This is a genomic window from Micromonospora mirobrigensis (assembly GCF_900091555.1).
GTDB lineage: Bacteria > Actinomycetota > Actinomycetes > Mycobacteriales > Micromonosporaceae > Micromonospora > Micromonospora mirobrigensis.
Window position 1 is genome coordinate 797,380 of sequence record NZ_FMCX01000002.1, and the last position, 56,550, is coordinate 853,929.

The 56,550-nt window shown below is 73.4% G+C and carries 52 protein-coding genes (2 of these 52 cut by a window edge); 20 read left to right on the forward strand and 32 right to left on the reverse strand.

Annotation, left to right across the window (positions count from 1 at the left end; translation table 11 throughout):
* Nucleotides 1-465, reverse strand: the 5' end (the start) of a protein-coding gene (locus tag GA0070564_RS10810; RefSeq protein ID WP_425412442.1) for a bifunctional 3'-5' exonuclease/DNA polymerase. 1,212 nt of this gene lie to the left of the window's left edge; 465 of the gene's 1,677 nt are visible here — the first part of the coding sequence; the start codon lies at nt 463-465; its stop codon lies off the left edge, out of view.
* Nucleotides 466-636: 171 nt separating this feature from the next.
* Here GA0070564_RS10810 and GA0070564_RS10815 point away from each other — a divergent pair, with 171 nt between their 5' ends.
* On the forward strand, nt 637-1,077 hold the full coding sequence (locus GA0070564_RS10815) for an HIT family protein (RefSeq protein ID WP_091606683.1): 441 nt from the start codon (nt 637-639) through the stop codon (nt 1,075-1,077).
* 4 nt (nt 1,078-1,081) lie between these two features.
* Here the strand turns inward: GA0070564_RS10815 and GA0070564_RS10820 are convergent, their stop codons facing one another.
* From GA0070564_RS10820 to GA0070564_RS10855, 9 genes are all read right to left on the reverse strand, one after another.
* Nucleotides 1,082-1,519 (reverse strand): hypothetical protein, encoded by a 438-nt coding sequence (locus GA0070564_RS10820; RefSeq protein ID WP_218104908.1) that lies wholly within the window; start codon nt 1,517-1,519, stop codon nt 1,082-1,084.
* A gap of 82 nt (nt 1,520-1,601) precedes the next feature.
* Nucleotides 1,602-2,447 carry a patatin-like phospholipase family protein gene (locus GA0070564_RS10825; protein ID WP_218104909.1) on the reverse strand — a complete coding sequence of 282 codons (846 nt, stop codon included), beginning with the start codon at nt 2,445-2,447 and terminating at the stop codon, nt 1,602-1,604.
* 81 nt (nt 2,448-2,528) lie between these two features.
* Nucleotides 2,529-3,251 (reverse strand): MOSC domain-containing protein, encoded by a 723-nt coding sequence (locus GA0070564_RS10830; RefSeq protein ID WP_245669902.1) that lies wholly within the window; start codon nt 3,249-3,251, stop codon nt 2,529-2,531.
* Nucleotides 3,248-3,472, reverse strand: a complete 225-nt coding sequence (locus tag GA0070564_RS29835) for a hypothetical protein (protein WP_245669903.1) — start codon at nt 3,470-3,472, stop codon at nt 3,248-3,250. Before GA0070564_RS29835 ends, GA0070564_RS10830 begins: the two co-directional genes overlap by 4 nt.
* Before the next feature lie 80 nt (nt 3,473-3,552).
* Nucleotides 3,553-4,506, reverse strand: a complete 954-nt coding sequence (locus GA0070564_RS10835; RefSeq protein ID WP_218104910.1) for a substrate-binding domain-containing protein — start codon at nt 4,504-4,506, stop codon at nt 3,553-3,555.
* Nucleotides 4,507-4,633: 127 nt separating this feature from the next.
* Nucleotides 4,634-5,581 (reverse strand): carbohydrate ABC transporter permease, encoded by a 948-nt coding sequence (locus GA0070564_RS10840; protein WP_091606701.1) that lies wholly within the window; start codon nt 5,579-5,581, stop codon nt 4,634-4,636.
* Nucleotides 5,582-5,594: 13 nt separating this feature from the next.
* Nucleotides 5,595-6,536 (reverse strand): carbohydrate ABC transporter permease, encoded by a 942-nt coding sequence (locus GA0070564_RS10845; RefSeq protein ID WP_091606704.1) that lies wholly within the window; start codon nt 6,534-6,536, stop codon nt 5,595-5,597.
* 23 nt (nt 6,537-6,559) lie between these two features.
* Nucleotides 6,560-7,978 (reverse strand): N-acetylglucosamine/diacetylchitobiose ABC transporter substrate-binding protein, encoded by a 1,419-nt coding sequence (gene ngcE, locus GA0070564_RS10850; RefSeq protein WP_091606707.1) that lies wholly within the window; start codon nt 7,976-7,978, stop codon nt 6,560-6,562.
* Between the two features lie 47 nt (nt 7,979-8,025).
* Entirely contained in the window at nt 8,026-8,991 is a 966-nt protein-coding gene (locus GA0070564_RS10855; protein ID WP_091606711.1) for a MurR/RpiR family transcriptional regulator, read from the reverse strand.
* A gap of 197 nt (nt 8,992-9,188) precedes the next feature.
* Between GA0070564_RS10855 and GA0070564_RS10860 the strand changes: the two genes are divergently transcribed.
* Both GA0070564_RS10860 and GA0070564_RS10865 read left to right on the forward strand, forming a co-directional pair.
* Nucleotides 9,189-10,178: an N-acetylglucosamine kinase gene (locus GA0070564_RS10860; protein WP_091606716.1), complete on the forward strand. Its 990-nt coding sequence runs from the start codon at nt 9,189-9,191 to the stop codon at nt 10,176-10,178.
* A 151-nt stretch (nt 10,179-10,329) separates the two neighbouring features.
* Nucleotides 10,330-11,703, forward strand: coding sequence for an acyltransferase family protein (locus tag GA0070564_RS10865; RefSeq protein ID WP_091606720.1), 1,374 nt, complete (start codon nt 10,330-10,332; stop codon nt 11,701-11,703).
* Here GA0070564_RS10865 and GA0070564_RS10870 read toward each other — a convergent pair.
* Complete coding sequence (locus tag GA0070564_RS10870) at nt 11,675-13,165, reverse strand: CoA-acylating methylmalonate-semialdehyde dehydrogenase (protein ID WP_091606725.1); 1,491 nt, start codon at nt 13,163-13,165, stop codon at nt 11,675-11,677. The two genes, GA0070564_RS10865 and GA0070564_RS10870, sit on opposite strands and share 29 nt — an antisense overlap.
* Nucleotides 13,162-14,460, reverse strand: a complete 1,299-nt coding sequence (locus GA0070564_RS10875; protein ID WP_091606728.1) for an aspartate aminotransferase family protein — start codon at nt 14,458-14,460, stop codon at nt 13,162-13,164. The genes GA0070564_RS10870 and GA0070564_RS10875 overlap by 4 nt, the downstream gene beginning before the upstream one ends.
* A gap of 283 nt (nt 14,461-14,743) precedes the next feature.
* Here GA0070564_RS10875 and GA0070564_RS10880 point away from each other — a divergent pair, with 283 nt between their 5' ends.
* A complete protein-coding gene (locus GA0070564_RS10880; protein ID WP_245669904.1) occupies nt 14,744-15,775 on the forward strand; it encodes a hypothetical protein in 1,032 nt (343 codons plus the stop codon).
* On the opposite strand, the gene GA0070564_RS10885 is transcribed toward GA0070564_RS10880, so the two are convergent.
* Nucleotides 15,748-16,110, reverse strand: coding sequence for an ArsR/SmtB family transcription factor (locus tag GA0070564_RS10885; protein WP_176730632.1), 363 nt, complete (start codon nt 16,108-16,110; stop codon nt 15,748-15,750). The two genes, GA0070564_RS10880 and GA0070564_RS10885, sit on opposite strands and share 28 nt — an antisense overlap.
* Nucleotides 16,111-16,143: 33 nt before the next feature.
* On the opposite strand from GA0070564_RS10885, the gene GA0070564_RS29275 reads away from it, so the two are divergent.
* Nucleotides 16,144-16,491: a nuclear transport factor 2 family protein gene (locus tag GA0070564_RS29275; protein WP_176730633.1), complete on the forward strand. Its 348-nt coding sequence runs from the start codon at nt 16,144-16,146 to the stop codon at nt 16,489-16,491.
* Between the two features lie 45 nt (nt 16,492-16,536).
* On the opposite strand, the gene murD is transcribed toward GA0070564_RS29275, so the two are convergent.
* Nucleotides 16,537-17,883: a UDP-N-acetylmuramoyl-L-alanine--D-glutamate ligase gene (gene murD / locus GA0070564_RS10895; RefSeq protein ID WP_091606736.1), complete on the reverse strand. Its 1,347-nt coding sequence runs from the start codon at nt 17,881-17,883 to the stop codon at nt 16,537-16,539.
* Nucleotides 17,884-17,969: 86 nt separating this feature from the next.
* Here murD and GA0070564_RS10900 point away from each other — a divergent pair, with 86 nt between their 5' ends.
* Entirely contained in the window at nt 17,970-19,319 is a 1,350-nt protein-coding gene (locus GA0070564_RS10900) for a MurL-like N-terminal domain-containing (RefSeq protein ID WP_091606739.1), read from the forward strand.
* Between the two features lie 93 nt (nt 19,320-19,412).
* Here the strand turns inward: GA0070564_RS10900 and GA0070564_RS10905 are convergent, their stop codons facing one another.
* Complete coding sequence (locus GA0070564_RS10905; protein WP_483819060.1) at nt 19,413-21,146, reverse strand: PucR family transcriptional regulator; 1,734 nt, start codon at nt 21,144-21,146, stop codon at nt 19,413-19,415.
* A gap of 54 nt (nt 21,147-21,200) precedes the next feature.
* On the reverse strand, nt 21,201-22,010 hold the full coding sequence (locus GA0070564_RS10910) for a TrmH family RNA methyltransferase (RefSeq protein WP_091606745.1): 810 nt from the start codon (nt 22,008-22,010) through the stop codon (nt 21,201-21,203).
* Between the two features lie 181 nt (nt 22,011-22,191).
* Here GA0070564_RS10910 and GA0070564_RS10915 point away from each other — a divergent pair, with 181 nt between their 5' ends.
* On the forward strand, nt 22,192-22,728 hold the full coding sequence (locus GA0070564_RS10915; RefSeq protein WP_091606748.1) for a dihydrofolate reductase family protein: 537 nt from the start codon (nt 22,192-22,194) through the stop codon (nt 22,726-22,728).
* A 45-nt stretch (nt 22,729-22,773) separates the two neighbouring features.
* On the opposite strand, the gene GA0070564_RS10920 is transcribed toward GA0070564_RS10915, so the two are convergent.
* From GA0070564_RS10920 to GA0070564_RS10935, 4 genes are all read right to left on the reverse strand, one after another.
* Nucleotides 22,774-24,954 (reverse strand): transglycosylase domain-containing protein, encoded by a 2,181-nt coding sequence (locus GA0070564_RS10920; RefSeq protein WP_091606753.1) that lies wholly within the window; start codon nt 24,952-24,954, stop codon nt 22,774-22,776.
* A gap of 160 nt (nt 24,955-25,114) precedes the next feature.
* The gene (locus GA0070564_RS10925; RefSeq protein WP_091606756.1) at nt 25,115-25,918 is read right to left on the reverse strand and encodes a hypothetical protein; all 804 of its coding nucleotides are present in this window, start codon (nt 25,916-25,918) and stop codon (nt 25,115-25,117) included.
* 156 nt (nt 25,919-26,074) lie between these two features.
* Nucleotides 26,075-27,181 carry an SPFH domain-containing protein gene (locus tag GA0070564_RS10930; RefSeq protein ID WP_091606759.1) on the reverse strand — a complete coding sequence of 369 codons (1,107 nt, stop codon included), beginning with the start codon at nt 27,179-27,181 and terminating at the stop codon, nt 26,075-26,077.
* A gap of 5 nt (nt 27,182-27,186) precedes the next feature.
* Nucleotides 27,187-27,660 carry an NfeD family protein gene (locus GA0070564_RS10935; protein WP_091607156.1) on the reverse strand — a complete coding sequence of 158 codons (474 nt, stop codon included), beginning with the start codon at nt 27,658-27,660 and terminating at the stop codon, nt 27,187-27,189.
* An 85-nt stretch (nt 27,661-27,745) separates the two neighbouring features.
* Between GA0070564_RS10935 and GA0070564_RS10940 the strand changes: the two genes are divergently transcribed.
* Entirely contained in the window at nt 27,746-29,059 is a 1,314-nt protein-coding gene (locus GA0070564_RS10940; protein WP_091606762.1) for a serine hydrolase domain-containing protein, read from the forward strand.
* Nucleotides 29,060-29,375: 316 nt separating this feature from the next.
* Here GA0070564_RS10940 and GA0070564_RS10945 read toward each other — a convergent pair whose 3' ends face one another.
* Nucleotides 29,376-30,188: a DUF3097 domain-containing protein gene (locus GA0070564_RS10945; RefSeq protein WP_091607159.1), complete on the reverse strand. Its 813-nt coding sequence runs from the start codon at nt 30,186-30,188 to the stop codon at nt 29,376-29,378.
* A gap of 258 nt (nt 30,189-30,446) precedes the next feature.
* Between GA0070564_RS10945 and GA0070564_RS10950 the strand changes: the two genes are divergently transcribed.
* Nucleotides 30,447-31,241 (forward strand): hypothetical protein, encoded by a 795-nt coding sequence (locus GA0070564_RS10950; RefSeq protein ID WP_091606767.1) that lies wholly within the window; start codon nt 30,447-30,449, stop codon nt 31,239-31,241.
* Nucleotides 31,242-31,259: 18 nt separating this feature from the next.
* Here GA0070564_RS10950 and GA0070564_RS10955 read toward each other — a convergent pair whose 3' ends face one another.
* The 4 genes from GA0070564_RS10955 to fabG all read right to left on the reverse strand — a co-directional run bounded on the left by GA0070564_RS10955 (nt 31,260) and on the right by fabG (nt 34,737).
* A complete protein-coding gene (locus GA0070564_RS10955) occupies nt 31,260-32,039 on the reverse strand; it encodes an HAD-IIA family hydrolase (RefSeq protein ID WP_091606771.1) in 780 nt (259 codons plus the stop codon).
* Nucleotides 32,040-32,075: 36 nt separating this feature from the next.
* Nucleotides 32,076-33,107: a ferrochelatase gene (locus tag GA0070564_RS10960; RefSeq protein WP_091607163.1), complete on the reverse strand. Its 1,032-nt coding sequence runs from the start codon at nt 33,105-33,107 to the stop codon at nt 32,076-32,078.
* A gap of 134 nt (nt 33,108-33,241) precedes the next feature.
* Complete coding sequence (gene fabI / locus GA0070564_RS10965) at nt 33,242-34,009, reverse strand: enoyl-ACP reductase FabI (RefSeq protein WP_091606775.1); 768 nt, start codon at nt 34,007-34,009, stop codon at nt 33,242-33,244.
* A gap of 23 nt (nt 34,010-34,032) precedes the next feature.
* A complete protein-coding gene (fabG, locus tag GA0070564_RS10970) occupies nt 34,033-34,737 on the reverse strand; it encodes a 3-oxoacyl-ACP reductase FabG (protein ID WP_088972173.1) in 705 nt (234 codons plus the stop codon).
* Between the two features lie 465 nt (nt 34,738-35,202).
* Between fabG and GA0070564_RS29280 the strand changes: the two genes are divergently transcribed.
* The gene (locus GA0070564_RS29280; RefSeq protein WP_176730592.1) at nt 35,203-35,361 is read left to right on the forward strand and encodes a hypothetical protein; all 159 of its coding nucleotides are present in this window, start codon (nt 35,203-35,205) and stop codon (nt 35,359-35,361) included.
* A gap of 112 nt (nt 35,362-35,473) precedes the next feature.
* Here GA0070564_RS29280 and GA0070564_RS10975 read toward each other — a convergent pair whose 3' ends face one another.
* The 3 genes from GA0070564_RS10975 to GA0070564_RS10985 are packed head-to-tail and all read right to left on the reverse strand — an operon-like array spanning nt 35,474 to nt 38,474.
* Nucleotides 35,474-36,424, reverse strand: coding sequence for a VWA domain-containing protein (locus tag GA0070564_RS10975; RefSeq protein ID WP_091606780.1), 951 nt, complete (start codon nt 36,422-36,424; stop codon nt 35,474-35,476).
* A complete protein-coding gene (locus tag GA0070564_RS10980) occupies nt 36,421-37,392 on the reverse strand; it encodes a DUF58 domain-containing protein (protein WP_425412450.1) in 972 nt (323 codons plus the stop codon). The genes GA0070564_RS10975 and GA0070564_RS10980 overlap by 4 nt, the downstream gene beginning before the upstream one ends.
* Complete coding sequence (locus GA0070564_RS10985; protein WP_091606785.1) at nt 37,371-38,474, reverse strand: AAA family ATPase; 1,104 nt, start codon at nt 38,472-38,474, stop codon at nt 37,371-37,373. Before GA0070564_RS10985 ends, GA0070564_RS10980 begins: the two co-directional genes overlap by 22 nt.
* Before the next feature lie 237 nt (nt 38,475-38,711).
* Here GA0070564_RS10985 and GA0070564_RS10990 point away from each other — a divergent pair, with 237 nt between their 5' ends.
* The 3 genes from GA0070564_RS10990 to GA0070564_RS11000 are packed head-to-tail and all read left to right on the forward strand — an operon-like array spanning nt 38,712 to nt 40,984.
* On the forward strand, nt 38,712-38,942 hold the full coding sequence (locus GA0070564_RS10990; RefSeq protein WP_091606788.1) for a hypothetical protein: 231 nt from the start codon (nt 38,712-38,714) through the stop codon (nt 38,940-38,942).
* Between the two features lie 22 nt (nt 38,943-38,964).
* Entirely contained in the window at nt 38,965-39,492 is a 528-nt protein-coding gene (locus GA0070564_RS10995) for a PH domain-containing protein (protein ID WP_091606793.1), read from the forward strand.
* A 55-nt stretch (nt 39,493-39,547) separates the two neighbouring features.
* The gene (locus GA0070564_RS11000) at nt 39,548-40,984 is read left to right on the forward strand and encodes a PH domain-containing protein (RefSeq protein WP_425412444.1); all 1,437 of its coding nucleotides are present in this window, start codon (nt 39,548-39,550) and stop codon (nt 40,982-40,984) included.
* A gap of 31 nt (nt 40,985-41,015) precedes the next feature.
* Here GA0070564_RS11000 and GA0070564_RS11005 read toward each other — a convergent pair whose 3' ends face one another.
* Entirely contained in the window at nt 41,016-42,041 is a 1,026-nt protein-coding gene (locus GA0070564_RS11005; RefSeq protein WP_091606796.1) for a phosphatase PAP2 family protein, read from the reverse strand.
* A gap of 104 nt (nt 42,042-42,145) precedes the next feature.
* Here GA0070564_RS11005 and GA0070564_RS11010 point away from each other — a divergent pair, with 104 nt between their 5' ends.
* Together GA0070564_RS11010 and GA0070564_RS11015 are read left to right on the forward strand one after the other, a co-directional pair.
* Nucleotides 42,146-42,550 carry a thioesterase family protein gene (locus tag GA0070564_RS11010; protein ID WP_091606799.1) on the forward strand — a complete coding sequence of 135 codons (405 nt, stop codon included), beginning with the start codon at nt 42,146-42,148 and terminating at the stop codon, nt 42,548-42,550.
* Nucleotides 42,547-43,377 (forward strand): MBL fold metallo-hydrolase, encoded by an 831-nt coding sequence (locus GA0070564_RS11015; RefSeq protein ID WP_091606802.1) that lies wholly within the window; start codon nt 42,547-42,549, stop codon nt 43,375-43,377. Before GA0070564_RS11010 ends, GA0070564_RS11015 begins: the two co-directional genes overlap by 4 nt.
* A gap of 54 nt (nt 43,378-43,431) precedes the next feature.
* Here the strand turns inward: GA0070564_RS11015 and GA0070564_RS11020 are convergent, their stop codons facing one another.
* A complete protein-coding gene (locus GA0070564_RS11020) occupies nt 43,432-44,361 on the reverse strand; it encodes a carbohydrate kinase family protein (RefSeq protein ID WP_091606805.1) in 930 nt (309 codons plus the stop codon).
* A 51-nt stretch (nt 44,362-44,412) separates the two neighbouring features.
* Here GA0070564_RS11020 and GA0070564_RS11025 point away from each other — a divergent pair, with 51 nt between their 5' ends.
* A complete protein-coding gene (locus GA0070564_RS11025) occupies nt 44,413-44,787 on the forward strand; it encodes a nuclear transport factor 2 family protein (protein ID WP_091606810.1) in 375 nt (124 codons plus the stop codon).
* A gap of 259 nt (nt 44,788-45,046) precedes the next feature.
* A complete protein-coding gene (locus GA0070564_RS11030) occupies nt 45,047-46,174 on the forward strand; it encodes a lytic polysaccharide monooxygenase auxiliary activity family 9 protein (protein ID WP_091606815.1) in 1,128 nt (375 codons plus the stop codon).
* 63 nt (nt 46,175-46,237) lie between these two features.
* Here GA0070564_RS11030 and asnB read toward each other — a convergent pair whose 3' ends face one another.
* Nucleotides 46,238-48,199 (reverse strand): asparagine synthase (glutamine-hydrolyzing), encoded by a 1,962-nt coding sequence (gene asnB / locus GA0070564_RS11035; protein ID WP_091606819.1) that lies wholly within the window; start codon nt 48,197-48,199, stop codon nt 46,238-46,240.
* A gap of 110 nt (nt 48,200-48,309) precedes the next feature.
* On the opposite strand from asnB, the gene GA0070564_RS11040 reads away from it, so the two are divergent.
* From GA0070564_RS11040 to GA0070564_RS30205, 3 genes are all read left to right on the forward strand, one after another.
* Nucleotides 48,310-49,791, forward strand: coding sequence for an aminopeptidase P family protein (locus GA0070564_RS11040; protein WP_091606823.1), 1,482 nt, complete (start codon nt 48,310-48,312; stop codon nt 49,789-49,791).
* 238 nt (nt 49,792-50,029) lie between these two features.
* Complete coding sequence (locus GA0070564_RS11045) at nt 50,030-51,754, forward strand: hypothetical protein (RefSeq protein ID WP_091606827.1); 1,725 nt, start codon at nt 50,030-50,032, stop codon at nt 51,752-51,754.
* A 378-nt stretch (nt 51,755-52,132) separates the two neighbouring features.
* A complete protein-coding gene (locus tag GA0070564_RS30205) occupies nt 52,133-54,043 on the forward strand; it encodes a hypothetical protein (RefSeq protein ID WP_281182131.1) in 1,911 nt (636 codons plus the stop codon).
* Nucleotides 54,044-54,121: 78 nt separating this feature from the next.
* On the opposite strand, the gene pulA is transcribed toward GA0070564_RS30205, so the two are convergent.
* Nucleotides 54,122-56,550 carry the end of a pullulanase-type alpha-1,6-glucosidase gene (pulA, locus tag GA0070564_RS11055; RefSeq protein WP_091606837.1) on the reverse strand. It continues 3,070 nt past the right edge of the window, so the window shows 2,429 of its 5,499 coding nt (coding positions 3,071-5,499); its start codon lies beyond the right edge, outside the window; its stop codon occupies nt 54,122-54,124.

The following is a 56,550-nucleotide window of genomic DNA, read 5'->3' on the forward strand; positions in this document are numbered from 1 at the left end:
CTCGGTCGCCGCGATCCGGGTGAGCTGGTCGGCGTACACCCGGGTCAACGCCGTGATGCCCGGGCCCGGCGGCCCGGACGGGGTGTCGAAGAGGGCGCCCTGGGCGTGCCCGGGCGGCTCGGGCTGGCGGGGCGCCGGGTCCGCCGGCACCGACGCGCCGGTGAGCCGGGCCCAGGCCGCGGCGAGCGAGCGCGGCTCGCCCCAACGGCCGGCGTGGCCCAGCAGCAGCGCCTCGGTCAGCTCGACGTCGTGACAGCGGTCCAACCGGACCCCGGCACGCAGCAGCGCCGGATAGATCGTGGCGCCGGTGCCCCAGACCCAACGGGGACCCTCGGCCGCCTCCCGGGCGGCGACCGCGGCGGCCAGGTCGGTGACCGGCTCGGCGGGTGCCACGGGGTGACCGGCGGGGTCGAGGGGTTGCAGCACTCCCCCGCCCCGCTCGTCGGACACCACCGCCACCGGCACGGACGCGATTCTGCCTCGCCCCTGTGACACCGCCGCCGTGATCGGCCACGATCCGGTCGCCGGTCACCCCGCCGGGGCCGGGGATGCCGCGGCCGGACGCCCGCCGGTACGCGATGCTGGACCCGACCCGCCCTCACCCGGGTCCCGCGGCGCGCCACCCGAAGGAGACAGATGAGACTCCACTGCCCGTTCTGCCGGATCGTGGCCGGACGGGAACCGGCCCGGGTCGTGCACCGCACGGCGCGGACCACCGCCTTCCTCCCGCTGCGGCCCGCCACCCCGGGGCACACGCTGGTGGTGCCGAACACGCACGTGCCGGACTTCTTCGCGGTGGAGCCCGCGCTGGCCGCCACGCTGACCCGCGCCGTGCTGGAGGTGGCCACGGCCGTCCGGGCGGCCCTCGACCCGGCGGGCATGAACATCGTCAGCTCGGCCGGGAAGGCCGCCTCGCAGAGCGTGTACCACCTGCACACGCACGTGGTGCCCCGATGGGCCGCCGACCGGATGGGCGCGATCTGGCCGCCTCCCGAGGAGACCGACGACCGGACTCAGGACGAGATCGCCGAGCGCATCCGGGCCGCGACCCTCACCGCACCGCCGACGTCCCGCTGAGCGCCTACGCCGCCGACCCGGTGTGCAAGAGGCTGACCAGGAAGAACACCACCGCCAGCACGAAGAGCACGCCGTAGAAGATCACCATGGTGCGGGACCGGACGACGGCTGACAGCCGCACCGCACGCTGGTAGGGGCGCACGTCCATGGAGAACGGCTCGGTGCTCGAGTCCTTGCGCCGGACATCGTCGTAGAGGCGCCTGAACAGCCGCTCCTGCCGCAGGAAGTAGGAGTCGAGCAGCCAGAAGGCGACCACCGGCAGGAACGTCGTGAGCGCCATCCGCCAGTTCGGATCCTTGGCCTCGAAGGCGAAGATCGCGGCCGTGACGGTGATCGCCCATCCCTTGATCAGGAAGGAGTTGGTGCCGAGCCGGTTGACGATCGCCTGGATGAACTCCAGATGCTTGATCCGCTGCTCACTGAGAGATTCGTCCTTCTCCACGGCCGGCAGGCTAGCGCACCCCGTCCAGCACCCACCCGCTCCCGGCTCCGGGCCTGGGCACGGCTCACGACCAGAGCGCCGCTCAGGGCCAGAGGGCGGCGACGTGGTCCGCGTGCGCGGCGCCCACCCGGCGTCCCTCCCGGGCGGCCGGGCCCCGGGTCGCCGGGGAGAGCGCGTTGGCGCCGAACGCCTCGATCGAGGCCGGGTCGGCGTCGATCACGTGCACCGCCGCGGGCGCCAGGGTCTCGATCTCCTCGGTGAGGTTGCCCCACGGCTCCGGCGTGGCCGCCAGGACGGGACGGATGATCAGCACGTGCGCCGCGCCGGCAGCCAGGTCGGCGTTCGCCGCCGACCACGCGCCGCCGTCCATCAGCCGGCGGTCGCCGACCGTGACGACCGGCCAGACGCCCGGGACCGCGGCGCTGGCGGCGACCGCGTCGAGCAGGGTGGCCCCCGAGTCGCGGGTCAGCACGACCCGCTCGCCGGTGTCGGCGTCGACCGCGGTGACCAGCAGCCGCCGGTCCGGCCAGCGCTTGACCGGCAGCCGGGCGTCCACCGCCGCCAACCGCACCGACGGATGGACCGTGTCCGCGGCCAGCGCCAGCCGGCCGACCCGCCGGCGGGCCTCCTCGGGCGTCGCCGCACCCGCCATCGCCGCGGCCAGGTCGGCGAGGAGCACATCGGTGTCGATCTCCACCTCGATCTCGGCACTGCCCGGGCGCAACTGCGCCTGGTAGAGGTCGTCCAGCGGGACGCCGCTGGTGATCTGGGCCGCGACGGAGGCGCCCGCCGAGGTACCCACCACGACGTCGGCGGCCAGGATGCGGTCGGTGAGAGCGGGTTCGGCGTCGGCGAGGCCGCGCAGGACGCCGAGTTCCCAGGCGATGCCGGCGACGCCGCCACCGGCCAGGACGAGTGCGGTGCTCACCCGGCCGAGTCTGGCACGGGGGCGGGGACGGCGGCGGCGCATCCGGCGGACCCAGCACGACCGGACGCCCCGCGACGGTGGTCAGCTCTCCCGGCGGCCGGCGGGCAGCACCACGAGCGGATCGCCGACGGCGACCTGGCCGGGACGCACGACTGTCGCCCACAGGCCGAAGGTCATTCCGTGGTGCTCGGCGACGGTCCGGAGCAGCGCACCGTGCTCCGGCAGGTCACCCTGGGGCTGGTCGATCATCACGCACCGGGTCTGCCTCGCCTGCGGGCGCAGCACCAGATCGGCCCCGACGCGCAGGTCGCGGCCGAGCCAGTCGTCCTCCGGAAAGCCGGTCCCGGGTACGTCCACGAGCAGGTTCGCCCGGAACCGCGCCGGCTCGACCGGCTCCCCCGTCAACTCGGCGAGCCGGCCCAGGGCCGCCGTGGTGATCAGACTGACCGGCCCCTCGTCGTGGTGCGGGACGTCGACCTCGGGCGCGATGGTGACCTGTCGGCCGAGCGCCGCCCCGACCGCCGCGTGGCCGGTGGGGTCGTCGACGGGGAACACCCGACCGTCCGGCAGTTCCACGATCGGCACCGGTACGGCGGAACGGCCGCGCAGGTCGAGCAGGCCGGGCATCCGGCGGAAGCGGCGGGTGTTCTTGCCGCTGCCCAGTTTGCCGTCCGGGTCACGCACCGCCCAGCGCCGGTCGTCGGACAGCCCGCGGTACTCCACGTCCACGGCGGTCAGCCGTTCACCCAGCAGTGACTTGACCGGGAACCGGCGGATCTCGACGACGGTCGCCGCCTCCGTCACCGCGCACGCTCCAACAGGTCGCGCAGGGCGGCGACGACCTCCTGCGGGGCGGGGTCGAGGACGTTCCCGCCGACCGTCACCTCGAACGGGCACCGGTCCGGGTCCCGCGTGGACCCCGGCCCACCGAACAGCTCGATCCCCTGGTCGAGCATCGCGCGCAGCACGTCGTGCGGCCGGCGGCGCGGCCCGGAGTGGAGGAATAGCGAGCGGTGGACGGGCATGACACCGGATCCAATCACAGGGGCGGCCGTGCGCGGCGTGGGCAGTCGGTCGAACTGCCCTGGCGGCAGCGACCCGGCGGCTAGTCCGCCGACGCCCGGCGGCTGCTCGTCCGCTGCACGACCTGCCACTCATGGCGGGGGTCGGTCCGGCCCGGTCGGCCGAGCGCCGCGCGGGCGCAGTGCGCGCCCTGCTCCCGTAGGGACTGGGCAACCGTCGTCAGTCCGGCGGGGGTGGCGGCGTCACTGTCGTCCCAACCCGTCACCACCAGATTGTCGGGCACCCGAAGGCCCATACCGGCAGCGGCGCGCAGCACGCCGAGGGCGAGTTCGTCGCTCATCGCGGCGACGGCGTCCGGCGGGTCAGCGCCGTCGAGCAGTTCGAGGGCGAACCTCTCCCCCTCGCGGGAGTCGTTGACCGGGCAGACCGCGAGCCGCAGCCGCTCCGCGGGGTGGCCGGCGAGCGTCCAGGCGTCGCGCAGGCCAGTCCACCGGTGTCGGGTCACCGGGAATCGCACCTCCCCCACCTGGTCCCCGCTCAGCAGCAGGCGGGCGCGACGCCGGTCGAGCGGAAAGCCGAGCACGACGGGACGGCGGGCGCCGGCGAACGCCACCTGCCCGATGGCGACGGCCGCGGCCCGGTCGTCGATGCCGATCACCGGCATGCCCCGCCCGTGCGGGCCGGCGTGGACCACGGCGGGCAGGCCGGTGTCGGCGACCGCGTCCAGGACCGGGTCGTCGTCGCTGGTGGTCCAGACGACGAAGCCGTCCACCGCGGCCTGGGCGACCCGCTGGGCGTCCGAAGGTTCGCCGGTGATCGGCACCAGGGTGAGTCCGACGCCCTCGGCGGCGCACACGTCGGCGACGCCGGCGAGGAAGCGCGCCGCCTGCGGATCCTCGAACGCGTAGCTCAACCGCTCGCCGAGCACGACGCCGAGGTTGCCCAGCCGACCCCGCCGCAATGAGCGGGCCGCCGGGCGCGGCCCGGGGTAGCCCAACTGCCGCGCCGCCGCGCGGACCTTCGCCGCGGCCTCCACCGAGACCCGTTCCGGTCGGGAGTAGACGTAGGAGACCGGCGGCTGCCTCCTGCTGCTCTGGGGCGGGCTGCGCGCCGGCCGGAGACCGGCCGGCGCGGCGTAGCGGGCCCGCCCCGGCCGGCGCGACCTACTTGCTGACGCCCGCGGTCAGGCCGGACTGCACCTGGCGCTGGAAGACGATGTAGACGATCAGCACCGGCAGCATCGCCATGGTGACCCCGGCGAACAGCCCCGACCAGTCGGACTTGTAGCCCTGGTTCACCGACAGCTCGATCAGGCCCGCGGAGATCACCTGGTTCTTCGGCTCGCCCGCCACCGACTGCATCAGCAGGGTCGGCAGGTACCACTGGTTCCACTGGCCGAGCACGTTGAAGATGCCGATGCTGATCAGGCCGGGCCTGGCCATCGGCAGCATCACGCTGAAGAAGAGCCGGCTGTGCGAGGCACCGTCGACCAGGCCGGCCTCGGCGATCGAGTCGGGCAGGGTACGGAAGAACGAGTGCATGAAGAAGACGGTGAACGCCAGCGACCAGGCGACGTAGACCAGGATCAGCATGAGGTGCTTGTTCGGCCCGAGCAGCGGGAAGACGATCCCGGTGTTGTAGACGCCCTTGAACAGCGGCACCGCGGCCAGGTAGATCGGCAGGGTCAGGCCGGACAGGAACATGTAGTAGATGGCCCGGTTGCCGCGGAACTCGTACCGGGCCAGCACGTAGGCGGCCATCGAGCCGAGCAGCATGGTCAGGGTGACGCTGCCGGCCAGCACCAGCACGGTGTTGAGGAAGAACGCGCCCAGGTGCCCCTCCCCCCAGGCCCGGGCGAAGTTCTCGAAGTGCAGCTTGTCGGGGATCAGCGACAGCGGCTCGCGGATGACCTCGGAGTCGTCCTTGAGCGCCGACATCACCACCCACACCAGCGGGTAGACGACCATCACCGTCCACACCACCAGGAACAGGTGCGAGAAGCCGTTGAAGAAGCGGGCGCCGATCCCGGGCCCCACCGGCCGGGACCGCCCGGCTTCGGGGGTGCCGACGGGCGGGGCCTGGTCCGTGCGGGCGTGCGTCGTGGTGCTCATCGTCCAGGCCTCCTCAGTACTCGATCCGCTCACGGCGGGTGATCCGGAGCTGCGCGGCGGCGAGCAGGATCGTGAAGATCGCCAGCGACACGCCCATCGCGCAGGCGTAGCCGAACTGGCCCTTCTGGAACGCGGTGAAGTTGAGCACCGACGCGAAGATCTCGCTGGCGTGGTCGGGCCCGCCCTGGCTGGGCGTCATCACGAAGACCAGCGCGTACATGTCCAGGGCGATGAAGCCCAGGTAGACCCAGGCCACCGAGATGGTGTCGCGCAGCAGCGGCAGGGTGATCCGGAAGAAGGTGTGGAACCGGCTGGCCCCGTCGAGGAGGGCCGCCTCGTAGATGTCCTTCGGGATGGACTGCATGGCCGCGGAGAAGAGCACCATGTAGAAGCCGGCGCCGCTCCAGACGGCGATCAGCAGCAGCCACCACAGCACCGCCGGTACGCCGAGGAACGGCTCCGGGTCCGCGGTGAAGGCGATCGGGTTGTCGGCGTCGACCAACCCAATCTTGATCAGCAGTCCGTTGATCAGGCCCTGCTCGTCGGTGCGGTAGATCTGCTGCCACATCACGGCGATGACCACCAGCGACAGCACCTGCGGGAAGAAGAAGACGACCTTGTAGAGGCCGGAGCCGAACACCCCCCGGATGCCGGCCCTGTCCTCGCGTCCGCCCACGTTGAGCAGGAACGCGAGGAACAGGGCCAGCCCGATGGTGAACAGCGGCACGGTGATCAGGAAGAACACGTTGTGCCAGAACGCCTTGCGGATCAGCTCGTCGGAGAACAGCCGGACGTAGTTGTCCAGCCCGACGAACTCCTGCCGGTCGGAGTACCCTCCCCAGTCGGTCAGCGAGTAGCCGGCCGCCTGGGCGAAGGGCCACACCACGTAGAAGAGGTAGAGCGCGACGGGCAGGGCCAGGAAGCCCGTGACGAAACGCGCGACACCGTGCCGCATGGGACTCACTTCCTCGTTAAGCGTCAGGCGGTGCGGGTCTGCTTCTTGACCGACGAGTCCTTGGCGACCTTGTCGGCCGCCTGCTGCATCCGGTCGACGAACTGCTGTGCGGTGAGCCGGCCGGCCATCAGCTCCTCGGAGAGGTTCTGGCTCTCCTTGTCCAGGTCGGCGTAGAAGTCCCAGAACTTGGTCTTGATCAGGTCCTTGGGGGCGTTCTTCATCAGCTCGTTCGCGGTGGCCAGCGCCGAGTCCTGCACATTGTCGCCGGAGCCCTTGGTGGAGGCCAGCGACTTGGTCAGCTCGGCGTACTTGGCGGAGCCGGCCTTGGAGAGCACCGCCCGCAGGAACTCCTTGGCGGCGGCCTTGTTCGGCGCCTTGCTCGGCACCACCAGGCCCTCGCCGGCACCGGCGAAGACGTCCTTGGGCGCCTTGTCGCTGGCCCCGAGGCCCCAGTAGTCCGACAGCTTCATCTCGAAGCCCGGCGGGATGGTGGAGGCCATCTCGTTCTTCAGCCAGGTGCCGACCTGGATGAAGGCGGCCTTGCCGTCCAGCCAGGCCTGCTGCGACTGGGTGTGGTTGAGCTTGCCCGGCAGCAGCAGCTTGTCCTTGACCAGCTTCTCCCAGACCTGGAGCGCCGGCAGGATCCCGTCGGCCTTCCAGGCGTTCTCCTTCAGGTTGTCGATGTCCACCACGGCCTGCTTGCCGGCGGACTTCCAGATGGTCGCCATCAGCGCCCAGCGCGGGTAGTAGCCGTGCACGGCGTCGTGGACGTACGGTGCGATGCCCTTGGCCTTGATCTTCGGCGCCAGGGCGAAGAACTCGTCGAAGGTGGTCGGCGGGGTCCAGCCCTCCTTGTCGAAGAGCGCGCCGTTGTACCAGTTGCCCCAGACCGTGAAGGCCACGTTGACGACGTAGAACTTGCCCTCGAAGGTGCCGTCCTCGCGGGTGCCGGGCAGCAGGGTGTCGGCCACCGTGCCGCCGCCCTCCCAGGCCGGCGCGGCGAGCACGTCGTCCAGCGGCTCGATCGCGCCCTCGTTGACCAGCGTGCTGATGTCCATCATGTCGGCGCCGGAGTTCATCACCAGGTCGCTCGGCTGGGTGGCCATCTTCGGCTGCTCTTCGGTCTTGATCTTCTGAGTCGAGCTCATGTTGACCGTGACGTTCGGGTGCTTGCCGTTGAAGACGACCTTGTCTTCCTTGGCCCACTGGTCGCCGAGGCCACCGTTGAAAATGACCACCTTGACCGCGCTGCCGTCCTTGACGCCGAACGGGTTGTCCGCGCTGGTCGTCCCGCCACCGGTGTCGGTGGACTTGGCCGGCTCGCTGCCGGCGCAGGCGCTGAGCAGGCCGGCGGCCGGGGTGACGAGCAGGCCCGCCGCGGCGGCGCGGCGCAGCAGGGAACGGCGGCTCAGGTCGGCCGGGTTCTCGGGGGTGTCCGCCATCTCGATCTCTCCTTGTGGTGTTGGGACGAGGTGCAGTGCGTCCGCGATCACGGGGTGACCCCCTTCGCGGCCTTGTGCCCGTCGACGGCCTGGGCGGTACGCCGGAAGGCCGCGTGGGCGCGGTCGTGGGTGCGCTGGGCGACCGCGATGTAGAGCAGGTCCAGCACCACCAGCTGCGGGTGCCGCGCGGAGAGCGCGTCGGGCCGGAAGCTGGTGGCCTGGCTGGCGGTGAGGAGCACGACGTCGGCCAGCTCGGCCAGCGGCGAGCGGGGGAAGCCGGTCAGCGCGACGGTGGTGGCGCCGCGGCTGCCCGCCTCGGCGAGCATCTCGATGGTCTCCCGGGTCTGCCCGGTGTGCGAGACACCGAGGCCGACGTCGCCGGGGCCGAGCAGCGCGGCACCGGCCAGTCCCTCGTGCACGTCGCTCCAGGCCCACACGGCCACTCCGATGCGGTGCAGGCTGGCCTGCATCTCGGTGCCGACCAGGGCGCTGCCGCCGGCGCCGAAGATGGTGACCCGGGTGGCCCCGGCGATCGCCGTCGCGGCCCGTTCGACCTCGGCGAGGTCGAGGCGGGCGGCGGTGTCGTGCATGGCCCGGGTGTCGGCGGCCATGATCTGGTCGAGCACCCGGGACAGCGGGTCGCCGGGCTGGATCTCGCGCCCGATGTCCACGGTCCAGCCGGCCGAGCGGGCCCGTCCGGTCTCCGCGGCGATGCCGAGTCGCAGGTCGGCGTAGCCGTCGAAGCCCATCGCCCGGCAGAACCGGGTGATGGTGGCCGGTGACGTGCCGCTGCGCTCGGCCAGCTCCACGATGGTCGCCCGGGCCGCTGCCTCCGGGTCGCTGAGCACGTGCTCGGCGACCCGGCGCAGCGCCCCCGTCAGCTCCTCCGTGCCGGTCCGGACCCTGACCAGCACGCCCTCGGCGACGGTGGCGCCCGTCGCGCCCCGCCGCTCCGCCACGTCGGCGTCGACCAGGGCGGTCCCCGCGCCGGTGTCCACCTCGTGTTCGGCCATCGAGAGCCTTTCGGAAAGAGTGTTAACTGTTAGTGGTAAAAGTTCTTACTGAAGGCCCCTTCCTGTCAAGAGCGTGGGCGAAGTTTTCAAACCGTTACCTGGGACACACCGCCCGCCGCCCCGCCGGCCTTGCCCCTCGACGCCGCGCCGACCAGCATGAATGCTTCCCCACACCCGAGTCAGGGAGGCCGCACCGGATGTCCGGCACCATCGTGGTCGGCCTCGACGTCGGGGGTACGTCCACCCGCGCCGTCGCCCTCACCCCCGCCGGCGTCCGGGTCGGCAGCGGCCGGGCCGGCGGCGGCAACCCGACCACCCACGGCGCCGACGTGGCCGCCGCGCGACTGCTCGCCGCGCTGAATGCCGCACTGGCCGACGTGGACCCGGCCGACGTGCGCGCCGGCACCATCGGGCTCGCCGGGGCGGGCCGGCTGCTCGCCGACCCCGCCGGCCGGGCCGCCTTCGACCGGGCCTGGCGCGAGGCGGGGCTGCGCTGCCCGTACGCGGTGCACGGCGACGCCCTGGTCGCGTACGCATCGGGCAGCCCGGAACCGGACGGCACGGTGCTCGTCGCCGGCACCGGCGCGATCGCCGCGCAGGTGGCCGGCCTGCGGTTGGATCGGGTCGCCGACGGGCACGGGTGGCTGCTCGGAGACGCCGGCTCCGGCTTCTGGCTCGGCCGGGAGGCGGTCCGCCAGGTGCTGGCCACCCTGGACCGGGGCGAGCATCCCGGGCCGCTCGGCCGTCGGGTCCTCGCGGAACTCCTCGGCACCGGCGAGGTGGCCGCCCGTCCCCGGGCCACCGTGGACGCCGTGGTGCAGGCGGTGACCCGGCGCCCACCGGTGGAGCTGGCCCGGCTGGCCCCGCTGGTGGTCACCGCCGCCGCCGAGGGCGAGCCGGTCGCCTGTTCGCTGGTCGCCGAGGGGGCCGCGCACCTCGCCGAGACCGCCGACCGGATCCGGCCCCCCGGGTCGACGCGCCCGCTGGTCCTCGGCGGCGGCCTGCTGACCGCGGACACCCCGCTGGCCTCCGCCGTCCGCGCCGAGGTCGGCGGCCGCTGGCCGGACGCCCCGGTGTGCACCGCCGGGGACGGCGCCACCGCCGCGGCCTGGCTCGCCGCCCGCGACCTGCCCGAGGTCACCGATCCGACCGCCCTGCACGCCCTGCTGATGCGACCGCCCGCCTGACCCGCGCGGCAAGATCCGACCAACTTCCGGGAAGTTGACGTCTCCGGGCCGCCCGAGCCAGCATTTCCCCCGAATCTGCCGCCGCCGGGGCCGGCGCGGGAGGTTGCAGCTTCTCGTCACCGGCCCCGGTGGGCTGGCCTAGCCTGGGAGGATGCGCCGCCTCCGGCAGCTCGCCGAGCGCACGCCGGCCGGGCGGGAGCGCTACGCCGACCTGCTCCGTGCGCTCGCCATCACCATGGTCGTAATCGGTCACTGGGGCATCACCGTCATCACGTACGACGCCGTCGGGCGACCCACCGGACACTCGGCGCTGGGCGACCTGCCCTGGGTCTGGCCGCTGACCTGGGTGGCCCAGGTGATGCCGGTCTTCTTCCTGGTCGGCGGCTTCGCCAACGCCGCCTCGCTGGCCGCCCACCGGCGCCGGCAGCCCGGGCCCGGCACCGCCACCGGCTGGCTGGTCGACCGCAGCGCCCGGCTGGTCCGCCCCACCACCGCCCTGCTGGTGGTGCTCACCCTCGGAGCCGGCGTCGCCTCGCTACGCGGGGCGGACCCGGCGCAGGTACGCGAGGTGGTCTGGTTCGCCACCATCCCGCTCTGGTTCCTCGTCGCCTACCTGGTGGTGGTGCCGCTGACCCCGCCGATGTACGCGCTGCACCGCCGCTTCGGGCTCGCCGTGCCGGCGGCGCTGGTCGGGTTGGTGGCGCTGGGCGACCTGGGCCGGCTGCTCGGACCGGCCGGGCTGGCCGGCGGCAACTACCTGTTCGGCTGGCTGGCCGTACACCAGATCGGCTTCGCCTGGCACGACGCCCGCACCCCGCAGCTGCCCGGTCGCCGACGGTTGCCGCTGACCCGGCGGGCCGGCGCGGTCCTGCTCACCGCCGGGCTGGTGGCGCTGGTGCTGCTGACCGTCGTCGGGCCGTACCCGGTGGTGATGCTGAACGTGCCCGGCGAGCGGCTGGACAACGCCGCCCCGCCCAGCCTGGCCCTGCTGGCCGCCTTCACCGCCCAGCTGGGGTTGATCCTGCTGCTGCGCGTCCCGGCGCAGCGGTGGCTGCGTCGCCGCGGACCGTGGCAGGCGGTGATCGCGGTCAACGCGGTGGTGCTGACCGTCTTCCTCTGGCACCTCACCGCGGCGATCCTGCTGATCGGGCTGCTGGACGCGCTCGGCGTGCTGCCCACCCCGACCGTCGGCACGGCGGCCTGGTGGGCCTGGCGGGTGCCCTGGCTGCTCGCCCTGGCCGTGGTGCTCGGCGCGCTGGTCGCCGTCCTCGGCCCGATCGAGGCCCGCACCCGCCGCACCACCCGGTCGGTCGTCGGCGGGGACGCGACGACCCGGGTACGAGCCGCCCGGAGCGGGCTCACCGTCGCCGGGTACGCCGGCGTGGTCGCCGGGCTGCTGCTGAACAGCCTCACCCGCAAGTCGCACCCCGAGCCGCTGGGGCTGCCCGCCCCGGCGCTGGTGGCGTACCTGGCCGGGGCGGGACTGCTGCGGCTGCTCAGGTCTGGGTGGGGAAGCCGAGGTTGACCCCGCCGTGGCTCGGGTCCAGCCAGCGGCTGGTGACCACCTTGCCCCTCGTGTAGAAGCGCACCCCGTCGTCGCCGTGCGCGTGCAGGTCACCGAAGAGCGACGCCTTCCACCCGCCGAACGAGTAGTACGCCATCGGCACCGGGATCGGCACGTTGATGCCGACCATGCCCACCTCCACCTCGTGCTGGTAGCGCCGGGCGGCGCCGCCGTCGTTGGTGAAGATCGCCGTGCCGTTGCCGTACGGGTTGGCGTTGACCAGCTCCACCGCCTCGTCGTACGAGCCGACCCGGACGACGCCGAGCACCGGGCCGAAGATCTCGTCGGTGTAGATCGACATGTCCGGGGTGACGTGGTCGAAGAGGGTCGGGCCGAGCCAGAACCCGTCCGCGTCGCCGTCCGGGGTGACGTCCCGCCCGTCGACCACCGGCACGGCGCCCGCCTCGACCCCGGCCGCCACGTAGGAGCGGACCTTCGCCGCGTGCGCGGACGTGACCAGGGGGCCCATGTCACAGCCGCGCCGGCCGTCCCCGGTACGCAACCCGGCCATCCGGTCGGCGATCCGCGCGACCAGCGCGTCGGCGACCGGCTCCACCGCCACCAGCGCGGAGATCGCCATGCACCGCTCCCCCGCCGAGCCGAAGCCGGCGTTGACCGCCGCGTCGGCGGCCAGGTCCAGGTCGGCGTCGGGGAGCACCACCATGTGGTTCTTCGCCCCGCCGAGCGCCTGCACCCGCTTGCCGGCCAGCGAGCCGCGCTGGTGCACGTACCGGGCGACCGGGGTGGAGCCGACGAAGGACACCGCCCGCACCGCGGGGTGGTCCAGCAGCGCGTCGACGGCCTCCTTGTCGCCGTTGACCACGTTGAGCACCCCGTCGGGCAGCCCCGCCTCGGCGAACCACTCGGCCAGCAGCAGCGCCGCGCTCGGGTCCTTCTCGCTGGGCTTGAGCACCACCGCGTTGCCGCAGGCCACCGCAACCGGGACGAACCACAGCGGCACCATCACCGGGAAGTTGAACGGCGAGATCACCGCGACCACGCCGAGCGGCTGGCGCAGGGTGTACGAGTCGACCTCGGTGGAGACGTTCTCGCTGAACCCGCCGCGCAGCGCCGAGGGGATGCCGCAGGCGTACTCGATCACCTCCAGGCCGCGCTGCACCTCCCCGGCGGCGTCGGCGAGCACCTTGCCGTGCTCGGCGGTGATCACCTCGGCGAGCCGCTCCCGGCGGGCCGAGACCAGCTCCCGGAAGGCGAAGAGCACCGCGGTCCGCCGGGACAGCGAGGCGTCGCGCCAGCCGCGCGCCGCCCGCTCGGCGGCCTCGACCGCCCGGTTGACGTCCGCGGCGGAGGCCAGCTCCACCGCGCCGGTACGCCGCCCGGTCGCCGGGTCGAAGACGTCCCCGTGCCGCTCCGACCAGCCGGAGACCCGCTTGCCGTCGACGAAGTGCCCGATCCGGTTCACGCGGCGACCACGCTGGTGCGGATCGCGTCGACCAGGATGGCCAGGCCCTCCCGGGCCTCCTCCTCGGTGAGCGTCAACGGTGGGCCCATCCGCACCACGTTGCCGTACAGGCCGCCCTTGCCGACCAGCAGGCCACCGGCCCGGCACGCCTCGAAGACCCGTCCGGTCAGCGCCGGGTCCGGCTCGGAGCCGCCCGGGCGGACGAACTCGACGGCCAGCATCAGGCCCTTGCCGCGTACCTCGGCGACCTGATCCAGATCGGACACGGCGGCCCGCAGGCCGTCGGCGAGGATGGCCCCGACCCGGGCGGCGTTGGCCTGGAGGTCGTGGTCGCGCAGGTAGTCCAGGACGGCGTTGCCGGCGGCGGCGGAGACCGGGTTGCCGCCGAAGGTGGAGAAGCTGATCGCCGGCACCGACTCCAGCACCTCGGCCCGGCCGACCACGCCGGCCAGGGCGAACCCGTTGCCGACGCCCTTGGCGAAGGTGAGCAGGTCCGGCGTGACGCCGTGCGCCTGGTAGCCCCAGAAGTGCTCCCCGGTACGCCCCCAGCCGGTCTGCACCTCGTCGGAGACCAGCAGGATGCCGTGCTCGTCGAGGACCTTCTTCCAGGCCGCGAAGAGCCCGTCCGGCGGGGCGACGAAGCCGCCGACGCCCTGGATCGGCTCGGCGATCAGGCAGGCCACGTCGCCGGCGGTCTGGGTGGCCAGCACCTCCCGCAGGTCCTCCACCGCGGCGTCGATCCGGTCGGCGGAGTCGAGCCGCGACAGCAGGCCACGGACCCGCTCCCCGGAGTGCAGCCAGGCCACCTGCAACGGGTTCAGCGCGCTGGCCGTCCAGTTCCGGTTGCCGGTCACGCCCATCGCCGCGTACGACCGGCCGTGGTAGCTGTTGCGCACGGCGAGGATCTGGTGCGAGCGACGGAAGTTGGTGGCCACCAGCAGGGCCGCCTCGTTCGCCTCGGTGCCGGAGTTGGTGAAGAAGACCCGGGCGTCCGGGATGCCGGAGAGCCGGGCCACCTTCTCGGCCAGCTCCACCTGCTGCCGGATCAGGTAGAGCGTCGAGCTGTGCACGACGCCGGTACGCAGCTGGCGCTCGACCGCCTCGCGGATCTCCGGGATGTCGTAGCCGATCATGTTGGTCAGCACGCCGCCGAAGAAGTCCAGGTAGCTGCGGCCCTGCGCGTCGGTCACCCGCCGGCCGGAGCCGGCGACCAGCTCGATCGGATCGTCGTAGTAGAGCGGCATCCAGGACGGGAGCACGGCCCGGTGTCGGGCCAGCAGGTCGTCGGAGGTCATTCGGCGCACCCTTCAGCGGCGGCGGTTTCGCGTTCCCCGCACGCTCTCACCGCCTCGCGGCCCGGACAACTGTCACCCTGTCGCCCAGCGACCCGCCGCACCTGACACCACGTCAACCCGAACCGTTGCGGTTTTCGGGCCCGGGACGGTCGGCCACCGACGGTTCCGTCGTCCTCCCCGCCGGACGACGACGCGATCCGCAGGCGCCACCGCCGATCGGTCGACGGTCGGTGCCGCCTGCGACCTCCCGCCCCCGGCGGCGCGCCCCGGTAGTATCCGCCTGATGTGGACGACGCAGGTGGCGCTGCCGGGCGGGGCGGCCGTCACCACGACGGCGGAACTCGCGGCGGGGGTGCGCGCCTGGATCGCCTCGCCGCCGCTGCGCACACTGGTCGGCCACTTCGGCGGCGACTGGCCGGCCGGGGACGTGTCGGCGGTGCTCGCCGCGCTGGACGACTTCTCCGCCCGGCACTGGGACTTCCGCCAGGGGCGGGAACGCCCGGACGCCCGGGAGCCGGCCCTCGACCCGGCCACGGCCCGGCTGGTCCTCGCCGCCGCCGACGCGCTCGGCCTGGTCCGGCCGACCCCACCGGCCCGGCCCGGCTACGCGCACCTGCTGGTGCTGGGCGGCCTGGCGCACGCCTGCCTGCGCCGCACCGCATACGCCGCGCAGCTCGCCCGCAGGGTGGAGGTCACCGGCGAGGTGGCGGTGCTGGGCAGTTTCCGGACGCTGTCGCCGGACGAGTCGCGGCTCCTTGCCGACGTCGGGATACCCGGCTGCGCCACCGAGGTGGACGTCCTCGACGCCGGCGTACGGGCCGCGTTCGGGGTGGACACGCCCACGCGGGAGGAGGGCGAGGACGCGGACCACCCGCACCGGGCCTGGTCGTCGCGCACCTACCACCGCCCCGGGCTGCCTCCGGTGCGGGTGCTCGCCGCACCGTCCAGCGAACCGGACCGGCGCCGGGCGCACACCGCCGACACCCAGCGGTTCTGGGCCGAGCACGTGCGGCTGCGCGCCGGCGACCCGGTGCTGATGGTGACCGCGCCGATCTACGTGCCGTTCCAGCACTGCGACGCGCTGCGTACCCTCGCGCTGCCGTACGGCTGCGGCATCGACACGGTGGGAGTCGACCCGGAGTCGGCCGCCCCGGTCCCGGTGCCCGAGCCGACGCTCACCCCCGGCCGCTACCTCCAGGAGATCCGGTCGGCGATCCGCTCGCTGCGCGCCCTGCACGGCGCGGTGCCCGGCACCGACGGACCGGGCAGCGCGGCCGGCGGGTCGGGTCAGGCGCCGGTGTCCAGCAGCCGCTGACCTGCCGGCGTGCGCCGGTAGAGCACCGAACGACCCCGGCGGGCGCGGCTCACCAGGCCGGCGTCGAGCAGCACGCCGAGGTGGTGGGAGACCGTCGAGGGGGCCACCCGCAGCGTACGGCTCAGCTCCGTGGTGGAGACCGGCACGCCGGTGTGCCGCAGCACCCGGTACCGGCTGCGCCCGAGCAGCGCCTCGACCGACGGGGTCACCCGCGACGATCCGCCGGTGACGGGGTAGGCCAGCATCGCGTCGGCCGGGTCGCAGATCTGCACCACCAGGCGGGGCCAGGCCGACACGCAGGGCACCAGCACCAGCTCGGCGTCGGCCCCGGCCACGCCCGGCAGTGCGCACGCCAGTTCGACCAGGCCGTGCGCGCGTACGTCGACACCACCGAGCGCCGGGACGCCGCCGGCTTCAACGCCCTGCTGGGGCCGGACGCGACCGCGATCTTCGCCAACGGCGGGGTCCTCGACGGCCGGGACCAGTTCGCCGACTTCATCACCGACTTCTTCGCCGACCCGGGCTGGAGCCAGAGCTTCACCGAACTCACCCGGCACGTGGAGGGCTGCCGGACCGGGTTCGTGCTGTTCGACTCCGTCTACCGGGTCCCGGCCCAGGACCGGGTGTCGCCACTGGTCATCGGCGTCACGTTCAGCTATGAACACGGCCGTTGGCTCGTGCTGCAGAACCAGGACAGCAACGGCCCGGCGAGCTGACGGGGGCCGTCCCGCACCCGTGCCGGGGCGGGACGGCGGCCGGGCTCAGGGCGCGGTGTCGGCGACGGCCTTGGCGAAGACCTCGGAGCGGTGCTCGAAGTTGCGGAACCGCCCGTAGCTGGGGGCCGCCGGGGAGAGCAGCACCACCCCGCCGGTCGGGGTCAGCTCCCGGGAGCGCCGCACCGCGTCCACCAGGTCCTCGACCACCTCGGTACGCACCCCGGGCAGCCCGGCGAGGGCCTCGACGATCCGCGGGCCGCTGTCCGGGATGCCGAGCACGGTGATCTCCCGGTCGGCGAGGTGCGCCCGCAGCGGGCCGTAGTCCAGCCCCCGGTCGGTGCCGCCGACGATCACCGTCAACGGCCGCCCCTCGTACGCGTCGATGGCGTGCATGGCCGCGTACGGGCTGGTGGCGAGGGTGTCGTCGACGAAGGTCAGGCCGGACGGCTCGACGATCTCGGTGAGCCGGTGGGCCAGCCCCTGGAACTCGGCGACGGCGACGGCGAGGTTGTCCCGGCGGGCGACCACGTCCACGCCGAGCGCGGCCAGCACGGCGAGGGCCACGCAGAGGTTGCCCTCGTTGTGCCGGCCGACCAGCGGCAGCACGGCGCGCGGGAAGAGCGGCCGATCACCCAGGTGGAACCAGGGGGTGCCGTCGGCGCCGGTCGCCACGTTCGCGGTGTCCGGGGTGCCGGCCCGCACCGCCCGCCGGTCGCCCAGCTCCAGCGCCAGCCGGGGGTCGGCGCCGTTGACCACGACGGTCTCCGGCCCGTACGCCAGCAGGTTGAGCTTGTCCCGGTAGTACTCCCGCTCGCCGCCGTGCGCGTCGAGGTGCTCGGGGAAGAGCGCGGTGACCACCGCGACCCGCGGCGAGTCGGTCAGGTCGGCGCACTGGTAGCTGGAGAGCTCCAGCACGTACAGGTCGGCCTCGGGCAGGTCGAGCAGGGGCACGCCGATGTTGCCGCCGAAGACGTTGGGCCGGTCCATCGCGGTGAGTAGGTGGCTGATCAGGCTGGATGTGGTGCTCTTGCCCTTGCTGCCGGTGACCCCGACGGTCCGGTCGGCGTGCTCGGCCATCCAGAGCGCGCTGCCCTGGGTGACGGTCGCGCCGCGCCGGCGCAGCTCCACCATCCACGGGTGGGTGCTGGGCACGCCCGGGGAGCGGACCACCACGTCGGCGGCGGCCAGCCGGTCGAACGCCTCCTCGCCGGTGACCAGCGGCGCGGCCTCGGCGAGCGGCCCCTCCCAGGGCAGGGTGAGGAAGTTGGCGCTGTCGTCCACGGCGACCAGGTCGGCGGGGTCGTGCGCGGCGATCGCGAGCACGGCCGCCCGGCCCTCCCGGCCGGCTCCCCAGACGGCGACGTTCCGTCCGCGCAGGTCAGACAGGCGCACAAGCTCTCCTCGGGGTCGCGGTGGCGGCGGGCGGTGTGGTCCGACACAGCCGGACACGGCGGACGAACCAGGGCCTAGTATTGCGTGTGCCCAACGAGCAGCTCCGGCGGATGGACGCCTTCACCTTCCCGTCCTACTCGATCGATCTTGCCACCGGCGAGGCGTTGTTCGACTACGCCCTCACCGGTCCCGACGGCGAGCAGCGGTTCACCGAGGTGATCACCCTGCCGTTGCCGGCCGAGCCGCCCTCGGACGCGACGGTCGCCACCCTCGGCCGGGTGCTCGAACTGCTGCACGTGGTGGCCGGGGTCAGCTACTACAAGGCCGCCGCGCCGGCCCGGCTGGTGCTGCCGGCGCCGCTGGGCGCGGCCGCCGTCGAGCTGGTCACCGCCGTCTACACCAAGGGCCTCGCCGAGTACGCGTACCGCAACCGGCTGCCGCACGTGCTCGAACTGCGTCCCGAGGTCCCGGCCGGGTCGGTCGAGCCCGCCGCGCCGTTGGACAACTCCGACCGGCGTCCGCTGTCGGCGGTGGGCGGCGGCAAGGACTCGATCGTCAGCCTGGAGGCGCTGCGCCGGGCCGGCTTCGACCCGGTGCCCTTCTCGGTCAACCCGAACCACGTGATCGTCGCGGTGAACGAGGCGTCCGGGCTGCCCGCGCTGGCCGCCCGGCGGCGGATCGACCCGGTGCTGTTCGACCTGAACGCGGCCGGCGCGTTGAACGGCCACATCCCGGTGACCGCGATCAACTCGCTGATCGCGGTGGCCACCGCCGTGCTGAACGGGCTGGGCCCGGTGGTGATGTCCAACGAGCGCTCGGCGTCGGACCCGAACCTGGTCTGGGACGGTCACGAGATCAACCACCAGTGGTCCAAGGGCGTCGAGGCCGAGGGGCTGCTGCGGGCGGCGCTGGCCGAGCACGCCGGGCTCACCGAGCCGTACTTCTCGCTGCTGCGGTCCCTGTCGGAGCTGCACATCGCCCGGCTCTTCGCCACCATCGACCGGTACGACGACGTGGTGACCAGCTGCAACGCCGCGTTCAAGCTGCGCGACGCCAGCGAGCGCTGGTGCCGCAACTGCCCGAAGTGCCGGTTCGTCTTCCTGGCCATGGCGCCGTTCATGCCGCGCGAGCGGGTGGTGCACATCTTCGGCGGCGACATGCTGGCCGACGAGACGCAGATCCCCGGCTACCGGGAGTTGCTCGGCGTGGACGGGCACAAGCCCTTCGAGTGCGTCGGCGAGGTCGAGGAGTCGGTCGTGGCGTTGAGCCTGCTCGCCGAGCAGGACCAGTGGCGCGACGCCCCCGTGGTCCGCTCCCTCGTCGATGCCGTACCCGAGACCGCCTGGGCGACCGCGGCCCGCTCCGACGTCTTCACCCCCGGCGGCCCCAACCACATCCCCGCCCCCTACACCAAGACCCTCACCACCCTCACCTGACCGACCCCTCCCCCGTTGATCATGAAGTTGGCGGCAGCGAAACGGGACATTTCACACCGCTAACTTCATGATCAACGCGCCCGGTGCCGGGGGTCAGGGGGTGCGGATGGCGTCCAGGGCCAGGAGGGCCACGTGGAGGGAGAGGCAGGTCTCGACGGAGTCGAGGTCGGCCCCGAGGATGCGGGCGATACGGGCCAGGCGTTCGTAGAAGGCCGGACGGGACAGGTGCGCCGCCACGGCCGCCGCGGACTTGTTGCGGCCCTGGTCCAGGTACGCCCGCAGGGTGCCCAGCAACTGCTCCCGGGGGTGCTGGGCGTCGTACGCGAGCAGCGCGCCCAGTTCCCGCTCGACGAAGGTCTGCACCCGCGGCTCGTCGCGGAGCAGGTGCAGCAACCCGGCCAGGCCGACGTGCGGCAGCCGGAAGATCGGCAGGTCCCGGCGGTCCCGGCGGGCGGCGTCGGCGACCTGCCGCGCCTCGATCAGCGAACGGCGGGCCTCCCGCAGGGTGCCCACACCGGTGCCGGCGGCCACGATCACCGACCCGGGCCGCCCGGCGGGTGACCGGGACGCGGGGACGTCCACCCGGGTACGGCGCAGCGCCGCGGCGAACGCGGCGAGGGCCCTCTCCTCGCCCGTGGCGTCGGGCAGGGCGAGCAGCGCACCGACCGCCTGGTCGTCGACCGCACTGGTCAACGCGGTCAGCTTGGCCTCGCGCAGGGCCTGCCCGACCGCCTCGGCGAGGTCCCGCAGCCGGGCCGGGCCGGCCTCCGGCGTCGCGTCGGGGAGCAGACCGCTCTCCGCGGCGCCGTTCTCGGCAGCCGGTTCGTCGAGTCGGTGCCGGACCACCACCCCGACCAGGTGCCGGCGTTCCAGCGTCACCCCGAGCGCCCGGGCCCGCAGCGCCACCTCGTCCACCGGCCGGGAGTGGTCCAGCAGGGCGGTGAGCAGGGTGCGGTGGATCTGCCGCTCCAACCCCTCGGCGTCCCGGCGGATCAGCCGCCCCAGGGCCAGGGTGGACGCGGCCCGCTCCAGCAGGATGGTCAGCCGGGTCGGCGGGGTACCGGGCGGCCGGGACCCGGTGGCGCCGCCGGAGGTCAGGTCACCGCCGCCCGGCCAGCGCAGCAGCAGCCGCCCCCAGTCGTGCCCCCGGGCGCCGACGGTGGTCACCAGCCATCCGGCGTCGGCGTCGTACGCGGTCCGGCCGACGGGACGGATCCGGCGGGAGTGCTGCTCCCAGCCGTCGAGCAGCAGCTCCGGGCTCTCCCCCGCCGGGTCGTACGCGAGCACCTGCCGGGACAGGTTCTCCAGCACCACCGGGCAGCCGGCCAGCTCGGCGGCCTGCCGGACCACCTCGGCCGGCCCGGCGCCCTCCACCGACAGCTCGGTGAACCGCTGGTGGATCTCCTCGGTGGCGCGCAGCTCGGTGAGCTGGGCGTCCACGATCAGCGCGTGCACCGCCTCGGTGATCCGGACGAACGGGGTGGCCCGGCGCAGCTCCACCAGCGGCAGGCCACGGCGTTCCGCCGCCGCCGCCATCACCCGGGGCACCGCGCTGGCGTACCGGCGGCCGAGCTCCACCACCAGACCGGAGACGCCCACGTCGGCCAGGTCGCCGATGAACGCGCGCAGCCCGGCGTCGTCGGCGGGCAGGCCGATGCCGGTCGTGAGCACCAGCTCGCCCCCGCCGAGCAGGGTGGCGATGTCGGGCACCTCCGCCACGTGCACCCAGCGCACCCGACGGTCCAGCCCGGCCTCGCCGGCCACCAGCCGGGGGGCGCCGTGCCGGACCGGATCGAGGGCGAGCACCTCACGTACGGTAGGGAACACGGGCGACACGCTACCGTCCGTGACACCCGGCGGAAACGGGGCCGACCGGGCCGGTCAGAGCGGGTCGTCGCGGCCCAGCTCCCAGCAGGCCACGGCGGTGGCGGCGGCCACGTTCAGCGAGTCGACGCCGCGCCGCATCGGGATCACCACCCGCACGTCGCTGGCGTCCATCGCCGCCCGGGTCAGGCCGGCCCCCTCGGCGCCCATCAACAGCGCCGCCCGGGCCCGCTGGTCGGCGGTGAGCCGCTGGATCGGCACCGCGTCCGGGGCGGGGGTCATCGCCAGCACGGTGAAACCGGCCGCCCGGACCTGGGCGAACGCGTCCGGCCAGGGCTCGAGCTTCGCGTACGGGATGGCGAAGACCTCCCCCATGCTGACCCGGACGCTGCGCCGGTAGAGCGGGTCGGCGCAGGTCGGCGAGAGCAGCACCGCGTCCACCCCGAGCGCGGCCACCGCCCGGAAGATCGCGCCGAGGTTGGTGTGGTTGTTGACGTCCTCGAGGATCACCACCCGGCGGGCGTCGGCCAGCACCTCGGCGGCGGTGGGCAGCGGCTTGCGGTGGAACGAGGCGAGCACGCCCCGGTGCACGTGGAAGCCGGTGGCCTTCTCCAGCACCTGCTGGGTGGCCGCGTAGACCGGGGTGTCCCCGGTGTCCAGGTCGGCGAGCTGGTCGGCCCGTTTCGCGTCGACCAGGTACGACCGGGCCGGGTAGCCGGCTCGCAGCGCCCGCCGCAGCACCAGCTCCCCCTCGGCGATGAACAGGCCGTGCGGGGGCTCCCAGCGGGTCCGCAGCTCGACGTCGGTCAGCGCGCGGTAGTCGCCGATCCGCTCGTCGTCGGGGTCGGTGATCTCGTGGACGGGCACCCGACGATTCTGCCCGGCGCCCGTACCGCGCCGCTCGGGGCGGTGGCCGCGAGCGGCGTGCGCCACGGGCACGAGCGCGGCGGACGACGGATCGGGAGGTTCCCGGTCTGCGCGGCGATGAGTTCCGGCGGCCCGGTCGGTCGACCCGACAGGCATCCAGACCAATCGGGAGCGTGGGCCCATGCGCAAGGTCGTCGTGTACGAATTGTTGTCCCTCGACGGGGTGGCCGAGAAGCCGGACGAGTTCTTCACCGCCTGGGACGAGGCGATGGACGCCAACCTCGCCGCCGTGATCGCTGCGCAGGACGCGGTCGTGCTGGGCCGCCACAGCTACACCGAGTGGGCACAGTTCTGGCCGAGCAGCCCGATCGAGCCGTTCGCCACGTTCATCAACGACGTGCCGAAGTACGTCGCCACGTCGACCCCGCTCGACCAGCAGTGGGCCAACGCGACGGCGATCGAGGGCGGGCTGGTCGAGTTCGTGCGCGAGCTCAAGACGCGGCGCGGTGGCGACGTCGGCGTCCACGCGAGCATCTCGGTGGCGCGGGCGCTGCTGGCCGCGGACCTCGTCGACGAGCTCAGGCTCGTGGTCGCGCCGGCGATCGTCGGCCGCGGCCGACGACTCCTCGACGGCCTGCCCGCCATGCGGCTCGAGCCGACCCGCGGTGTGACCTCACCGACCGGCCATCTGCTCGTCGACTACCGCGTCGTTCGCTGACGGCACCAGCCGGCACGCCGGCCACGACGGCCGCCGCGAGCCGGCTCAGCCGCGGCGGCCCTGGAGCCAGCGCATGATGTCCGCCGGCAGGCCCTGGTCGTCCCGCGGCTGCGGCGGCTGGGTCGGCCGCGGCGACGGGCGCGGCGGCTCCGGCCGCTGCGGGTCGCCGGCCAGCTCGGCGCTGGGCGCGGTGAAGTCGCGCACCGGCAGCGGGTCCACGGCGGTACGGATGGTCCGGGCGACCGCGTCGATCACCTCGGACTGCACCGCCGAGCCGACCAGGTCGGTGGAGTCGTCCGGGTTGGCGGCGATCCCGGCCACCGCCACCTGCGGGGTGAACCCGACGAAGGTCTCGGTGGCGTTCTTCTCCGAGCTGCCGGTCTTGCCGGCGACCGGCCGGCCGACGATCCCGTCGACCCCGCTGGCCGTACCGCCGTTGCACTGCCCGTACGCGGACTGCTGACCCACCGGGCAGCGCGCCGCGTCGGTGGCGGCCCGGGCCACGTCCTCGCTGAGCACCCGCTTGCAGGACGGCTGGCCCACCGGCACCTTCGCGCCGTCCGGGGCGGTCACCGACACCACCGGCGTCGGCGCGCAGTACATCCCCTCGGAGGCGACGGTCGCGTACGCGTTGGCCAGGTCCAGCGGGGTGGTGGCGGCCACGCCGAGGGTGAACGCGCCCCAGTTCTTCGCGTCGTGGGCGGCGAAGTCGGCGTCGGCCTTCGACCGGAAGGTGATGCCCAGGCGCTGGGCCATCTCCACCACCTTGTCCTCGCCGACCTGCTCGGCCAGCCAGACGAAGTACGTGTTCACCGAGCGGCCGAAGCCGTCCCACATCATCCGGTAGCCGTCCATCCGCTCCGGGTTGGCGTTGGCCGGGCACCACTTGCCGTCGCAGCTGCTCTCGCTGTCGTCGGCGTACCGGGTGGGCAGCCGGCTGGGCGCGTCGAAACCGGTCGAGAGGGTACGCCCCGACTCCAGCGCGGCGAGCATGGTGAACATCTTGAACGTCGATCCGGCCTGGTAGCCCTCGACGCTGCCCCCGCCGGAGATCAGCGGGTTCATCGTCTCGCCCCTGCCCAGGCCGTACTGCCGGTTGACCGCCATGGCGAGGACCCGGCCGGTGCCCGGTTCGACGGCGGCGATGGGCAGCGCCCGCTTGTCGCCGTCGGCGTACACCTTGCGGGCCTGCGCGACGGCGGTGGCCTGCACGGCCGGGTCGAGCGAGGTGACCACCCGGTAGCCGCCGCGGCGCAGCGCCTGCTCGCGCTCCTCCGGGTTGGCGCCGAAGGCCGGCTGGGTCAGCCACCAGCGGCGCAGGTAGTCGCAGAAGAAGCCGGTGTCGGCGGTGGAGGTGGCGGTGCAGCCGTTGGGCTGGGCGGTCGGGCGCAGGGTCAGCTTCTCGGCCTTGGCCGCCGCCGCCTGCGCCGCGGTGATCCTGCCGGTGTCGGCCATCGAGTCGAGCACGTACCCGCGCCGGTCCAGCGCGGCCCGCTTGTCGCCGTCGATCGGGCTGTACTGGTCCGGGGACTGGACCAGGCCGGCGAGCAGGGCCGCCTCGCCGAGGGTCAGGTCCGCCGGCGCCTTGGCGAAGTAGCGCTGGCTGGCCGCCGCGATCCCGTACGCGCCGGAGCCGAAGTAGGCGATGTTCAGGTAGCGGTTGAGGATCTCGTCCTTGCTGAGCCGGTCCTCCAGCGCGGTGGCGTACCTGATCTCCTGGAGCTTGCGGCCCATGGTCTGCTCGGTGGCCGCGGCCCGCTCCTCGGCGGTGCGGCTCGGGTCGGTCTTGAGCACGTTGCGGACGTACTGCATGGTCAGGGTCGAACCGCCCTGGGAGGTACCGCCGCCGGTGACGTTGGCGACCAGGGCCCGGGCCATGCCGCGCAGGTCCGCGCCGCCGTGCGAGTAGAACCGCCGGTCCTCGGCCGCCACGATCGCCTCCCGCATCACCGGCGCGATCTCGGCCAGCGGCACGTCGCTGCGGTTGACGTCGTAGAAGGTGGTGAGCAGCGTCCTGCCGTCGCGGGCGTAGAGGTAGGAACGCTGCGGCTGGGCGGGGGTGCGCAGCGCGGCCGGCAGGTCGTCGAACGCGGTGAACCCGGCCTTGGTGGCGGCGCCGGCGAGCAGGCTGCCCGGCAGTGCGGCGACCGCGACGACGAGGCCGGCCAGCAGGCCGGCGAGCAGCACGGTGAGGAGCCGCGTCAGCGGCGACCGGGGTCGGGGCATGGCTGCAAGGATTGCCGTGGGGGTGCGAAGCGGGCCACCCCACCACGCGATTGTCAGCTAACTCACCGTCACCTGACAGCGATCTCCCCACCTCACCGCCCGCCCGTCCCCCGCGTCCCCTTCCGCCCCCGTCCGGGTCCGGGCCGACCCCGGCGAGGGGTCAGGCGGCCGGGAGGGGGCCCTGGGGGGTGTCGGGCGGTGGCGGGGCGGCGCCGACGCTGGCGGTGGCGGCGTCGCGGGCGATGGCCTGCGGCATGAGGCGGCCGGAGCGGTAGCCGATGCCGATGCCGGCGATCAGCACGAAGATCGCCCCGAAGGTCTGCAGCGAGCCGATCAGGGCGCCGGCCAGGCCGAGCAGCGGTGCGGCGATCATCAGCATGATCCCGTCGCCGTAGGCGAACATCCCGGAGCGGGCCACCGACCAGCCGGTCGCCAGCCAGCCCGCGGTGTAGAGCGTCGCGCCGGCCAGCACCAGCGCGCGGGCGGTGGTGCCGAAGACGGGAGTCTGCTCGGCCAGCCCGGCGAAGGGGAGCATCAGCACGGTGCCGGCGATGCCGAGCAGCAGTCCGGCCGCGGCGACCCGGCGGCTGCGGGTGGCTGCCAGCAGCCCGGTGAGCGCCAGCTGGGCGAGCAGCCCGAGCCAGACCGCCGCCACCCAGCCCACCAGGTAGAGCGCACTGCCGTCCGCCGGATAGGGCGCCCGGCCGACGCCACCGTCACCGACCATGGCCACCACGCCGTACAGGACGGCGTACGCCGGCAGCAGCCAGACCGCCGCGCGGGCGAAGCGTCGCACCGACCAGGCCCAGCTGGCGTTCGTGGCCGGTGCCGCCGGTCCCGGGTCACCGACGAACGGCAGCACCCCGAACCCGCCCCCGGTACGTCGGGTGCCCAGCGGTCCGGCCGGGTCGTGGGCGCCCGGAACCGGGGTCCTGGAGAAGAGGTCGTTCGCCGGATCCTTCATCTGCGCCACCTCGCTCGACGGGGGACGAGCGGCGTGGGACGCACCGGCGCCCCGGTCCTGTCCACCACCCGTCGTCTTCGACCGATGGTGGCAGGCACCGGGGCGTCGCATGAGTCTTTCTCGCATTTGCCCGCCCGGCTTCGGGCGGCGTGGGCGTCAGCCCCGTTCGCGCTGGTCCGCCGGGTCGCTGAGCAGGCTGTCCGGGGAGACCGGCTCCGGCGCCGGCAGCCCCTGCGGCTTGTTGCCGCCGGTGGCCTGCGCCTCGGCGACGCGTACCTCGTCGTGGATCTCCTGGGCGGCGCTGGCCGCGGCCCGGGCCGCCTCCGCGGCCTCGCGCTCCACCTGGACCGCGTGGTTGGCCGCCTCCGGTGCGGGCACGTCCCCGACCATCCCGGCCAGGCCGCCGAGCGCCCCGCCGATGCCCTCCAGGGCCTTGGAAAGCTCGGTCGGGATGATCCAGACCTTGTTGGCGGTGCCGTTGGCGATCTGCGGCAACGCCTGGAGGTACTGGTAGGCCAGCACCTTCTGGCTCGGGTTCGAGGTGTGGATCGCGTCGAAGACGGTCCGGATCGCCTTGGCCTGACCCTCGGCCTGGAGGATCCGGGCCTGCCGGTCACCGTCGGCGCGCAGCACGGCGGACTGCTTCTCGCCCTCGGCGGTGAGGATCTGCGACTGCTTGTGCCCCTCCGCGGTCAGGATCGCCGCGCGACGGTCCCGCTCGGCGCGCATCTGCTTCTCCATCGAGTCGCGGATGCTGGCCGGCGGCTCGATCGCCTTGATCTCGACCCGGGTGACCTTGATGCCCCACCGGCCGGTGGTCTCGTCCAGCACCCCGGAGAGGTGCCGGTTGATCTCCTCGCGGCTGGTCAGCGCCCGCTCCAGGTCGAGCGAGCCGATCACGTTGCGCAGCGTGGTGACGGTGAGCTGCTCGATGGCCTGGATGAAGTTGGCGATCTCGTAGGTGGCCCGGACCGCGTCGACGACCTTGTAGTAGAGGACGGTGTCGATCGAGACGACCAGGTTGTCCGAGGTGATCACCGGCTGCGGCGGGAAGCTGACCACCTGCTCACGCATGTCGACCTTGGTGCGGACCGCGTCGACGAAGGGGACCAGGAGGTTCAGGCCCGGGTTCAGGGTGCGCTTGTACTTGCCGAGCCGTTCCACCACGTCCTGCCGCTGCTGCGGCACGATCCGTACCGCCTTTGCCAGGGTCACCACGACGATCAACGCCACGGCGGCCAACAGCACCGCTGCAAATCCCATAGGGCTCACCTTTTCGCTTCCGGCAGTTGGCCGGGGGAGGAAACATCGTCCTGCCACACCAGGGCGGTGGCGCCCCGGACCTTGATCACCTGAACCCGCTCACCGGGGGCGAAACTCTGCGTCGCGTCGAACGACCGGGCGCTCCACAACTCACCGTCGATCTTGACCATGCCGTGCTCGGCGTCGACGGCCTCCAGCACCAGCGCGGTCGACCCCTCGATCGCCTCCACCCCGAACGGCTGCTCACCGGTCTCCAGCGACGACCGGGAGTGCCGGCGGATCACCGGGCGGGCCACGGCCACGGAGAGCGCGGAGACCAGCGCGAACACCACCGCCTGCACGGCGACCGGCGCGCCCAGGGCGGCGGCGCCGGCGGCGGCGAACGCACCCGCCGCGAACATGATCAGGAACAGCGTCGTCGTGAAGATCTCGGCGACAGCCAGCACCACTCCCAGAACGATCCACACCACCGCGTCCACCACCCAACTGTGGCACGCCGATGCACGTGTCATCGAACTGTCATGATCGGTAGGCTCGTCGCACCGCCACCCGAGGAGGACATCCGTGCCGTTGCTGCCCGAGACCGTCCGCGAGGTCGACGCCCGGGTCGCCCGGGCCCAGGCGGAGGGGCGAGCCCCGTCACTGCTGGTCGGCGTGGTCCGCGACGGCGACCTGGCCCATCTGGCCACGGCGGGAGGACACCCCCGCCCGGACGCCGACCTCCAGTACCGACTCGGGTCGATCAGCAAGACCATGACGGCGGTGCTGATCTTGCAACAGCGCGACGCCGGCCGGCTGACCCTGGACGACCCGCTGGAGCGGCACCTGCCCGGCACCGGAGTCGGCGGGCTCACCCTGCGGCAACTCCTCGGCCACGCCAGCGGGCTGCAACGGGAGCCGGACGGCCGGTGGTGGGAACGCACCTCCGGCGGGGACCTGGCCACCCTGCTCGCCGGCCTCACCCCCGACAAGCTCGCCTTCCCACCGCACCGCGCCTACCACTACTCCAACCTGGCGTACGGGCTGCTCGGCGGGGTGCTGGAGGCGGTCACCGGCACCCCGTGGTTCGCGCTGCTGCGCGAACGGGTGCTCGAACCGCTGGGCCTGCGCCGCACCACCTACCAGGCCACCGAGCCGTTCGCCCGCGGCTACGTGGTGCACCCGTGGCACGAGACCCTGCGCGAGGAGCCGCGCACCGACACCGGGGCGATGGCCCCGGCCGGCCAGCTCTGGTCCACCGCCACCGACCTGGCCCGCTGGGCGGCCTTCCTGGCCGACCCGGACCCGGCGGTGCTGGCGCCGCAGACGCTCACCGAGATGTGCGTACCGGTGGCCATCAACGACCTGGAGAGCTGGCGCGGCGGGCACGGCCTGGGCGTCGAGCTCTACCGCGAGGGCGACCGGGTGTACCTCGGCCACGGCGGCTCGATGCCCGGCTACGTCGCCGGCCTGGTCGTGCACCGGCCCACCCGGACCGCGGCGGTCAGCTTCGCCAACTCGTACGGGATGCGCAACGGCCACCACATCACCGCCCTGGCCCGCGGCGTGCTCACCCACGTGCTGGACGCCGAGCCCACGCCGCCCGCGCCCTGGCGCCCGGCGGCCACCGCGCCGGTCGGGGAGCTCGCCGACCTCACCGGCCGCTGGTGGTGGATGGGCATCGAGTACGAGTTCCGCACCGACGCCGGCGACCTGCTCGGCGGACCGGTGGGGCTGGCCACCCTCCGGTTCACCCCCGAGGGGCCCGATCGGTGGCGGGGCCGCTCCGGCGGGCAGGACGGCGAGATCCTGAGCGTGCTGCGCGACGACGCCGGGCGGGCGGTGGGGCTGGACATCGGCACCTTCGTCTTCACCCGCTCCCCCGACCAGGAGCCCTGACCCGCCCGTCCACGCCACCCGGCGGCGTCGGGCCCTCCGTGCGGCGGGCGCGCGCAGAGCAGGCTGGGGCGGCGCAGGGCCGGCGGACGTGAGAGGCGGAGCGCCTACAGACTTGAGAGCACCGACGACTCAGAGGCGTGGGTCGACCACGCTCTCAAGTCTGTAGCGACGGAGTCGGAACACCCGGCCCGGGCCACCGGCGACCCGGCGAGCGGCGATCCGGCGGGCGGCGATCCGGCGGGGCGCTCCCGTCGCCGGCACGCCGGCCCTTCCCGGACGCCCGCCAGTTCGGGACGCCCGTCAGGCCGGGACGCCGTCAGGCCGGCTCGGTGACGAAGTCGATCAGGCGTTCCATGGCGTTGATCAGCGGCGTCTCGACGTCGGCGAAGCTGTCCACCCGGGACAGGATGTGCCGCCACATGTCGGCCGGCTCGGCCACCCCGAGCGCGGCACAGACGCCCTCCTTCCACGGCCGGCCCGGCGGCACCACCGGCCACGCCGCGATGCCCAGCGCCTTCGGCTTCACCGCCTGCCACACGTCGACGTACGGGTGGCCGGTGACCAGCACGTGCGGCGAGGTCACCTGCGCCACGATCCGGCTCTCCTTGGAGCCCGGGACCAGATGGTCGACCAGCACCCCGAGCCGCCGGCCCGGGCCGGGGCCGAAGGCCCGCACCTCGGCGTCGAGGGCGTCGATGCCGTCCAGCGGCTCCACGACCACCCCCTCGATCCGCAGGTCGTCGCCCCAGATCCGCTCGACCAGGGCGGCGTCGTGCACCCCCTCGACCCAGATCCGGCTGGCCTTGGCGACCTGGGCCCGCACGTTCGCCACGGCGACCGAGCCGGAGGCGGTCCGCCGGCGGGCCGCCGGGACCGGCGCGCGGGCCGGGCGGCGCAACGTGACCGGCTCACCGTCGAGCAGGAACGCGGCCGGCAGCAGCGGGAAGTTGCGCCGGCGGCCGTGCCGGTCCTCCAGCACCACCGCACCGGACTCGAAGCCGACGACGGCGCCGCAGAACCCCGAGTCGGCGTCCTCGACCACCAGGTCCGGCTCGGCGTCCACCTCGGGGATCGCCTTGCGCCGTCGCCAGTTCCCCGCCAGCACGTCCTCGCCATATCGCCCGGCCATGTCGATCACGCTAACCCGCCGGCCCGTCCGGCACCTCCCGACGCGCCGCCGGCCGAGGCCCGCCCACCGACCCTCGGACCCCGAGCTGCCGCAACCCGGCCGAACCCGGGGGCCGGACACTCCGACATGCCGCTACCGGGGCCGCCATGGGAGGGCTGGAGCGGCGGGAAAGTGGGCGAAAGGGGCAGTTCGGGGCAGGCCTCGCTGGGGGTGCGGCAGTCGAGACAGGGACGGTGGTCAGCACGTACCCTTTTCGGCATGTCCCTCCCCACAGCGGGCGCGGCCACCCTGACGCCGCGCCGGTCAAGCCGGTTCGTCGCCTGGGCGCGCGCGTGGCGCGCCGGGCTGGTGCCCTTCGACGAGGTGCCCGAATCCATCGCCGGCGACGAGGAGCACATGGTCGCCGACGCCCCCGGCACCTGGACCGACGTGTCGTTGCGGGAGGCGCTGCCGCTGCTCGCCAAGCTCTCCCCGGACGAGATCCGCCTGGTGCTGCCCGCGCCGGGCGACCCGCGCGGCCTGCCCGGCCCGGGTGACTTCGCCGGAGCCGCGCTGCTGGCCGGGGAGGCCGTGGTGGCCGGCGGGATCGGCGTCATCCCCGAGGTGCGCAGCCACACCTCCGGCTCAGGCATGACCTGGGAGACGGTCCTCTGGCGGTGCTACCCGCTCCCGGCCGACGCGCCGAAGGCGTCGTCGAGCGCCCCGGGCGCCGCCGAGGCAGAGGCCGAACTGGCCGCCGCGCTGGCCGAGAGCACCGCAGCGCTGACCCGGCTCGACGTGGCGCAGTGGCGACCCGAGCTGGCCGGCGCGCTGGCCGCGCTGCGCCGCCCCGACGGCACCACCGACCTGCCGCCCGGCTTCGACCCGCGCGCCCGCCGGCTCTTCGCCCGCGCCGCCGTGCTGGACCGGGTCCTCGCCCTCGCCGGGCACAGCGCACCCGGCGGCGCGATCAACAACTACGAGGCGCAGCAGCGCGACGCCGCGCTGCGCCCGCTGACCACCGCCTGCCGGCAGGCGCTGGTCGCCGCCTGCAACGCCCCGCTGCGCCCCTGACCGGCGACCCGCCGGGCCTCAGACCTCGTCGATCAGGTCGGCCACCGAGTTGACGATCCGGGACGGCCGGTACGGGTAGCGCTCCGCCTCCGCCCGGGAGCTGATGCCGGTGAGCACCAGGATCGTCTCCAGCCCGGCCTCCAGCCCGCACAGGATGTCGGTGTCCATCCGGTCACCGATCATCGCCGTGCTCTCCGAGTGCGCCTCGATGGTGTTCAACGCCGAGCGCATCATCATCGGGTTCGGCTTGCCGACGAAGTACGGCTCCACCCCGGTCGCCTTGGAGATCATCGCCGCCACCGAACCGGCCGCCGGCAGGGCACCCTCCACCGACGGGCCGGTCACGTCCGGGTTCGTGCAGATGAACCGGGCCCCGTCGTTGATCAGCCGGACTGCCTTGGTGATCGCCTCGAAGCTGTAGGTGCGGGTCTCCCCCAGCACCACGTAGTCCGGAGCGAAGTCGGTCAGCACGTAGCCCACCGCGTGCAGCGCCGTGGTCAGCCCGGCCTCACCGATCACGTACGCGGTGCCACCCGGCCGCTGGTCGGCCAGGAACTGCCCGGTGGCCAGGGCCGACGACCAGATCGCCTCCTCCGGCACGTCCAGGCCCATCCGCACCAGCCGGGCCTGAAGGTCCCGAGGGGTGTAGATGGAGTTGTTGGTCAGCACCAGGAACGGCTTGCCGGAGGCGCGGAGCTTCTTGACGAACTCCGGGGCGCCCGGCACCGGCTGCCCCTCGTGCACCAGCACACCGTCCATGTCGGTGAGCCAGCTCTGCACCGGCTTGCGGTCATGCATCTGTCGTCCCCAGGGGTGTCGGAGGTCGGGTCCGGCTCACGGCCGGCGGGTGGCCGGCACGCAGCACGGCGTGGGGCAGGTGTCCCACATCGGCAGCTCGCCGAGGCGGCGGCGCAGCCGCTCCCCGTCCGGGGTGGTGCGCTCGGTCACCAACTCGCGGACCATCGCCACGAACCGCGGGTCGGTGCCCGGGGTGCCGGCCCGGACGAAGTCCAGCCCGAGCTGCTTGGCGGTCTCCAGCGCCTCGGTGTCCAGGTCCCACACCACCTCCAGGTGGTCGGAGACGAACCCGATCGGGCTGACCACCACGCTGGTCACGCCCTGCTCGGCGAGCGCGGTCAGGTGGTCGTTGATGTCCGGCTCCAGCCACGGCACCTGCGGCGGGCCGGAGCGGCTCTGCCAGACCAGGTCGTACGGCAGGTCGGGCGCCGCGGCGGCGTGCACCAGCCGGGCCGTCTCCTCCATCTGGGCGGTGTAGCGGCCGCCGGTGGGGCCGGCGGTGGCGGCCGCCGAGCTGGGGATGGAGTGGGCGGTGAAGACCAGCCGGGTGCTGCCCCGCCTCGCCGGGTCGAGCTGGGCCAGCGCGGCGCGTACCGCGTCGGCGTGCGGCTCGACGAAACCCGGGTGGTCCCAGAACTGGCGCAGCTTCTCGATCACCGGGGCGTCCGCGCCGACCGCCGCCCGGGCCGCGGCGATGTCCTCCTGGTACTGCCGGCAGGAGGAGTAGCCGCCGTACGCGCTGGTCACGAAGGCCAACGCCCGCTGCACCCCGTCGTCGCGCATCTGCGCCACGGTGTCGGCGAGCATCGGATCCCAGTTCCGGTTGCCCCAGTAGACCGGCAGGTCGATCCCGTTCGCCGCGAAGTCGGCACGGATCGCCGCGAGCAGGTCCCGGCACTGCTGGTTGATCGGGGAGACCCCGCCGAAGTGCAGGTAGTGCTCGGCGACCTCGGACAGCCGCTCCGGGGGCACCCCCCGGCCCCGGGTCACGTTCTGGAGGAAGGGAAGCACGTCCTCGGGCCGCTCCGGGCCACCGAAGGAGACCAGCACCAACGCGTCGTACGCCATGGTCCCCATTCTTCCGTGCCCGTCGTGACGCCGCCGCGACGCCCCCTGGTCAGCGCGGTAACGCCCAGGCCGCGGGTGTTAACAAGGGGCCCCTCCTCTACCGAATGCGTTAAAAAGGGGCCCCTCCTTACACCTCAGGCGCCGATGGCGTGGTAGCCGCCGTCGACGTGGACGATCTCGCCGGTGGTGGCCGGGAACCAGTCCGACAGCAGCGCCAGGCAGGCCCGGGCGGCCGGCTCCTGGTCGGTGAGGCTCCAGCCCAGCGGGGCCCGAGCCGTCCAGGCGTCCTCGAACTGGTCGAAGCCGGGGATGGACTTGGCGGCGATGGTGCGCAGCGGGCCGGCGGCCACCAGGTTGCTGCGGATGCCCTGCTTGCCCAGGTGCAGGGCGAGGTAGCGGGAGGCGGACTCCAGCCCGGCCTTGGCCACGCCCATCCAGTCGTACACCGGCCAGGCCTTCGTGGCGTCGAAGGTAAGGCCGACGACGGCGCCGCCGGCGGACATCAGCGGCAGCGCCGCCATCGCCAGGGACTTGTACGAGTACGTGGAGACCTGGAGCGCGGTGGCCACGTCCTCCCACGGCGCGTCGAGGAAACCGCCGCCGAGGCAGCTCTGCGGGGCGAAGCCGATCGAGTGGACCACGCCGTCGAGGCCGTCGACGTGCTCGCGGACCTTGTCGGCGAGGCCGGCGAGATGCTCGGGGCTGGTCACGTCCAGCTCGATCACCGGGGCCGGCTCGGGCAGCCGCCTGGCGATCCGCTCGACCAGGGAGAGCCGGCCGTAGCCGGTGAGCACGACCTGGGCGCCGTTCTCCTGGGCGAGCTTCGCCACCGAGAAGGCGATCGAGGCGTCGGTGATGACGCCGGTGACCAGCAGCCGCTTACCGGCGAGCAGTCCGGACATATGTCTTCTTCCTCCGTACGTTCTCAGTGACCCATGCCCAGGCCGCCGTCGACCGGGACGACCGCGCCGGAGATGTAGCCGGCCGCGTCACCGGCCAGCCAGGTGACCACGCCGGCGACCTCCTCCGGGGCGGCGAACCGGCCGGCCGGGATGGCCTTGCGGTATTCGGTGCGCCGCTCCTCGGGCAGGGCGGCGGTCATGTCGGTGTCGATGAAGCCGGGGGCCACCACGTTGGCGGTGATGTTCCGGCCGCCCAGCTCCCGGGTGATGGAGCGGGCCACGCCCACCAGGCCGGCCTTGCTGGCTGCGTAGTTGACCTGACCGGCGCCGCCGTAGAGGCCGACCACCGAGGAGATGAAGATCATGCGGCCCCACTTGGCGCGCAGCATCTTCGTCGACGCCCGCTTGGCGCAGCGGAACGCGCCGGTGAGGTTGGTGTCCAGCACCCGGGTGAACTGCTCCTCGGACATCCGCATGATCAGGGTGTCGTCGGTGATGCCGGCGTTGGCGACCAGCACCTCCACCGGGCCGAGTTCCGCCTCGACGGCGGTGAACGCCGCGTCGACCGAATCGCCGTCGGTGACGTCGCACTTCACCCCGAACAGACCCTCGGGGGCCTCGCCGGAGCGGGTCGTGACCGCCACCCGGTCGCCCTGCTTGGCGAACGCCTGCGCGATGGCCAGTCCGATCCCGCGGTTGCCGCCGGTCACCAGCACGGTACGGGCCACTGGGTTCCCCCTCTGCTCAGCCGATCTCGGTCGGAGGCGAGCCTAGGCGTTACCGACAGGTAAGCGCTAACGACTGCGACGTCGTCCCTGGTCAGGACCGTGGCCGGCGGCCCGCTGGGGTGTCCGGGGCGGGCGCCGCCGGCCGGGCCGGAATCCGTTACGGGGACGGCGATCCCGGGCCCCACGGCCAGCCGCGCCCGCACCGCGCCCCCGGTGTACGATGATCCCCGTTCGCGGGCCGTCGCCGGCCCGCCGCCGGGCCCCGCCGACTTCAGGAGGTGATCGCTGTGCGAGATAGCGATCCTCCCAGTCGTGGCCGGGCCGCCCGTCAGCCCCGCTGAGCCACGACTCAGTCAGGTGAGCTGACCCAGATCCCGCTCCCCGCACCGCCCGCTCCTCGGCCACCGGCCGGGGCCGGCGGCACGTGCCGTCCCGCGGCGGAGCACCCCGGTCACGACTTCGTGTGTGTGCGTCCTGATCCACCCCTGCGGTCCGGTGGTCCACGCCCGGCCGCCCAGTCGCCACCCGGAGCCATCCATGAGCCGTTACGTCGCCCCGCTGGGCTTCACCCTCGCCGCCGTCTGGGTGGCCGTCCTGTTCGTCCTCACCGGCGCCGGCCACTGACCACCCTCCGGGCACCCCGACGTCGCGCCGCCCAGGAAGGCGGCCAGGTAGGCCGGAGACTGCGCCGCCCGGCGGCCCGGACGCGCTGCCGCGCCCGGGCCGGGACATCCCGTCACAGCAGGCGGGAGGTCCAGAGCAGGCTCATCGCGCCGGCGCAGAGCGCCAGCAGCAGGGCGATGCCGGCGTACCACTGGGTGACCTCGCGGGGTTCGGTGCGGAACCCGATCGAGCTGCCCATGTCCTGGTAGACCTGCTTCAGCTCGCTCACCGAGGCCGCCTCGTAGAAGTACCCCTCGGTGGTCTCGGCCAGTTCTGCCAGAGCCATCCGGTCCACCGGCACCCGCTGCAACTGCCCGCCGATGTCGACCTGACCCGAGTCGGTGCCGAAGGCGATCGTGGAGACCGGCACGTTGGCCGCCTGCGCCGCCGCGGCCGCCTCCTCCACCGAGCGGCCGGACGTGCGGTAGCCGTCGGAGAGCAGCACGATCCGGGCCGGCGGGATGCCGGCGGCGCCGTCGGCGGGCACCGACCGGATCGCCTCCAGGCAGGTGAAGACCGCCTCACCGGTGGCCGTCGACTCGGCCAGCACCAGCCCGTCGATGGCGCTGGTCACCGCGCCCCGGTCCTTGGTCGGCGAGACCAGCACGTTGGCCGACTTGGCGAACGAGACCAGCCCCAGGTTGTAGCTGGCCGGCAGCTCCCCGACGAACTGCTTCGCCGCCTCCTGCGCCGCCTCCAGCCGGTTCGGCGCCACGTCGTCGGCCTGCATGGACAGCGACACGTCGATGGCGAGCATGACCGTGGCCCGCTCCAGCGGCTCCCGGGTGTCCATCGCCGGCCGGGCCAGCGCCGTGGCGAGGATCAGCAGGCAGAGCAGGAACGCGGTGGCCGGCGCGTGCCGCCGCCAGCCCAACCCCTTCGGAGCCAGGGTACGCAGCAGGTCCACGTTGGTGAACCGCATCGCGTACGCCTTGCGCCGCCGCTGCCGCCAGACGTACGCGGCGGCCAGAGCGAGCACCGGCAGCACGGCCAGCAGCCACCACGGTTGCAGAAAACGGATCATCGTGTCGTCCCCCGGGTGCGGGCGTGCCGCTGCGCGGCGACGAACCGCACCATGTCCAGCAGCCAGTCTCGGTCGGTACGCAGGCGCAGGTGGGCGGCACCGGCGCCACGCAGGGTGGTGGAGATCGCGGCACGCTGGGCGGCGGCCGACTCGGCGTAGCGGCGGCGCAGCCGCGGGTCGGCGGTCTGCACCTCGTGCAGTTCCCCGGTCTCCGGGTCGACCACCGGCAGCACCCCCACGTCGGGCAGCTCCAACTCGCGCGGGTCGACCACCTCGATCGCCAGCACGTCGTGCCGGAACCGGAGCTTACGGACCGGCCGGCTCCACTGCTCCGGCGGCGCCAGGAAGTCCGAGATGACCACGGCCAGGCCACGCCGCCGGGGCGGGCGGTTGAGCAAGTCGATCAGGGCGCCCAGGTCGCTGCGCCCGGGACGGACCGGGGCGCCGGCGATGGCCCGCAGCAGTCCCTGCGCCTCCTTGCGCCCGTTGCGGGCGGGCAACCGCAGCACGGTCCCCGCTCCCCCGTCCCCGGCCGGCCCGCCGGTGCCGACCACCGCGCCGATCCGGTTGCCGCCCCGCACGGTCAGGTGGGCCAGGGCGGCCGCCGCGGCGACCACCACGTCCCGCTTGAGCCACTGGCCGGTGCCGAAGTCGAGGCTGGCCGACAGGTCCACCGCCAGCCAGGTCTCCAGTTCCCGGTCGGCCACGGTCCGCCGTACGTGCGGCATGGTGGTGCGCGCGGTGACCGGCCAGTCCATCCGGCGTACGTCGTCGCCGGGGCGGTACTCCCGGGACTCCCCGGCCTCGCTGCCCGGGCCGGGGAGCAGACCGGCGTAGTCGCCCTGGAGCAGCCCGTCGAGCTTGCGGGTGACCATCAGCTGCAGCCGGGACAGCACCGCCTCGGTACGGCCGCCGCCGCCCACGGCCGGGGAGAGCTCCGGTCGGGTCACGGCCGCTGCCCGGGCCAGCCGGCGCCGGGCGGCTCGACCGGTGGCGGGGTGGCCTGCTGCCGGGGCGCGACCGACGGCAGCGGGATGGTGGACATCACCCGGTGCACCACGTGGTCGGCGGGCACGTCGTCGGCGAGCGCGTCGTAGCTGAGCACCAGCCGGTGCCGCAGGATGTCCGGCGCGATGTCCTGCACGTCCTGCGGCAGCGCGTAGTCCCGGCCGCGCAGCAGCGCCAGCGCCCGGGTGGCCCGGACCAGACCGAGCGAGGCGCGCGGGCTGGCGCCGTACTGGATGAACCGGGCGACGTCCGGCATGCCGTGCTCCGCCGGGGTACGGGTGGCCAGCACCAGCCGGACCGCGTAGTCGACCAGGGCGTTGTGCACGAAGACCTGGTCGGCCCGGTGCTGGAGGGCGATCAGGTCAGAGGTGGTGAAGACGGGCGCCGGCTCGGGCGGCGCCACCCCCATCCGGTAGACGATCTCCCGCTCCTCGGCGTCGGTCGGGTAGCCGACGACGATCTTCATCAGGAACCGGTCGCGCTGCGCCTCCGGCAGCGGGTAGACGCCCTCCTGCTCGATCGGGTTCTGGGTGGCCATCACCAGGAACGGGTTCGGCACCCGGTGCGACTCACCGCCGATGGAGACCTGCCGCTCGCTCATCACCTCCAGCAGCGCGGACTGCACCTTGGCCGGCGCCCGGTTGATCTCGTCGGCGAGCAGGAAGTTGACGAAGACCGGCCCCAGCTCGACGTCGAACTTCTCGCTGGACTGCCGGTAGATCCGGGTGCCCATGATGTCGGCGGGCACCAGGTCCGGGGTGAACTGGACTCGCGCGAAGGAGCCACCGACCACCCGGGCCATCGTCTCCACGGCCAGGGTCTTGGCCACCCCGGGCACCCCCTCCAGCAGGCAGTGCCCCCTGGCCAGCAGCGCCACGAACATCCGCTCGACCATCCGATCCTGGCCGACGATGACCCGTTTGATCTCGAACAGCGCCCGCTCGAGCAGCGTGGCGTCCTCGGCCGGGGTGGTCACCGGCGCGGGCGTGCCCGGCGGGGTGCCGGTCGGCGTCGGGGCATCGGGCGTGGTCGGCTGGGCCACCGGTCCTCCACAGCATGATCGGTCGTCGCGGCGTGGTGCGTACCAAGACTGTCATGCCCGGCTGGGAGCCGAGGAGCGGAGAACCCCATTTTCGCCGCCGCGTCCGGTCCGTCGAATCGCCGAACACGGGTGGACACGGAGGGGGACGGCGTGTGTACCATTCACCCGTCGCCGGGCGGCTCCCCCCGTGGCCGCCCGGCGCTCAAACTTCCCGTCCCGGCCCCTAGACTCGCCCGGATGACGTCTCCCCCACCTGCCGACGAGGCGCCGGTCTGCTCGGCGCGCGGCTGCCGCGCCCCGGCCCTGTGGGCGTTGCGCTGGAACAATCCCCGCCTGCACGACGCCGACCGGCGCAAGACCTGGCTGGCCTGTGCCGAGCATCGGGAGTCGCTCGGCGACTTCCTGGCGGCGCGCGGCTTCCTGCGGGAGGTGGTGGCCGCCCCCGGATCGCCTACCCTCGAAGGGTGAGCCAGCGCAGCGGATCAGACCGGTGACAGGTGACGAGAACGGCGGTCCGGCCCCGGCCCCGGCCGGCCCCCTGGAGCCCTGGCCGGACACGGTCCGGTGGCAGCCCATCTCCCGCGACCTGATCTGGGTGGAGCTGATCCGGCTGGCGGTGCTGCTCGGCGTGGTGCTGGTCGGCCTGGCGGTGGCCTGGGCGTTCACCGGTGCCCGCGCGTTCGGTGTCGCCCTGGCGCTCGCGGTGCTCGCCGGCGCCTGGCGGGCGGTCACCATCGTCCGGGCAGTCGGGGCCTGGGGGTACGCCGAGCGCCCCGACGACCTGCTGGTGCGGCACGGGCTGCTGGTCCGGCGGCTCTCCATCGTCCCGTACTCCCGCATGCAGTTCGTCGACGTGAGCGCCGGGCCCCTGGAACGCGCCTTCGACCTGGCCACCGTGCAGCTGCACACCGCCGCGGCGGCGAGCGACGCCCGGGTGCCCGGGCTGCGCCCCGCCGAGGCGTCCCGGCTGCGCGACCGGCTGACCGCGCTGGGCGAGGACCGCGCGGAGGGCCTGTGAGCGCGAGGAGTGAGCCGGGGTTGCGAGCCCCGCAGTCGCGAACCGAGGCGACCCGGTGAGCGCGGACCGGCCGGTGCCACCGCCCGAGGGTCACCACTGGCCCGCGCCGCCGCCCGACGGTCACCCGTGGCCCGCGCCACCACCCCACGGCCAGCCGTGGCCCTGGGACGGCGGGCCGGGGGGCGAGGAGCCGCGTCGCCGGCTGCACCCGCTCAGCCCCGCCCTGCACGGCGCGAAATCGCTGGTCGTGGTGATCGCCGGCCTGTCCTGGTCGACGCTGTCCCGGGTCGGTCTCGGCTGGTTCGCGGCGATGGTGGCGCTGCTCGCCCTCGGCGCCACCGTGCTGGCCGTGATCAGCTGGTACAACACCGGCTACCAGGTGGTCGGGCGGGAACTGCGGGTGCACGAGGGGCTGCTCTGGCGGCGTACCCGGGCGATCCCGTTGGAGCGGTTGCAGGCCGTGGAGGTGGTCCGGCCGCTGCTGGCCCAGCTCACCGGCCTGGCCGAGCTGCGCCTGGAGGTGGTCGGCGGGGGCAAGACCGAGGCGCCGCTGGCGTACCTCGGGGTCGGTGAGGCGGCCGCCCTGCGCGGCCGGCTGCTGGACCTGGCCGGCCGGGTGCCGGCCACGGGCCCGGCGCCGGCCGGTCCCGCGGTCCCCGGAGGCGGGTCGGCCGAGCCGCCCGGGCGGCCGCTGCACGGGGTACGCAACAACGACCTGCTGGTCAGCCAGCTGCTCACCCCGCAGGCGTTCCTGCTCCCGTTCGGCCTGCTCTTCGTGGTGGTCCAGTTCCTCTCCGCGGGTTCCTGGTCGTTCATCGCGGTGGCCAGCACGCTGACCGCGATGGCCGGCGTGCTGCTCCAACCGGTCCGCCGGGTGCTCGACGACTGGAACTTCCGGCTGGCCCGCGACGACGACACGCTGCGGATCCGCAACGGGCTGCTGGAGACCCGGGCGCAGACCGTGCCGCTGCGGCGGGTGCAGACCGTCGGGGTGACCTGGCCGCTGCTGTGGCGGCCGAAGGGTTGGCTGCGGCTGCGGCTGGAGGTGGCCGGCTACTCGGGCGCCGAGCCGGACGACCGGAACCGGCCGGACCGGCTGCTGCCGGTCGGCGACCGGGCCACCGGCGAGCTCGTCGTGGCGGAGGTGCTGCCGGGCGTACGACTGGCGGAGCTGCCCACGACGGCGCCGCCGCGGCGGGCCCGCTGGCTGCGCCCGCTGAGCCGGCAGGCGCTCGGCGCCGGGCTGGACGAGCGGGTCTTCGTGGCCCGCTCCGGCCTGCTGACCCGCCGGCTGGCGCTGGTGCCGTACGCCCGGATCCAGAGCGTGCGGGTGGTGCAGGGGCCGGTGCAGCGGCGGTTGCGGCTGGCCACCGTGCACGCGGACACCGCCGGCGGGGCCGGGGCGGCGGCGCCGCACCGCGACCTGGCCGAGGCGTGGGTCCTGGCGGCCGAGCTGGCCGAGCGGGCGCACGCCGCGCGCCGCGCCCGCTGAGCCGGCGGGGTCGGCACGCCCGCAGGCGCGGTCAGCGGGCGGCCGGCTCCGGGGCCGGGTCGTCGGCCGGGGCCGCCGGGGCCGGGACGGCCTCGACCGTCCGGCGCCGGTCCCGCCAGGCCGTCCAGCCGCGCTCGGCGAGGCCGACCACCAGGAACGCCATGCCCACGTACGCCCAGCCGACCAGGACGTCGATGATGTAGTGCTCGCCGCTGTAGACCAGGGTGAACGTCATCGCCAGCGGGTACGCCAGCAGCAGCGGCCACCAGCGCCGGCGCACCGTCGGCATGAAGAAGACCACCACGAACAGCGCCCACGCGGTGTGCAGCGACGGCATCGCGGCGACCGGGTTCGAGGCGATCTGGCCGGCGTTGAGCACGTTGCCGGCCCCGTGCATCCCGAACTCCTTCCACCCGCGGGTGGAGATCCGGGCCACCTCGGGGAGCAGCCCGTTCTGGGCCGCCCACCACGGCGGGGCGGCCGGGTAGAGGAAGTAGGTGACCAGGCCGCTGGCGCAGAGGAACCCCCAGCGGCGCATGTACGCCCCCCAGCGGCGCCGGTTGCGCACCCAGAGCACCGCCGCGGCGGTCAGCGCCACCACGAAGTGCGAGAAGTAGACCCAGCTGGCCAGCACGTCGTACCAGTGCACCGCAGGGCGGTAGAGGTGCTCCTGGAGCCAGACGGTCGGCACCTGCCCGCCGGTCGCCCAGCCCACCAGGAAGCGGTCGGCGACGATCAGCTCCAGCGCGTGCGGGGTCACCCCGTTGTCGGCGAAACCTCGGGAGAGGTTGTACGCGACGAACAGCAGCACCACCGGCAGCCAGTCCCGGCCGAACTGGAGGTGGCTGCGCCACGGGCGGGACGAGTTCCAGGCGATGGTCCCCGCCCAGATCCAGACGAAGGCGTACGCCGGGTCGGTCGGCAGGCCGATGGCCAGCCAGCAGACGACGAAGGCGACGCCCCAGATCGCCATCGCGATCACGCGGCGACGCCCGCCTTCGGCCGGTGCGGGCGGACCGGAGGGGGCGGGGGGCTGGGGCTCAGTCACGACGGCCATCGCGATCCAGGTTAACGGCGGGTGCCGGCGGACCGGACGCCCACCCTCGCGGCACGGTCCGCGCGGTCCGCTCGGCGCGCCCGGGCAGCCCCTAGGCTGGGGCCATGCAGGAGCAGCCGGAGCAGCCGTTCGAGACCGGGCTGGCGGGCCGGGTCGAGTTGACCGTGACCGATGCCGACACCGCGCTGGCGGTGGGCTCCGGCGACGTGCCGGTGCTGGGTACCCCGCGGGTGCTCGCGCTGGCCGAGGCCGCGACGGTCGCCGCCACGGCGGCCCGGATGCCGGTCGGCCGGACCACCGTCGGCACCCGGGTCGAGCTGGAGCACCTGGCCGCGACGCCGGTCGGCCGCACGGTGGTGGCCCAGGCCCGGCTGGCGGCCGTGCGGGGACGCCGGCTGGCCTTCGAGGTCGCCGTCACCGACGGGGACGAGACGGTGGCGCGGGGCCGGGTGGAGCGGGTGCTGGTCGACCGGGGGCGCTTCGTGGCCCGGGCCGGGGGGACGGCGTGAGCGGCCTCCGCTTCGTCGAGGTCGCCGACCGGGTGCACGTGCTGCGCGAGCCGCTGCTGGAGGTGAACGTCACCCTGGTGGTCGGCGACGGCGCGGCGCTGTTGGTGGACACCCTCTCCACCGCCGGGCAGGCCGCCGAGTTGGCCGCCGCCGCCCGGGCGGTCACCCCGGCCCCGTGGACGGTCGTGAACACCCACCACCACTTCGACCACTGCTTCGGCAACGCGACGCTCGCCGCCGACCCGCCCCGCCCGGTGTACGCGCACGAGCTGGCCGCCGCGGCGCTGCGGGACCCGCAGCGGCTGCGCCGGCAGGCGTACGAGGAGATGCGCGCCGAGCGACCGGAGCTGGCCGCGGAGCTGGCCGACACGGAGCTGCTGGCCCCGACGCACACCGTGCACACCGAGACGGTGCTCGACGTGGGCGGTCGGCGGGTGGTGCTGCGCCACCCCGGCCCCGGGCACACCGACGCCGACCTGGTGGTGCACGTGCCGGACGCGGACGTGCTGGTCGCCGGGGACCTGGTGGAGCGCAGCGGGCCACCGGCGTTCGAGGACTCGTACCCGCTGCGCTGGCCGGACGCGGTGGCCGACCTGCTCCGGCTGACCACCGGGGCCACGGTGGTGGTGCCGGGGCACGGCGAGCCGGTCGGGGTGGACTTCGTCCGGGAGCAGCACCGCCGGCTGGTCGACCAGGCGTGGCTGATCCGGGCCGCGCACACGGGGGGCGCGCCGCCGGAGCGGGTGGCCGCCGAGAGCCCGTTCGGCGCCCGGCCGGGGCTGGTCGCCGCCCGCCGCGGCTACGCCGAACTCGACGGCTCGGCCTGACGCCGGCCGGCCCGGCTCAGGCGTAACGACCCGCCTCGGGCTCAGCGGCCCGGCTCAGGTGTAACGGCGCAGCACCTCGGCGCGGGTGGGCATCGAGACGGCGCCGCCCGGTGACTCGCAGACCAGCCCGGCGACCCGCAGCGCGAACGCCACCCGCTCGTGCCAGCCGGTCGGCTCGACCGGCTCGCCGTCGACCAGCAGGTCGGCGATGAGCGCGGCCATCACCGAGTCGCCCGCGCCGGTGGCGTCTACCGCGCGGACCTTCGGCGCGGGGACGCGTACCGGGTCGGGGCCGGCGGCGACCACCGCCCCGTCCGCGCCCAGGGTGACCACCACGGTGCCCGCGCCCAGCTCCCGCAGGTACGCGGCGACGCCCTCGACCGGCTCGCCCGGCCAGAGCAGCGCGGCGTCGGCGGCGCTGAGCTTCACCAGGTGCGCCCCGGCGGCGAACTCCACCACGATCTCGCGGAGCCCGGCCAGCGCGGCCGGGCCGTCGAGCAGCCGGGGACGCACGTTCGGGTCGAGCACCCGCAGGCCCGTGGCGAGCGACCAGGCCCGGCGGGCGGCGGCCAGCACCGGCGGGCTCAGCAGCACGATCGACCCGGCGTAGAGCACGTCGGCGCCCTCGACCAGGGCGACATCCAGGTCGTCGGCGGTGAGCAGGCCGTACGACGGCGGCTCGCCGTAGAAGCGGAAGTCCGGTTCGGCGCCGGCGTGGGTGGCCACCGCGAGCGCGGTCGGGGCGGGCACGGTGACCGTCCCGGCCAGCCCCACCCCGGCGGCGCCCAGGAAGGCGCGGATCCGGTCGGCCAGCACGTCGTCGCCGAGCGAGCCGACGAACTGCGCCGTGCCGCCGAGCCGGGACACCCCGACCGCCACGTTGAGCGGGCCGCCGCCGATCTCCTGCCGGAAGACCGGCCGGCCCTCGCACTCGGCGTCGAGCAGGTCGACCAGCGCCTCGCCGAGCACCACCGCGTATCCCACGACTCCTCCAGAGCTCGGTTTCCGTCGCACCAGGCTGGCACACTCCCCGCCGTGGCGACTGCTGAAGACACCGTATTGGCGTACTGGGCGGCGTGCGAGGCCCGGGACTGGGTCCGCTTCGGGGCGCTCCTCGCCGAGGACGTCGTCTACGACCTCCCGCAGACCCGGGAGCGGATCCACGGCCGCCGGGACTACCTGCGGTTCAACCAGGAGTACCCGGGCGACTGGCACCTGACGGTCGTCCGGGTGGTCGGCTCCGGCCGCCACGCGGCCAGTTGGACGTCGTTCACCGTCGACGGCGGGGCCCAGCCCGCGACCACCTTCTTCGAGCTGGACAATGCCGGAGCGATCAGCCGCGTCACGGAGTTCTGGCCGGAGCCGTACGATCCGCCGGCCGGGCGGGAGCACCTCGTCGAACGCTACTGACGCATCGAGATGCGCCTATTGCCCTGACGGTCGGTGGTGTGCTGGGATGACCCTGCCGGATCGTGCGCGGGGGCTGCCGCGCCGCCGGCGCCGGGCTCCGATCAACGCGAGGGCACCGGTCCGCCACCGGCGGACCGACGACGGCCCGCGTCCACCGGCTGGGCGCGGCAGCCGTAGCCGTGATCGTCACCCCTGTCGCCGCGGGCCGGCCGGGCACCGCCGCGCGCGTCAGCGGGCTCCCCCACCACAAGGAGTTCCCGTGCACCGATCCCGTACGGCCGCGCTGCTCACCGCGGCCGCCACCCTCGTCGCCGGGGCGTTCGCCCTGGCCACCGGCCCCGATCCGGCCGCCGCGCACGGCGCGGCGATGACCCCGGGCGCCCGGACGTACCTGTGCTGGAAGGACGGCCTGAGCGCCACCGGGGAGATCAGGCCGAACAACCCGGCCTGCGCCGCGGCGGTCGCCGAGAGCGGGTCGAACTCGCTCTACAACTGGTTCGGCGTGCTGCGCTCCGACGCCGGTGGCCGGACCGTCGGCTTCATCCCGGACGGCAAGCTGTGCAGCGGCGGCAACCCGGGCTTCAGCGGCTACGACGCCGCCCGCGCGGACTGGCCGGTCACCCACCTGACCGCCGGGCGGACGATGGAGTTCCGGTACAGCAACTGGGCGCACCATCCGGGCACCTTCTACTTCTACGTCACGAAGGACAGCTGGAGCCCGACCCGGCCGCTGGCCTGGAGCGACCTGGAGGAGCAGCCGTTCCTGACGGTCACCAACCCACCGTCGATCGGCTCGCCGGGCACCAACGACGGGCACTACTACTTCACCGGCACCCTGCCGGGGAACAAGAGCGGCCGGCACGTCGTCTACTCCCGCTGGGTCCGCTCGGACAGCCAGGAGAACTTCTTCGGCTGCTCGGACGTGACCTTCGACGGCGGCAACGGGGAGGTGACCGGGGCAGGCCCGGGCGGCACCCCGTCGCCGACGCCGACCAACCCCACGCCCACGCCCACGGGTCCGACCCCGACACCCACGCCGACGCCGACCTCGCCGAGCCCGACGCCCACGCCCACCATGCCGACCGGCGGGTGCATGGCGGTCTACAAGGTGGTCGGTTCCTGGCCGGGCGGCTTCCAGGGCGAGGTCACGATCATGAACCACACCACCCGCACGTACGCGGGCTGGACGGCGAGCTGGACCTGGCCCAGCGGGCAGGGCCTGAACTCGGTCTGGAACGGCACGCTGAGCACCAGCGGGGCCGCGGTGACGGTGACCAACGCCGCCTGGAACGGCACGGTCGCGCCGGAGGCGACCACCACCTTCGGCTTCACCGCCAACACCTCGGGCGCCAACACCGCCCCGACGGTCGGCTGCACCGGCCGCTGACCGGGTGACGTGTTAAAAGGGGCCCCCTTTACAACGCCAGGCGTTAAGAGGGGGCCCCTGCTTTCATCTGACCATGCTGCCGACGACCGGCTTGGTGAGCAGGGCGGAGCGGTTGCGCTCGATGCCCGGGTCGAGGGTCCGCTCGACGAAGATCGCGTGCCAGACGCAGAAGATCAGCACCGTCCACACCTTGCGGGAGTTGTCGGCCTCGCCCCGCTTGTGCGCCTCCAGCAGCCGCATCGCGTACGGCAGGTCGACCAGTTCACCGGCGCCGGAGGTGGCCAGCACGTGCCGGGCCCACTCGTACATCTCCCCGCGCAGCCAGACCCGGGTCGGGGTGGGGAAGCCCAGCTTGCGACGGTTCACGATCGGCGGCGGCACGACGTCGCGCAGCGCCTGGCGCATGGCGTACTTGGTGGCGTCGGAGCGGGGCGGGATCTTCAGGTCGACCGGGATGCCGGCCGCGACGTCGAAGACCTCCCGGTCGAGGAAGGGCACCCGCACCTCCAGCGAGTGGGCCATCGAGATCCGGTCGGCCTTGACCAGGATGTCCCCGCGCAGCCAGGTGTAGAGGTCGACGTACTGCATCTTCGTGACGTCGTCCAGCTCGGTGGACTCGGCGTAGATCGGCGCGGTGACGTCGGTGTAGCGCACCGACGGGTCGTACTGGCGCAGCAGCCGGCGCTTCTCGTCCTCGGTGAACATCCGGGCGTTGCCGTAGTAGCGCTGCTCGATCGGGGTGGTGCCGCGCTCCAGGAAGCTGCGCCCCTTGACCCCCTGCGGGATCACCCGGGCCAGCGCGCGCAGCCCGGCCCGCAGGCCCCGGGGCAGCCCGTTGACGCCTGCCAGCGACAGCGGCTCCCGGTAGATGGTGTACCCGCCGAAGAACTCGTCCGCGCCCTCGCCGGAGAGGACCACGGTGACGTGCTCGGCGGCCTTCTTGGCCACGAAGTAGAGCGGCACCAGCGCCGGGTCGGCCACCGGGTCGTCCAGGTGCCAGACGATCTTCGGCAGCGCGTCGATCATGTCCTGTGGCCCGATCTTGGTCGGGATGGTGGTCACGCCGAGGTGCCGGGCCGACTCCTGGGCCACGTCGATCTCGGAGTAGCCGTCCACGTCGAAGCCGACGGTGAAGGTGAGGATGTTCGGGTTGAACTCGCGGGCCAGGGCGACCACCGCGGTGGAGTCGATGCCGCTGGACAGGAACGAGCCGACCGGCACGTCGGAGCGCATGTGCATCCGTACGCTCTCCCGCAGCGTCTCCCGGATCCGGTCGTAGAGCCGCTGCTCGTCGGCGACCGGGGCGGGCCGGAACACCGGCCGGTACCAGCGGCGGACGTCGATGCGGTACCCCGGGCTCCAGGTCAGGCACTCCCCCGAGCCGATCCGGCCGATCCCCTTGTGCAGGGTGCCGGGCTCCGGGACGTACTGGAGGGTGAGGTAGTGGCTGAGGTTCGCCGCGTCCACCCCGGCGTCACCGGTACGCGCCGACGGCGCGAACGGCAGCAGCGCCTTCTTCTCCGAGGCCAGGTAGAGCCCGTCCGGGGTCTCCAGGTGGTAGAGCGGCTTGATGCCGAAGCGGTCCCGCGCGCCGAAGGCCCGCCGCTCCTGGCGGTCCCAGATCACGAAGGCGAACATCCCGCGCAGCCGGTTGAGCACCTGCTCGCCCCAGTGGTGGTAGCCGGCGACGATCACCTCGCCGTCCCCGGCGGTGGCGAACCGGGCGCCGAAGTCCCGGATCAGCTCGTCGCGCAGCTCGACGTAGTTGTAGATCTCGCCGTTGTAGGTGAGCAGGTAGCGGCCGTCGGCGTACGACAGCGGCTCGTGGCTGGACTCCACGTCGATGATCGCCAGCCGCTTGTGCCCGAAGACCACGTCGGTGCGGCGGCCGGTGGTGTCACCGACCACCTCCACCCCGGTCTCGTCGGGGCCGCGGTGATGCAGGCACTCCAGCGCCTCGGCGACGGCATCCCGCCGGTTTGCCGCGTTTCCGTGCGCACTGAAAAATGCCAGAAGTCCACACATACCAGGAATTTTTGCACGCAAATCGGACTCATGAGGCCGCCTCGGCAGACCCGCTCGAACCCGTGCGCGGTACCGTCTGGTCCAGCGACGAGGCGACAGGGAGGCGGATCATGGCCGAGGAGCGGGCCCAGGGAAAGCCGGCGGACGGCACGGAATCACACGACCCGGACTTCCCGGAGGCGTTCCTGGCCTTCATGCGGCAGGGCTGGCGGGACACCGAGCTGCCGGTGGGACCCCGACCCGAGGTGCCCAACCACGCCAAGCGCCGCGCCGCGCTCTCCGCGGCGTTCCCCGGGGAGACCCTGGTCATCCCGACCGGCGGCGAGAAGGTACGCGCCAACGACACCGACCACCCGTTCCGGCCCGGCAGCGACTTCGCGTACCTCACCGGCGACCTCGACCCGGACAGCGTCCTGGTGCTGCGCCCCAACGGCTCGGGCCACGACCCCGTGCTCTACATGCGTCCCCGCTCGTCCCGGGTGACCGACGAGTTCTTCCGCAGCCGCAACGGCGAGCTGTGGGTGGGCCGGCGGCACACCCTGAGCGAGAAGTCGACCGAGCTGGGGCTGCCGACGGCCGACCTGACCGAGCTGGAGGCCGCGCTGGCCGACTGCGCGCCGGGGCGTACCCGGGTGCTGCGCGGTTTCGACGCCGGGGTGGACGCGGCTGTGCGTCCCTACGACGGCCCGCGCACCGAGGGCCAGCCGGCCCGCGACCGGGAGCTGGCCATCGCCATCTCGGAGCTCAAGCTGGTCAAGGACGAGTGGGAGATCGCCCAGCTCCAGGAGGCGTGCGACGCCACCGTCCGGGGCTTCGAGGATGTGGCCCGGGCGCTGCCGGCCGACCGGCGGGTCTCCGAGCGGCTGCTGGAGGGGATCTTCGCGCTGCGCGCCCGGCACGACGGCAACGACGTCGGCTACGGCTCGATCGTCGGCGCCGGCGAGCACGCGACGATCCTGCACTGGGTGCACAACCACGGCGCCACCCGCCCGGGCGAGCTGCTGCTGATGGACATGGGCGTGGAGAACCGCAACCTCTACACCGCCGACGTCACCCGGGTGCTGCCGGTCGACGGCCGCTTCACCCCCCTGCAGCGCCAGGTGTACGACGCCGTCTACACCGCCCAGCAGGCGGCCATCGACATCATCCGGCCCGGCGTGGCGTTCCGGGACGTGCACCTGACCGCCATGCGGGTGCTCGCCGAGGCGCTGAAGGACCTGGGCCTGCTGCCGGTGAGCGTGGACGAGGCGATGGACCCGACCTCGACGGTCTACCGGCGGTGGACGCTGCACGGCACCAGCCACATGCTCGGCATCGACGTGCACGACTGCGCCAACGCCCGCAAGGAGAACTACCGGGACGGCGCGCTCGGTGAGGGCTACGTGCTGACCGTCGAGCCGGGGCTCTACTTCCAGCCCGAGGACGAGCTGGTCCCGGAGGAGCTGCGCGGCATCGGCGTCCGCATCGAGGACGACATCCTGGTCACCGCGACCGGCTCGGTGAACCTCTCCGCCGGCCTGCCGCGCCGCTCGGACGAGGTGGAGACCTGGCTGGCCGAGCAGCGCGAGGCGGGCCCCCGACTGCCCGGCTGACCTGCGAAAGCCCCTCGACGGGCCCCGGATCCCGGTGTGCGAACACCGGGGCCGGGGCCCGTCGTCGTCGACGGACCTCATGCTGTCTGCCCGATTACGCGGCTTTTCTTCGGATTCACCTTTCTTGCGAGGATCGTTCTCATACGGTGGCGATCACAGGCTGCAGCCGATTTGTAGCTGGTCGCGCCCCTTCGGTCGGCGCGGCCCGTCTGGTAGCAGGAAAGGGCGGAAGGCTCCGATGTCCAACGACGTAACCACTTCCGACGAGGGGACGCCCACCGGCCCGCCGCCGAAGCGACGGCGGGCCCTCTGGGTCGCCACCGGCGTGGCCGGGTTGACCGGCGTCGTCGGCCTGGCCGCACTGGGGGGCCTGGCCGCACGCGAGAACACCTCCGACGACGCCCAGCGACGGTCGGACCAGCAGGCCACCACGGCGCGGCAGAACGTGAGCGACGCCGGCCCGGCGGCCGAGGAGAACGTTGCGGACGGCGACGAGGGCCCCGGTCGCGGCGAGGACCGGGACGCCCGCGAGGCCAGGGAGGCCAGGGGCCACCGCGACGCCAAGGACGAGCACGGCCGCGTGCGGGAGGTCCCCTGCGACGACGACAAGCTCGTCGAGGCACTCGACCTGGCCAACCGGGACGAGGGCGGCACCATCAAGCTGGCCGAGCACTGCACCTACGAGCTGGACTTCGCCGACAAGAAGTCCGGTGGCGCACTGCCGACCATCAAGCAGGAGATCACCATCAAGGGCAACGACGCCACCATCAAGCGGGACTCCGAGGACGCCTTCCGGCTCTTCCGGGTCGCCGACGGCGGCGACCTCACCCTGAAGGACCTGACCATCACCGGCGGCAACGCCGCCGAGTTCAAGTACGGCCCGACCCCGGGCGGCGCGGAGGGCACCCAGGCGACCCCCGCGGTCCCCAAGCCGGCCAGGAAGGGCGAGGCCGACGGCGGCGCCCTGCTGGTCGAGCACGGCGGCAGCGCCCACCTCGAGAAGGTCAGGCTCATCCGCAACAACGCCGAGGGCAACGGCGGCGCGATCGCCAACTACGGCCGCGTCGACGTCGAGCAGAGCGTCATCGAGGACAACCACGCCGGCCACGGCGGCGGGGGCGTCTTCAACGCCGCCCTGCTCAGCGTCGAGAAGTCGCGGATCGTGGACAACACCGCCGGCGACAGCGGCGGCGGCATCGCCAACGGCAAGGCCCACGACAAGGACGCGCCGCACCCGGGTGAGCCCGGCGACGGCCACCAGGACGGCGGCAGCGTCGACATCCGGCGCAGCGTCGTCGCCGGCAACAGCGCCGGCCACAACGGCGGTGGACTCTTCAGCTTCAGCGGTTTCGTCGCGATCTCCTACGGGGCGGTCGACCGGAACCGGGCCTGCGCCAGCGGCGGCGGCGTCTACGCCAACGACACCGACCTCGACCTCGACCACGTCGCGGTCACCCGGAACCACGCCGTGACCGACGGCGGCGGCGTCGTCAACTCCGGGGGTGAGCGCTGGGTCGTGGTGACGTCGGACGGCACCAGCACGGCCAGCGCGGACAACGGGCGGGCGGGCCACGGCGCCATCGCCGACAGCCGCATCGCCGACAACACGGCCGGTCGCTTCGGGGGCGGCATCTTCAACGGTGAGACCGGCAAGGTCGACGTCGCGGAGGGCTTCGGGGATCGATCCGGGGGCCGGGACGACAACGCGTCCCTCGCCCTGCGGCACACCGAGATCAAGGGCAACACCGCCCTCAACGGCGGCGGCATCTTCAACAACAAGGGCGCGATCGACCTGACCGGCACCAGGGTCGCGCGGAACACCGCCACCGACGCGGCCAAGCTGCACCGGGTCGCCGGCGGCATCCTCAACAACGAGGGCACGGTACGCCTCGACGACGAGTCCACCGTCACCGACAACGACCCGACCAACTGCGCCGGGACGGTCAAGGACTGCTTCCGCTGAACCACCACATACCCGAGGGGCCCCTTCCCGTCCGGCCGGGCGGGAAGGGACCGCCCTACGGACACGAATGCGGTCGCCGTCCCCGATGGCCGCCCGACGTCGACCCCGTACGCCTTCCGTCCCACCCGGCCCGGCCCACACCGAATGTGGGCTTTTTTCGTATATGGCCACGAGGCGAAGAAGGTTCTCATACGGTGTTGTTCAGCAGCTACAACCGATTTGTAGCGAAGGCCGCCTCGCTGTGACGAAGCGACCTTGTCAGGTACAAGGAGAGGGCAGAGAGCTCCGATGTCCAACTACCTTCGCAATAACGTTGACGCCACTCGTGAGACAACCTCCCCGTTCCGTCGCTCGCGGCTCTGGCTGGCGACCGGTGTCGTGGGTCTGACCGGAGCGGTCAGCCTCGCCGGCGTCGCGTACGCGACCACCGGGGCCGTCGGCCCCCACCGGGTCACCGACGTGAAGTGGTCGACCGCCCAGCTCAAGGACGACGCCGGTCGCGGCGAGGACCGGGACGCCCGCGACGCCAAGGAGGCCAAGGACCGCTACGACGCCAAGGACGAGCACGGCCGCGTGCGGGAGGTCCCCTGCGACGACGACAAGCTCGTCGAGGCACTCGACCTGGCCAACCGGGACGAGGGCGGCACCATCAAGCTGGCCGAGCACTGCACCTACGAGCTGGACTTCGCCGACAAGAAGTCCGGTGGCGCACTGCCGACCATCAAGCAGGAGATCACCATCAAGGGCAACGACGCCACCATCAAGCGGGACTCCGAGGACGCCTTCCGGCTCTTCCGGGTCGCCGACGGCGGCGACCTCACCCTGAAGGACCTGACCATCACCGGCGGCAACGCCGCCGAGTTCAAGTACGGCCAGATCCCGGGCGGCCCGAGCGCGTCGGGCGCCGCAGGTGGTGCCCAGGCGGCTCCCGGGTTCCGGAAGCCCGGCAAGGAGGACGAGGCCGACGGCGGCGCCCTGCTGGTCGAGCACGGCGGCAGCGCCCACCTCAAGAAGGTCACCCTGACCCGCAACAACGCCGAGGGCAACGGCGGCGCCATCGCCAACTACGGCCGGGTCGACATCGAACACAGCAAGATCGCCGACAACCACGCCCGCGAGAACGGCGGCGGCATCTTCAACCTCGGCCTGCTCCACGTCGAGGACTCGAAGATCGTCAACAACACCGCCGGCGAGAACGGCGGCGGCGTCGCCAACGGGCACGGCAAGAAGGACTACAAGGACGCCCCGAGCCTGGTGCCGGGCCGCGAGGACCGGGACAAGGACAAGGTTGGCTCCGTGGACATCATCGACAGCGCGGTCGACGGCAACAACGCCGGCCACAACGGCGGTGGCGTCTTCAGCTCCGGCGGGTACGTCAAGATCGCCGGCGAGGACGAGAAGCACGGCGAGCACGACAAGAAGTACGACGAGAACGCCCAGGGCGGCGACTACGGCAAGAAGTACGACGAAGAGGCCCAGGGCCGCGACTACGGCAACAAGTACGAGGACGAGGCCGAGAACAAGGACGAGAACAAGGCCGAGGACAAGGCCGGCGACAAGGGCAAGGCCGAGGACAAGGGCAAGGCCGAGGACAAGGGCGAGCACAAGTCCGAGGACAAGGCCGGCGACAAGGGCAAGGGCGGCACCGGCGCCGGCGACTTCGGCGGCGACTACGGCCGTGAGCACCACGAGCGCGCCACGGTGAAGGACAACAACGCCTGCGAGAACGGTGGCGGCATCTACGCCCACAACACCGACCTGGACGTCGAGCACGTCCTCGTCGCGAAGAACCACGCCAGCAAGGACGGTGGCGGCATCTACAACACCGGTGGCGAGAAGAAGCGTGAGTCCGTCGAGTCCAAGCCCGGCGACGGGCGCGACGGCGAGCACGAGGCCAACGCCACCGTGGCCGACAGCGCTGTCGTGGACAACACCGCCGGCCGGTTCGGCGGCGGCATCTTCAACGGCGAGGCGGAGCTGCTGAAGGTGGAGGACGGCTTCCAGGAGTGGGCGGAGAGCGAGGGCGACAACGCCCGGCTGACCCTGCGGGACGACGTCATCAAGGGCAACACCGCGCTCAACGGCGGCGGCATCTTCAACAACCGGGGCACGGTCACCCTGACCGACACCAGGGTCACGAAGAACACCGCCACCGACACCGCCAAGCTGCACCGGGTCGCCGGCGGCATCCTCAACCACGAGGGCCGGGTCCGGCTCGACGACGAGTCGACCGTGACCGACAACGACCCGACCAACTGCGCGGGCACGGTCAAGGAGTGCTTCAACTGACCGGACCGACCGCGTGACGCTCCAACGCGAACCGGCTCCCTCCACCGAGGTGGAGGGAGCCGGTTCACCTGTCCGGCGTCACCGCTGGACGAAGACCGCCACGCTGCGCCCCGGCACGGTGAACGTGCCGCTGGCGCGGTTGAAGGACGCCGACCGCAGCGCCTCGTCGGCCGAGTTCCGCAGCACCGGGTGCAGCGTCACGTCGGCCCCGCGCAGCCTGGCGACCTGCTGCGTCGCCGCCTGCGGGGTCGAGTTGAAGACCACGGTCACCGACTTCCACCTCCCACCGAGCCCACGGGCGTCGAGGGTCATGGTCAGCACGCCCGGGGTCTCCTTCTCACCGGAGAGCAGGAACGCGACCCGCCGCTGCACCTGGTCGGCGGTGGCCAACCCGAACACCGGCGAGGACTCCCGGATCCGCAGCAGCTCCGCGTACCGGGCGTCGGCCAGGTTGATCGCGGCGCAGTCCGGCACCAGCTTCGGATCGGCCAGCAGCGGCTTCGCGTACGACCACTTGTCCTGGTTGTCCTGCGCCGGCGGGAGACCGGCGCCGAAGCCGTTGCCCTGGGCGCAGTCCCAGCGGATCTGGTTGAACCAGTCACCGGAGTTGAACGAGTTGCGGTCCAGCGACTTCGAGCGCAGCCGCTCGGAGCCCGCCGCCACGAAACCGGTCCCCTGGCCGAGCGCGGTGGTGGACAGGGCCAGCACCTGCATCCGGGCCCGGTCCGCCGCGGACGTGCCCTGCGGCAGCTTGTACGCCAGCGCGTCGAACAGGATCTCGTTGTCGTGCGCGTCGACGTACGTGACCGCCTCGCCCGGCGCGGCCGTGTAGCCGGCCGGCGCCCCGTTGTAGTCCACCTGGGCGCCGGTGACCTGCTTGCCGGCGCTGTCGGTGAACCGGTAGCCGCGCAGGTTGCCGGTCAGCCCGACCTTGATCAGGTCCTGGTAGTGCAGCAGCCGGGCCTTCTGCTCGGCGGCCGAGCCGTTGACCGGGTCACCGTTGGGGTCGCTGAACAGGCCGGAGGCGAAGCCCTGCACCCGCGGGTTGCCGTCGAACGGGCCACCGCCGCGGACCGCGTCGCGGAGCCGGTCGTTGAAGGTGCCGATCCCGGTGCCGGCCATGTTGGCCTGGGTGGCCTGCACGAACCGGGCGTCGTTGGCGACCTCGCCGAAGTTCCAACCCTCGCCGTACAGCAGGATCTTCTTCCCGTCGACGCCGTCGCGGGCGAGCGTCAGCTGGTCCAGCGCGGCGCGGACGGCCAGGATGTTCGCCTTCGGGTGGTGCCCCATCAGGTCGAAGCGGAAGCCGTCCACCTTGTACGCCTTGGCCCAGGTGACCAGGGAGTCCACCACGAGCTTGCCCATCATGGCGTGCTCGGGGGCGGTGTTGGCGCAGCAGGTCGAGTTGGCGACGCTGCCGTCCTCCAGCAGCCGGTGGTAGTAGCCCGGCACCACCTGGTCGAGCACCGACTTTCCGTCGGTGCCGGCGGCCGAGGTGTGGTTGTAGACGACGTCCATCACCACGCGCAGGCCGGCCTGGTTGACCCCGGCGACCATCTGGCGGAACTCGGTGGTCCGCTTCGCGCCGTTCGGGTCGACGGCGTAGCCGCCCTCCGGCACGGTGTAGTGCAGCGGGTCGTACCCCCAGTTGTAGCCGTCGGACTCCGCGACCGCGGCGACGCACTTCTGCTGCTGGTCGGAGTCCGGCGGCAGCTTGGCCAGGTCGCAGTCCGGCTGGGCCTGCTCGGCCCGCCGCTCGGGGATGGTGGCGAAGTCGAACGCCGGCAGCAGGTGCAGGTAGTTCACCCCCGCGTCGCCGAGCGCCTTGAGGTGCTTCATCCCGGCCGTGCGCGGGTCGGTGAAGGCGAGGTAGGTGCCCCGCCGCTCGACCGGCACGGTGTCGTCGGCGATGGAGAAGTCCCGCACCGACAGCTCGGAGATCTGCGCCTTCGCGGCCGGCGCCGCGGCCGGCTTGCGCAGCGCCGCCCAGCCGGCCGGCGCGAGGGCCGGGTCGGTCAGGTCGACGATCTGGCTGTGCGTCGAGTTCGGCGCCAGCGCCACCGAGTACGGGTCGGTCACCGACGCGGTGACCACCTTCTGTGCGGCCGGCTGCCACGCCCGCACCTGGTAGCGGTAGTACTTCCCGGCCCAGTCCCGCATGCCGCGCACCGACCAGACGCCGGTGCGGTCGTCGCGGCGCATCGCCACCGTCCGCGGCTGCGCCGTCGGGGAGTCGAAGAGCTCCAGCGCGACGGTCCGGGCGGTCGGCGCCCACACCGACAGGGTGGGCACCCTGCCGGCGAAGGTGGGGCCGAGCTTCACGTCGGTGGCCCGGCGGTACACGTCGTCGAGCACGCCGGGGATCTGCACCCCGGTCGCGCCGAGCAGTTTGCCCTCGGCGTCGCGCTCGGTGACCACCAGCTGCCCACGCAGCGCCGCCGGCACCTTGCCCAGGTCGGCCCGGTCCAGCGAGAAGGCCTGGTAGGACCAGAGGTGCGGGTAGGCCG

Bases quoted from the DNA above. Each gene is read 5' to 3' on its own strand.
- GA0070564_RS10990 (WP_091606788.1), top strand. From the start codon at position 38,712: ATGACGTCTCCCCCACCTGCCGACGAGGCGCCGGTCTGCTCGGCGCGC.
- GA0070564_RS11040 (WP_091606823.1), top strand. From the start codon at position 48,310: ATGGCCGAGGAGCGGGCCCAGGGAAAGCCGGCGGACGGCACGGAATCA.
- asnB (WP_091606819.1), bottom strand. From the start codon at position 48,199: ATGTGTGGACTTCTGGCATTTTTCAGTGCGCACGGAAACGCGGCAAAC.
- GA0070564_RS11045 (WP_091606827.1), top strand. From the start codon at position 50,030: ATGTCCAACGACGTAACCACTTCCGACGAGGGGACGCCCACCGGCCCG.
- fabI (WP_091606775.1), bottom strand. From the start codon at position 34,009: ATGTCCGGACTGCTCGCCGGTAAGCGGCTGCTGGTCACCGGCGTCATC.
- GA0070564_RS10845 (WP_091606704.1), bottom strand. From the start codon at position 6,536: ATGCGGCACGGTGTCGCGCGTTTCGTCACGGGCTTCCTGGCCCTGCCC.
- GA0070564_RS10975 (WP_091606780.1), bottom strand. From the start codon at position 36,424: ATGATCCGTTTTCTGCAACCGTGGTGGCTGCTGGCCGTGCTGCCGGTG.
- GA0070564_RS10855 (WP_091606711.1), bottom strand. From the start codon at position 8,991: ATGGCCGAACACGAGGTGGACACCGGCGCGGGGACCGCCCTGGTCGAC.
- GA0070564_RS10945 (WP_091607159.1), bottom strand. From the start codon at position 30,188: ATGGCCGGGCGATATGGCGAGGACGTGCTGGCGGGGAACTGGCGACGG.
- ngcE (WP_091606707.1), bottom strand. From the start codon at position 7,978: ATGGCGGACACCCCCGAGAACCCGGCCGACCTGAGCCGCCGTTCCCTG.
- GA0070564_RS10925 (WP_091606756.1), bottom strand. From the start codon at position 25,918: ATGAAGGATCCGGCGAACGACCTCTTCTCCAGGACCCCGGTTCCGGGC.
- GA0070564_RS29835 (WP_245669903.1), bottom strand. From the start codon at position 3,472: ATGCCCGTCCACCGCTCGCTATTCCTCCACTCCGGGCCGCGCCGCCGG.
- GA0070564_RS10960 (WP_091607163.1), bottom strand. From the start codon at position 33,107: ATGGCGTACGACGCGTTGGTGCTGGTCTCCTTCGGTGGCCCGGAGCGG.
- GA0070564_RS10920 (WP_091606753.1), bottom strand. From the start codon at position 24,954: ATGCCCCGACCCCGGTCGCCGCTGACGCGGCTCCTCACCGTGCTGCTC.
- GA0070564_RS10915 (WP_091606748.1), top strand. From the start codon at position 22,192: ATGCGCAAGGTCGTCGTGTACGAATTGTTGTCCCTCGACGGGGTGGCC.
- GA0070564_RS10930 (WP_091606759.1), bottom strand. From the start codon at position 27,181: ATGGGATTTGCAGCGGTGCTGTTGGCCGCCGTGGCGTTGATCGTCGTG.
- GA0070564_RS10955 (WP_091606771.1), bottom strand. From the start codon at position 32,039: ATGCATGACCGCAAGCCGGTGCAGAGCTGGCTCACCGACATGGACGGT.
- GA0070564_RS10860 (WP_091606716.1), top strand. From the start codon at position 9,189: ATGTCCGGCACCATCGTGGTCGGCCTCGACGTCGGGGGTACGTCCACC.
- GA0070564_RS11010 (WP_091606799.1), top strand. From the start codon at position 42,146: ATGCAGGAGCAGCCGGAGCAGCCGTTCGAGACCGGGCTGGCGGGCCGG.
- GA0070564_RS11005 (WP_091606796.1), bottom strand. From the start codon at position 42,041: ATGGCCGTCGTGACTGAGCCCCAGCCCCCCGCCCCCTCCGGTCCGCCC.
- GA0070564_RS10950 (WP_091606767.1), top strand. From the start codon at position 30,447: ATGTCCCTCCCCACAGCGGGCGCGGCCACCCTGACGCCGCGCCGGTCA.
- GA0070564_RS10815 (WP_091606683.1), top strand. From the start codon at position 637: ATGAGACTCCACTGCCCGTTCTGCCGGATCGTGGCCGGACGGGAACCG.
- GA0070564_RS10880 (WP_245669904.1), top strand. From the start codon at position 14,744: ATGTGGACGACGCAGGTGGCGCTGCCGGGCGGGGCGGCCGTCACCACG.
- GA0070564_RS10865 (WP_091606720.1), top strand. From the start codon at position 10,330: ATGCGCCGCCTCCGGCAGCTCGCCGAGCGCACGCCGGCCGGGCGGGAG.
- GA0070564_RS10875 (WP_091606728.1), bottom strand. From the start codon at position 14,460: ATGACCTCCGACGACCTGCTGGCCCGACACCGGGCCGTGCTCCCGTCC.
- GA0070564_RS10840 (WP_091606701.1), bottom strand. From the start codon at position 5,581: ATGAGCACCACGACGCACGCCCGCACGGACCAGGCCCCGCCCGTCGGC.